The sequence below is a fragment of the Paenibacillus sp. Root444D2 genome (assembly GCF_001426375.1).
Taxonomy (GTDB): domain Bacteria; phylum Bacillota; class Bacilli; order Paenibacillales; family NBRC-103111; genus Paenibacillus_E.
In genome coordinates, this window is sequence record NZ_LMEO01000005.1 from 172,881 (window position 1) to 216,611 (window position 43,731).

The following is a 43,731-nucleotide window of genomic DNA, read 5'->3' on the forward strand; positions in this document are numbered from 1 at the left end:
TAACCAAGAGCTATAGTTTCATTATGCTTTTTTAAGATTGGAAACAGTGTGATTGCAATACCAACTGCTGCAGCGGAATTCATTAACTCAAGGAGCATTCCTATGATCACTTTGGTTTTATTTGGATAAACATGAATAAGATAATCCGGATCTTTTAGAATAGATTCAATAAGTCCATTACCTAATATATACGCAGCCGTTGCAGCTAGAAATAATACTCCAACAATTCTTGCAGTTTTTTTGTTTGAAATCATTTATTACCTCCTACTATCATAAAATGTTTACTCACTTTACAAATATCGCCAATTCGGATTGAATTTGAACAGCTTTGCAGGCCTATGCCCTGCATCTTTGGTAAATTGATTCGTTTCCATAACCATGTCCGCTATCTTTCTTCTAAACGCAGCAGAAAGCAGCTCTTTTCCCAAAGTAACCTCATAGACTTGTTGGAGCTCTGACAATGTAAAAAGTTCGGGCATCAGATTGAAAGCTATATCGGTGTACTCAATCTTATTCCTAAGCCTCTCAACTGCATATTGGATCATTTCCGCATGATCAAATGCAATGCCATTCGAAACGATAACCTCTCTTTCTACCCTTGCTGTTTTGCCAGAATATTTTTCTATAACTTTAATAATAGCCTCCAGGATGTCCTTATCGTTTGAAAGAGTCATTTTTACGACTTTTTCAAACATAAAGTCCTTCTCCAGCATGGTTTTCTTCTCTTCAAGCACGCTGTACCTAACGTTGAACCACCTGGCATCATCCGCATCATCCCCAGCCTTCACTTCGAGTGATTTGCAATCAACAAGTGCCATATATGAACAGCTGATAACTCGTGTACGAGGGTCCCTATTTACATCTCCCCATGTATAAAGCTGTTCCATATAAACATCATTAATATTAGTTTCGGTTTTTAGCTCCCGTAAAGCAGCTTCATCCATACTCTCGTCCTCTGTTACAAACCCTCCGGGTAAGGCCCATTGCCCAATATAAGGATGAACCCCCCTCTTAACCATGAGAAGTTTCAGTGACTTTTCCGGTAACTTTCTATAATTTTCATTTTCCTCATCAACTACAGTGAAGATTAACATATCTACAGTGACAGAAGGTCTTTCGTAAATACTAGCATCATACTTCTGTAAAAACTCTGCTTCAGTAAGTCCCTGCTTATCTCTAAATTGCTCTTTATCCATGTAGATCACCCATTCTTTGATTTCAACATTCTGTTATATTCAAATTGTTATTATCAATACGTTAATATCATTTAAGCTTTAATTCCAATCATTGTCAATCCCTAATTTATAAAAAAAGTTGTCCTCAAGTAGCTACCTACTTAGGGACAACTCATTATCTCCGTCAGCTTTAAATTTTTCTGAGCTCCAGCTGTTGTTGCCGGTTGTTTTAGTCAATCAGCGGGCGTTTGAAGTACGCAATCACTTTGCCTCCTGCTGGAACGACGGACACAAGTTCCCATCCGTACCGACCCCAATGGCCTAGCGCATTGTCCAAATTCCAGCTGTACAGCTGACCGTCTGCTGCAGGCTTTAGTCCATCTCCGATTGAAGTATCTGTCGCGTACTCGAACCGCTGAATCGGGAAGGAATGTAACTCCGGTTGAGGCATTCGTTCCTCCCTTAAATCCCAGCGGATTCGGGTTGAAGCATCTGAGAGTGCAGCGATAATGGCTTCCCGATCCGTAACTTCAAGTGCCAATATCCGCGGTGCTCTAGGCATGAAGAACGAGCGGTGCGAATGATAGGCCTGCAGCACCAACGTACCCAGCTCTTCACCTTCCGCTGTCTTTACGATATACCATATACATCGTTCCCGTTCTTCAGGTGGTCCCCAGTTCTCAATGGAGTCATTTAAGTTGAATCCGCCCCTTATAATGAATCCATCAGCCGCGAGCCGTTCTGTGACCGGCGCCATAAATTGTTGAATCCATGCGCCATAGGCGCGATCACCAAACTTCTTGAACATCTCGGACAGTTCATCCTTCTTTTCGTCGTAGACTGCTTTCCACGCATGGGATAAAATATTCCCGGCGGTACGGGCAATGGAATCAATTGTGGTTGTTTGCATGTTTATAAGCTCCTCTTTTTGGTTAATCTAACAGTGATAAATAATAATATAATACCGTTAGATTAAACTGTTGTGCTATACTTGTCAAGAGATAAAATGGAAGGTGACCTAATATGGCAAGAAGAAGAATTCATCCCTTAACAACAGATAATGGCAGGAATCAGAGTGAGCCGCTTCACACGCCTCTCGATCGTGCCCGAATTGTCGGGATCATGCTGGAACTGCTGCAAGCCGAGGGCTTGGATGGCATAAGTATGCGCAAGATCGCCGACTCACTTGGCGTGAAAGCCTCATCTTTGTATTACCATGTGAAGGACAAAGAACAGCTGCTTCATCTTTTGGCAGAAGAGATCAGCACTAAGATTGATTTGCCCGATACCACTTTGGATTGGAAAATGCAGCTGCGGCTGTGGTCGATAAGCTTCCGGCTAAGTCTGCTGCAATACCCGGATGCTGTGCACATCATGAACGCGACCTTTGCGGCAAGTCCTAACCGTTTGGCTCATATCGAATTTCTGTTTCGGGCGCTTGTCGAAGCCGGATTTAAGGATGTCGAAGTGCCGTGGCTTGCTTCCATGCTCAAGAACTTCATCTACGGCTTTGTCGATGAGGAATGCAGATTACGGGATCGAGCGAAGCTTTCAGAGGAAAAACGGGAAGAATCGGAGATAAGGTACAAAGAGATTGAAGCATTGCCTAAGGAGCGATATCCCCACTTTATCCGCCTAGCCGGTTATACGACTTCTGTGAATTGGGAAGAAGAGTTTTCGTTCGGGTTGGATATTCTGCTTGCTGGTTTCGTTGATAAGCTTGCAAGAGGCCTACACGAATGATTGCATACAAGATCGGCTGTTCCGGACGTTTGAATTCCGGAGCATGTCAGGGTGTGACAATCCATGTGCCTTCGCTGCAAACCAGCCGCCCCTGAAAAAAGATTAGGCTTTTTCTAGTTGGCTGCCAACGTCCATTTGGGCAATTGGCAGCCTGTTTGTCTTCACTCTTAAATTATCGCGAGCAGCAATATGCAAAAAGAAGCCGCTTCAATACGGCTTCTCATAGTTCTTGAAATCCAAAATGTTGTTTTGCTAGTTCTTTGAATTTAACACTGTCAATCTGTTCCTTACTCGATTTCCCATTCATCCATTGTGTGAAAGATGTATCGGTTAACGTTACATTTCCATCGCTTGTAAGTTGAGTAATCAGCGGGGTTTTGTTGAATCGTGATTCTTTGTGCTGGACTATGATTCCTTGGACTTCGTTCAATTCAGATAAATTTTCTAATGGTCGTTTGGTATCAAAAGCATACCCTATTTTCCAATCTGTATCTTTATATTTTAGTTTCAGTTCAAGTACATAGTCGCCATAATCACTTTCCATTGCTTTGACTCGAAATTCTCCATTCACAGAGGAAGTAGTTTCTCCATTTAGCGGCACAGGTTTTAGTGGTAGGTTTCCACCAAATCCGGTATCAACCAAGTACGTTTGACCTTTATGCTGCAAAAGAATAGTAACATGAGTTCTCCCGAGTTTTGACCAGTCCTTCGTTGCATAATTGTATACTTCTCCGCGAACTAACGCTGCATTAAACCCATTTTCAACTAAGAAAAAATAAAGCAGAGGATTCAATTGATAGCATAGACCACCTTCATTTTTTACGAGCATTTTGGTTATCAGACTCTCTTTTGTTATAATACTTGTTTTGTTTGAAATGATGCTTAGATTTTCAAAAGGAAGGGATAGTGCTGTTTTCCTAAGAATGTGATCTAATGTTTCAAATGTAATTTTTTGATTTTCTGGAATACCCATTCTTTTACGAAATAATCCGTTTAATTCATACATTAGGAAGATTCCCTCCATGTTTTTGATTCAAAGGTAGGTCATCAATTGCTTGGCGTGGCGTCTCATATCTTCTGTTCGTTGCCTGAAAGCGCTATAGGCGATATGGTCGAGGCTGATGTGGATGAGACAGCAGCGAAGACGTTCCTCTGATTGTGTAGGCCGTCCTCCATGTTTGTCCCAGTGATTATCTAGAATTTCCTGCAAGTCAATCTCTTGCCATTGCGGAAACCAAGGCCACCAATAAAGAAACAAAGCGTTATCATAAAGAGGATCACCATAGAACGCATTTCCCCAGTCGATTACCCCCGTTAGCCTCCCTCCGTCCACAAGCACATTTCGGTTCAAGAGGTCGTTATGTACGATTCCTCGGTACTCTGGAAGCATTGCTACGAGCTGACGCAGCCTTTCTACCCCAGCATCGAAGACCCGTGCCTCCTGAGGCGAGGCGTTAAGCCGCTCGCGCCAGCCCACGAGTCGATCCCTGGGCTCAGCTACTGAGAGTAGCTCGGCCCCCCAGCTAGGACCAGCCCCAGTTGGACGCCAAAGGCCAACTCCCTCTGTGTCTGTGAGGTCAAGTTTTTGAAGTTCGTAGAGAGCATCTAGCAATTGCGGAAGGACATGTCGTATCTCAGGCCCATTCAGCTCATCTAGATGCTTTCCAGATACTCGTTCGGATACGGCATAGAAGCCGCTCTCCGTCTCGCCTACTTCAAGAACCCTCGGAATCGGAAGTGTGTCCGAGGAAAGTGTGGCCATCACACGATCCTTTTCAAAGTCGCCCAGATAAGTGCCGAAGCGGATAACCATTGCATGCCCGTCGAGCATGAAGGAATAGGCTTTCGACCAATCACCGGCAGCGAGGGGCATAAGATTTTGGGCACGGTCACCAAAGTGTTCCTTTACAAACCGGTTCGCCTTTTCGAAATCCTTCATAGGTTCCTCCCTGCATATGTCGATTATTTAAAAAGAATTACGATTGAATCCATGATCGCATGATATCCAATTTGAGTATAAATTTTATTCGAAGTAGGATTACTGAGATCAGTGTATAGACTTGTTGTTTTATAACCACGATCTAACAAGATTTGAGTGAAAGCTGAAACACAATCAGAGGCATACCCCTTTTTTCTTTGGCTTATTGGAGTGTAAACATAGCTGATTGTTATATTATTTGGGGTTGGACGTGTAGAAGCAGCCATGGAAACCAATTCTCCGTTCACTTCCCATGCAACTAAACTTCCTTTATTTATCATTCTTGCAGCTTTTTTATCTGCTTCTTCTAAACTTATAGGCTGGTTTGTTTCATTACAAAACTGATACACCCACTCTTTAATTATGTGAAGATCACTTTCTATAACACTCCGAATTTTTCCATTTGCATTTGTTTTTTTCTCTACTTTTTCTAGTATATATATTTTTTGGTCCATTTGGACATTTGCCTGAATCCCTCTAACGTTAGAAATATACATTGCTAGTTCAGTAGTTAATTTCTTTTCGCCTATAAAACCAGGTATATCCTGGATTGTGTTATTCAACTTTTCACCTATAACGTGTATTTCCTTTGATGTAAAAGGAACTGCTTTTGATAAAATAATTTGATTAGGATGTGTTTGTAGTAAGACCAAGCCTATGTCATTGTCTTTTATTACAGTAGCCATTAAAAGAGGAAATTCATCATTTTCAGTTAAATATTGTAAGACACCTAATACTAAATTGTTTTCTGCTTCATATTGCACTAAGTAAGAGATAACATCTTTCTTAAATAACGTTAGATCCTCATACTTTAAAAGTCTTATCATACAAACCATCCCCTTTGTATAAGTTATCTGTAACTCCCATCTTAATGCATTTACAATATCAATCATATGTTTGGTATTCATTGCTTTAGAGACAAATTAAAAAAAACCGCAATATAAGCGGCTTGTAATGTAATAATGCTCTTGTCATCCCTACGATTTATTCAAATAAGGTGTTACAAGTCTCCTTACACGCTCAATTCCTTCCCACATATCTCCTGGTCCGTCATATACAATTGTTAAGGGACCTTCATAACCAGCTTGCTTGGCAACTTCCATACAGCGATTAAACTCAGCTTCATCCGGATATCCATCCGCATTCGTTTGTGCTTTGGCATGGATCGACTCACTGTGAGGAATCGTTTTGACAAGCTCGCCATATTTTTCGATTCCTTTAAAATTGCCAAAATCCGAGGTTAGCCCGAGGAGCTCCCCGCATCCTTCCAATAAAGCAAGGCAATTATCCGCGATTGATGTTAGTGAGTGAAAGTTTTCAGTAACAACACGTACTCCTTGCGCAGCACCATAAGAGCTTAGTTCTCGAAGTGCATCAACCGATCTCTGCAAAGCTTCTTGATCCGTAGGTTCCGCATCACCAGCTATCACGCGCACTCTTTCAGCTCCTGCTCTTGCAGCAATGTCGATCCATCCTTTGATCCACGCGATGTCCGATTGTCTGCGCAAATCATCCGAACTGGAAATATCACCGTATTCAATTAACAGCGTGTAAAACTGAAGGCCTGCTTCCGTGAATGTGTGTTTTAATCTTTGTAAATATGATTCACTTGTATCCGGAAAATGAAAATGACACACTTCCAGTGATCTAAAACCTTTCTTTGCAAGAACCGCCGGCAATTCAAGCAAAGAGATGAGTTCAGGTTGGTCTTGGGTAACCGTTATTTGAGTACGCGTGTTATCATCCCAGCGGGTCCACCGCAAAGGCCCCAGATTCCGATGTAAGCTCCAACTCGTTAATGATAAAAATGGCATATCTTCCACCCTTTCGTCGCAACTGTTTGGTAGTATCTTATCAAAGTGTTGAGGTGATCACCATATTCGAAATCACAGATATATCTCTTATTGTGCTGCTTTTGTACAACGGGCAACCTAGACCCAAAACCAAAGAAAGAGGAACTGCCACACAGCCAGCTCCTCACTTTGTCAGATATATAAAGATTACAACATATGGAGAAACAAAGAGTAAGATTCTGCTTATAAATCTGTTTCTTATACTGGTATACAGTCGATAAACTTTTCGAGAGATCCATCAAAAGGAAATGCTTTTTTTCTAATAAGTTCCTTTAAGCTCAGTAACTCTTCCCAAGCTTTATGAATTAGAGCTTCTGGATAAGCAAATTTTATTGCATTGCTCTCAAACTCATCTTCGTCAACAACCTTCCATTCACCGTTTCTTTGCACATAATCCAGGTCTAAATCTACAAAAGAAACAATGTTACCTTCAATTTTCGATGGCTGATTTATATTGCAATAAAATTGTTGAATTTTGCCGCCAACTACGTCAGCACTTACAGTAAACCATGAATTAAATGAGAAATATTCAACTGTCCAAGCTTCTATGGTAAAAACCTTTTGCTTCGTGTAATGATTTAATTTTCTTCCATACTTGCCTAGGACAAAAATGTGTGAATCCGTCTTTTCTAATAAAGTTGTGTTCCATTCATAATGTAGTAAATTTCCATATTTTAAAGCCTGAATTGTTATTTGATTATCCATTGTATCATCCTTAAGCTTCATAATTCCATTGTCATAAATACACTATATGGGTCCTCTATGTAATCGGAAAAGGGCTTGCAGTATTGAAACCCAAAACTTTCATACAGTCTTCTAGCTGGTCCGAAAGCATCCATTGAGCCCGTTTCCAAGCTTACCCGTTGATACCCGCGTCGCTTGGCTTCTTCAATGATGTGTTCAAGGATTCGCTTTGCAACGCCTTTTCTTAGATGTGATGTAGAAGTTCGCATTGATTTTATCTCGCCGTGTTGACTATCAAGTTCCTTAATTGCTCCGCAACCAACTAATACATCTTGTTCCCATCCACTCCAGAAGGTGATATCCGGTTTTTTCAATTTATCCAGATTTAGAGCATGTGTACTTTCTGGCGGGGATAGAGATGCCATATCCTGAAGATGTTCTACTATCAATGCAACCACGTCAGGTCCAGTTAAATCATCTATTTTAATATCCATTAAAATCACTCCAAGTCTCTATTTTTTAATCATTATATTACGTTTTAATATTTTCATCTACAGTATCTACCCTCTATTCGCCAATGTCAGCGATCAGGCGCTTATTCGCAATTTCCTGGTTCGATTACGAGCTTGCATATATGAACTGAGAAGAAGAGACTTACTCCCTTATTTTATTTATTGAGTCTCTTCAGCATAATTACCTCTTAATTACATACAAAATGAGCAGACAGCCATGGCCACCTGCTCATTTTGGTATTCAACTATAATACTCAGTTGAACATCTATTTGGCTCTTCATTCATTAGGTTGCGTTGTTTGCGCAGCGTTCTGTCTTTTCTGAATTGCATGCATTCCCATGATTACGCTACAAGTTCGTAAGTATCCAAATATTCGCATTGACTGGATTGTGAATGCTGTAACTGGTACCCCGGTTACTAACAGCGTAACGTTGACTGGAACCCTTACAGTAGCTTTGAGCTTTCGTTTACCGGCAAGTAGGTACAAACTCCGTATCACGAATGTTGGTGCAGGAGCAGCATCCGTACAAGGAGTAATTGTGGTATTTTAAGTTAAGATGTGCGCCCCTCAGGTGCACATTTTTTATTTTTAAAACACCAAGTAAACCAAAACAGTAACTGTGGTTTTAGACACTAAAGTTTCTGTTAGCTCTGAAGACTTTTTTCAATTATCCCCTAAAAAAATAAGCATTCATCCAATGTGAGTGAATGCAGCATGGTTAAGCATTATTTTTCGTATCAGTTATATGAGTTTTCGAATTTGAAAATTATCTTCGAGCAATACCCAATTTTGCGGAAATGGATAACCAAGTACCCAATAACTGACCCCTCTCAAGTTATATTCCTTGACCAGATCGAATTTGGCCTGAGCACTTCTTGCATCTTCGAACCAGACTTCATGTGTATGTTGTTTTTCATCTATATAGCGATAGTATGGCGTTTGGGACAGCTGATCATACTTGATCTCCGCCCCATGTTGAATGGCTCGACGAATAGCTTCTTGCATATCAAATGTCTCTGCCTGTTGTCCTTTTACATGAGGAAGGAGCCAATCACGTGCGTATAACTGAAAGCCCATAAATATTTTATTTCTAGGAATAACAGTGACCGCATAGTCAAGAACGCGTCGTATTTCGTTGATGGGGGATATGGACTGAGGAGGACCGAATCTGTATCCCCACTCATATGTCATGAGTACGACGAAGTCGACAATGTCTCCGTGGGCGGCATAATCGTGAGCTTCGTAGAGCAAACCCTTTTGCTCTGAACTGGTTTTCGGGGCAAGGGCGGAAGATACAAAAAAACCTTTATCATGCAGCCTGCGGACAGCAAGTCGAAGAAATTGATTATAAAACTCACGATCGCTAGGATATACATTCTCAAAATCTACATTTAAACCACGATAGCCCTTGTTTTCCATAATCGTTAAGATGTTGGTGACTAGCTTATTTTGCAATTCGGGACTGGATAAAATGGTGTGTGCCAGCTTCGATCCGGCTTCTGTTGCTGAGAAATTGGTGATTGACATGACCGGTACGACATGTTTGTCATATGCAGCTGCGATGAGCTGCTGATCATCAGCGGGCTCAAGGGTTCCATCATCCTTCATTCGATAACCAAAAGGGCATAAGTACGTTAGATGCATCCCATCCTTCCGAACTTGCCCGGCAGCCACCTTTCCAAATACATTGGTATAACCATTGACATCGATGATCTGCCTCTGCTTTTCTGGGACTTTCAAGTTATGACCAGGGGAAATAAGCGCAGGATTTGTAAGCTCATTAGCTTGTGCAATGGCCTGCACAGTAACGCCGTATCGATGAGCGATCTCCCAAAGTGACTCACCCTTCCGCACGGTATGATACAAAACCGGAATAATTAATGATTGACCCGGCGTGATTTGCGTGACATCGCTTATTAAATTTGTCCGAGCAATAGCCTCTAATGTGATGCCGAAACGGCCGGCAATTGTACCAAGCGTGTCTCCTAATCTGACCACATATTCGGGATAAGGAGCTGGGATGACTAATGCCTGACCGATGACTAAACGATTGGGTTCTCGGAGTTCATTGACGGCGATAATCCGATTGGCATTCACACCATAACGACCTGAAATCAGCCATAGATTCTCTCCTCTTTGCACCACATGAATTTGCACTTTCATACCTCACTCTCGCCTTAAACTTCTATCTGTACTTTATTCCGCTAATATCTCTAGTGATTTGGGCGAATACCCAATTTAATGGAATCAAATCCACTCTATTTCGATACAAAGGTATTCCGTCAAAACGGTGGCCAAGCGTATCTATAATCTTTATCAACATAATACTGTTTGTTTTTAAGCTTATTAAAGAGTCCATGGGATGGATTATGAACATTAACCTCAATAATCCATATCCTACCCTCTTTATCTACAGCAAGATCAATACCACTCTGAAATGGAATAAAAAACGAAAAAACCAGCAAACACAAGGTTGCTGGTTTCTCTTGAAATATTCTGCAGACATGCGCTGCTTTAGTTACTAATGAACTCCTGTACCCATTCGCCGTTATAGAACGCAACACCGATTTGGGTGAAGTTGGGGCTTAGAATGTTTTGACGATGACCTGCGCTGTTCATCCACGCTTTCATGACAGCTTCAGGCGTTTGTTGACCTTTCGCAATGTTTTCACCTGCGTAGGAATAGCGAATGCCATATGTGCTCATCATATCAAAAGGAGACCCATAGGTCGGCGAGGTATGATCGAAATAGCCGTTGTTGTACATATCCTTCGCTTTATCCAAAGCCAATGCCGTAAGTGAGCTGTTGCTAGTTAATGGACGAAGTCCTGCCTTAGCTCGTTCTTGGTTAACTAGGTTAACGACTTGGCTAGCAAATGCTGATTGGGATGGCACAGTCGTAACTGGCGTTTTTGTACCTGCATTTGTGCTCGTGCTTCCAGGGATGTTGAGGCTCATACCAGACCAAATCACGTTCGGATTGGCAACCTGAGGGTTTACCTTAATAAGCGAAGATAGGCTTATACCATACTTCTGGGATATTAACCACATGGTATCATTACCTGATACTGTGTGAGTTGCTGGTGCGGCCATTGCCGCGCTCGATCCTACGAGGATGCTCAATCCTATTGCGCCGGTAACTACGAGCTTTTTATAACGTTTCAAAATAAACCTCTCCTTTTTGCGGCCTGCGAGGTTAGCTGTCGGATTCGGGTCAAAGAGTAATCACCCGGCCGCAGATAGCGGCTTCACCCCAAATAATGGTTCCCCCGTGCTTGCTGGAGCTTCGGCCTTCTGAGTTATTTGATCCACATGGATCTTACAAATTGTATCATGTGAAATCATGGAGAACATGACTCAAAATTTTCCAAGAGCATCCATTACGTTTTTTTGCATGTAAACAATCCCCTCATTCAATTAATATATCGAGTGGCGTTCCTAAGCTTCGGTACAAGTAAATGATATAAGTTCCCGATAAGCAATCCTATAAATAAGTACATCAAACCTCCAAAAATGCCATAAATAACTGTACCCATGATCGCGCTAAGGATGCCAAAAATGACTTGATCCTTATTTTTTGCCGGTGAGGTAGGCGGATCTGTAAGCATAAAAAGTGCAAAGAAAAGGGATGCATTAATAAAAGGCGATCGAAGTGCGTTAGTGGCGTCTCCGACATCAATAAACCCCATAATTAATAATAAGATGAAATACGTTCCTAGAAATGAAAAAACTTGAGGAAATTTGTTCACTCGGTTCGTCACCATGTATCCGCCAATCAATAGAAACACAACTGTCCATGTGGGAAGATCCCCGAATGCGCCCCACCAGCTTTGTCCTGTTCGAAAGAACAGGATGGACAGTAGCAGTCCAAATGCCGCTGGATTGAAGATTGGTTTTTTCTTGTGGGCAAGAAAATGTTTCGATAAAATAGCTATAATGGAAGTTGCAGCAACAATATACCAGGAGGAAGTTGTGCTTAAGATTAAAGCTATGATTAACCCTGTTATAACCGCACCGTCTGGCATCATTCGCTTCCTTTTGGCAATACGGGAACAAAGAGTATCCACAGCTGAAGAAACAACGACGGCAATGATACTATTATAAATGCCTCTAATATCTAGTGACCATATGGAGGCTATTAGTAGAAAGGCAATCAAGGAAACTATGACATATCCCTTTGGTGTTTTAATCCATTGGTTAACTGTCAATTTATATACCCCCTACTCTATATATTTGTGAATCGGATGATATCAAGATACCTTTGAGATCAACTTCTTCTATTAACACTCTCCCACGGTCTAACCCCAATAAGAAGAAGGTTGTCGAGAAGGCGTCCGCCATCATAGCGAAAGGAGCGATGACGCTGCAGCTGACCCATTCGCCCGGTGATTGTTTCGATTTGGGGTCGATGATATGATGCATACCGGCTTTTAATTCGCTCTTGCGCTCGTAACTTCCAGAGGTACAGACCGCCTCATTCGATATTTCAACCGTTTGAATGATTTGTTCTTTGTACTCGGGATGCTGAATGCCAATTCTCCACTTGCTGCCGTTTTCGTCTACTCCCCCAGCATAGAGGTCCCCGCCAGCATTGACGACAAATCCTTCAAAATCTTTCAACTCGTTTGCGGCCAAATCGATTGCGAATCCCTTAGCCACGGCACCTAAATCAATCACCATCGGCTTCCGCAAATACAATGTACGATCCTGCTCATTTAAGATGATATCCCGATAGGAAGAGGAGCCCACTGAGGAGCTTTGAATGGTTTCCCCAGTTAAATAATGCTGATTGAATCCCAGTTCTTCCATCGCTTTTCCCACCGCAGGATCAAATATCCCATTCGTCCATTTCGCCACTTCCAAAGCAAACTTCAAAGGCTCAAATAAAAACGGACTAATCCGAACGGGAGTTTTTATGACTCGGCATGCCGCCATCAATTCACTGTCCAGACTGAAACGGCTGCAGGCTTGTTCGACTTTCCGAAATGCCTCGAAAGCCCGATCAACTGCTTCTGTCTGAACCTTTGATTTCCGAGTGACGACTTGTATATCTACAACGGTATCCATAAATAATTTCGTTTTTTTCATGATTTTGCCCATTATGAGTTTCGCGCCTGAGAAAGCGCATCTTGTACAGCATCTTTGAATGCTTGTGTACTGTATGTTGCGCCCGATACATTCCTTACCTGCGCACTTTGTTTTTGTACCACTTCTTGAGGCAGCCCTGCGACATCATCAATTGTATAATGCATGGCAAAATGGCTGATTTCAACATCTGTAATTTTATCGCTTTTAATGGTAACTGCCACCTGAATTGATCCACGTCGATTGCTTCCTGTACCCGTATAGGTACCCTCTTTATAAATTCTATTTATTTGACTGCTTTTAGTCTGTGTAACTTGGACTTGTTGTTGTGGTTGCTGAATCGTTGCCTGAGTTTCCGTTGCGAAATATCCGGCGGCATAAATAGCTCCAATAGCTGTTGAACACAGAGCGACCCACTTTTTGTTCATTTTTGCCACGTGAATTTCCTCCCATATACATGCTTCATCGATAGTTTCATTATATGGAGAGAACATTAAAATTTTCTTAAGATTAACTGAATGTATTCGGAGTTATTGTTAGCTTTGAGAATTAAAAAACTCCCATCCCCAAAAAGGGATGAGAGTAAACTCTCCGTGCTCATTTATTTAAAGTTGATTAAAAGACTATTATTGCAGTGCTTGCAAAATGCGATCACAAAGATCTATTGTTCCTACATTGTCACGTCCGCTCGTAAGCTGAGTTAATCAATTTTGGCATTTTATTCAAAGTTTATCATTGCAGCACAACATGTAAGAAAAAGAAGGATGAAACTCGACAAAACTCCTCCTTTTTCTAATTCGTCCTGCTTCCTATTTTAGAAACAATTCCATTATCTTGCCGCCTGCATAAATACCAACTATTCCCAAAATACCTGAAAGTACAGGCGGCGCGGGCAAAGGTAGCTTTAGCACCTTGAATAGAACACCAATAATTAAACCTGCTCCTAATGACAACAGAAGCTCCTTCATACTTTAGACACCTCAATTGTTTGACTGCATCCTTATTTTCGATGGCTTAATTGCTTTAGCATATTACTTGCTACTTCGATGTTGACTGCGATTGGCACAGACTGAAGACCTTTTGTCATACTGACATAGTGTTTAACCACATGTAGGACCGTTCTCAATAATTTGCTTCAAAGGGCTGACATTTATTACAATAATCGAAACAGGAAATTGATTTGATTTGGGCTACGCCTTTCGCCATTCACCTTATGTTTATTCAATGTGAGGAATTCCCACTGATCTTAATTTCCCTCTCGGTTCCGTCTCCAATGATTAACGTAATAGCGTAATCCTTAATCAGAGGTCCAATCGGATCATCTGAATGCTTCAAATCCAGTTCGGAATTGAAAACAAGTTGGATTTCCTCCAACACAATGTAAATTTTACCATCCGCAGGCTTCTTACAGCCCAAGTACTACGTAATCCAATCGTCATAACCAACCAGGATAATCCACGCTGTAACCATTTAATTTCTTGTATTTTAAGAATTTTTTATAAGATCTTTATCTGAATACAAAAAAGAACAACGCCAAACTTTGTCTTTACAAAGTTAAACGCAGCCCTTTTTGATGATTAATAGATTGCATACGTAATTAAAGTGAGCCTGAAGCTTGACTGACCAATGACACCAGCTGTCCGGAATCAAATGAATCCCCTTTACGCAGCTTTAGTGTTTTTCTTTCCGGGGGACCATCGAACATGCCTTCTGGAAGCTCCAGCTCGACAGCATTAAAGATCGTGAAGCTGACCGCGTCTTTCGACGTCGAGATGACAGCAGCGTATTTTCCGTTTTTCAAAAAATGGGGCTTCTTATACTGAATACGCTCATGTACATCCGGTATGGCCTGGTGGACGACTTCACGAAGATTTTTGGACTGTTCCCCCTGCCATGGTTCTTTTAACGCTTCAATAAAATCGGTTACTTCCTGATTCATACTGATACACTCCTTTATGAAAGTAATGGTATATTATATTCTTTTCAACATGTTGATTTGGTCCTCTAAATCGGTTTCCAAGGCCAGTATTCTTGGGTCTCGTGTAGAATTCATATTTTCTTTGAGCTCCCGCATCTCGATTTCGAATGCCCCGTGTCCTCTTGGAATTGGCATCCGGAGCGCCAAATCTGCAGCCTCTTCTTCTGAATTCACATCGATCAGCGTATATCCGGCAATGAGCATTTGATCTGCTGGAAAAGGGCCAGTCTTAATTTCTGGCTCTCCCCCATGTAATGGATACAATATCCTGATCCCGTTGGAGCTTGGCTGAAGCTCTTCTGAAGCCAGGAGCGCACCGGATCTGGCTAAAGACTTCTTGTACGAAACCATAGCATCATTGTGTTCCCGGCAGATCTTTACACCCGCCTCCGAGTACCCTATCGCCTTGAAAATCAACATAAATAGCAAGATCGTTTCCCTCCTTGTGAGAAGATGACTTGAGGCAGCAGCTAGCTGCCGTAACCCTTCCCCTACTATGACAACGAACGGGAAACTATGTAATCGACAAGGCGGCTAAAAAAATTATTTCGATGCTTCAGACTCACATTCAGAAGCTCGGTTCTTTAAAAGCTCCTGCTCACGGACATTCTGGGTCATCGACACCGCACGTTCAAATTCTGTACGAGCTTCATCGAACCGCCCCAGCTTCACTAGGAGATCACCGCGAACGCTTGGGAGCAGATGGTATCCCTTGAGGGAAGGTTCGGCGCACAGCTCGTCGACAATCTGCAGCCCGAAGGCAGGACCAAACGCCATAGATATGGCGACCGCCCGGTTTAACTCGACGATCGGCGATGGCGTTACCCTAGATAACGCTTCATAAAGCGCTGCAATGCGGATCCAATCAGTCTCAGCTGCGGTAGGCGCCTGTGCATGGCAAACAGAAATTGCAGCCTGCAACGAGTATGGACCGAGCGGGCGTCCAAGCTTCTGGCTGCGCTCAAGTGCTGCCAATCCACGGCGGATTAGCAAGCGATCCCACTGCGCCCGGTTCTGGTCCATCAAAAGTACGGGTTCACCTGTGGAGCTAACTCGGGTTTTAAAACGCGAGGATTGAATTTCCATTAAGGCAACTAGTCCGTGAACTTCCGGTTCATGAGGTGCGATTTCGGCAAGAACGCGTCCCAGTCTAAGCGCCTCCTGACAAAGCAGAGGACGTATCCAGTGATCCCCCGAGGTCGCCGAATACCCTTCATTGAACATAAGATAAATGACCTCGAGCACTGCATACAGGCGTTCTTTGAGTTCTTCTCCTACAGGCACCTCAAAAGGAACCTTTTCGGCGCTGAGCGTTCTCTTGGCCCGAACAATCCGCTGGGCAATCGTAGATTCGGCGGCAAGGAAAGAACGTGCGATTTCATCAGTGGTAAGCCCGCATAACAGGCGCAGCGTTAGGGCAACTCTCGCATCCTGTGATAACACCGGATGACAGGTCATAAAGATCAGGCGAAGGAGATCGTCACCGATCTCCCCATCCAAAATACGATCCATGTCTTCCTCAGTAAACAAATCCATACCGTTGGCAATCTCTATGTATTTCTGATCACGCAATTTAGTCCTGCGCATATAATCGATCGCGCGCCGCTTAGCCGTCGTCATCAGCCAGGCTCCAGGATTGGCTGGAATTCCGATTTCCGGCCATCTTTCAAGGGCAATCACCAATGCATCCTGGGCAAGATCCTCTGCGAGACCCACATCCCGTACCATTCGCGTTAATCCCGCGATAAGCTTTGCTGATTCAATTCGCCATATTGCATCAATAGTCCGCTGTGTAATGGACAATGTCACGCTTTCTTCTGCTCCTGAGCCTGTTTGCGAAGGAGCGCTTCTTTCTCCTGCGATTCGGTATCGTTCGTTAACTCCTCAAACTCAAATACCTGTCTGAGCTCAATCTCGCCTTGTCCATATCCGTGGGGATCCGGCATGCGTAGTGCCCATTCTATAGCTTCTTCCCTGGATTTGACTTCGATCAGCGTATATCCCGCGATCATTTCCTTCGCTTCCGTGAACGGACCATCAATAACCTTTGGCTTGCCTCCAGGCTCCGGATAAGATATCCGGATTCCGCTTGAGCTGGGTTGCAATCCATCGGCAGCAAGCAAAACACCAGCTTTCACCAATTCTTCGTTATACTTTTGCATGGCATCAATAAGCTCCTGGCTGGGCATAGTCCCCGCCTCAGAATCTGTTGTAGCTTTAACAATCATCATAAATCTCATATGTGATTACCTCCTATTTTTAGTGTAGCTTCGTTATTTTTTCGGCGTCAGGATGAAATATTCCTGCCGCCCATTGTTGACGCTTTGGGGATGCCCACGCTTTATAACTAAAGATTGCCCATACAGAATGCTGTAAGCTCCGATGAAATCATTTTTGTATTAAGTTTCTTGGTATGGCCGAGTCCCTTTTTACTCAGCAGTTGCGCATTGGGCAACACGTTAGCTAATGCCTGTGCACCGTGACGCAACGCAAACGGGCTCTCTGTACCTTCGAGTACCAGCGTTGGGATCGTGACTGTGCTCCACAATTTGGTAGGCAGCGACTTTCCGTCTATATATCCATCCAACAAAGCCGCATCATAGGGGAGTGTGTGTGCAACGGCCATGAGCTTAGACCACACACCTGGCATCATGCGCATCAAGCTGACAACGAATGAAGGAGCCCCCATGCCCTTGGTCATAAAGTACTTGATGGCCTCTGCCCGGCGATTAGCGGAAATAAGCTCAGTAACGTGCATTACGAAATTCTTCGGTGGCATCCGATCGGCAGCATCGACTACAAATGGTGGTTCATGCAGAGCCAGTCGTGATGCTTACCCCTCTTGATGCTGCCTTCAGGGCAAGAACCGCCCCGGATGACAATCCCCAAACACATGCTGAGCCGCCAGCTTCATCAATCAATGCCTGAAGATCTTCAATCTCGCGCCCTATGTCATAAGGCTGTGTGTCTCCGCTATCCCCGCGACCGCGGCGGTCGTAGTTGTAGACCGTGAAGTGCTCTGACATCTGATTTGCCAGCTGCACAAGTCCCGGAAATTTTCGGTAGCTGAACGCACCTGCTACCAGAATGAGTGCTGGCCCTTGGCCAACTTTGTCATAAACGATCCTGGTACCGTCTCTTGAAATTATTGAATACATTGTATGTCTCCTTTTCTGTTGTTTTTAGTCATGCTGCTACGTTAAACTTTATTTCTAGATTGTTTTGGGTTTAGATCAGATTCCTGTTTTTACTGGATATCCGAGCCTCTATAAAGACGACGAACCGTTAACGACAAAATCGACACAACTTCAAATAAAAATTTCAATACATTGATCCGTGTCCCATTTAACCTGACGCAGCTTAAACAGCCCCTCGCTGAATCCACTTATTTTTAACAAAGAAAATCGACAAGTCTATCCGATAACACAACAGGCTGCCAATATTGCCGGCAGCCTGTTGTGTTATCACACTCGTATTCCGTCGTTCTATTTATACTAATTGATACGTTTAATTCTTGACCGCTGCGATCAAGAGGAAAATGGGGCGACGGGTTTCGTCTTTCATCTCTGGATACTTATCCAAAGTTTCTTGTGTTGGTTGAGGTTCGGAGAGTTTCATAATAGTAAAGCCAGAATCAATTAAGGCATTAACATAGGTAGCAATAGTTCGATGATATTTGACAACATCATTGTCCAGAAATCTCGCCTGCCGTAGACCTTCATTCTGGTAGTCGTCGACAGGCCAGTGCAATCGCTCGCCCCCCGAACCATAATACCAGTCTTGTGCTGCGAGTGCAGTAAAGATTGGATGTTCAACCGAAAGTATGAACGATCCTCCTGATACAAGACAATGATGTATGTTACGACAAACGATTTCGAAGTGCTCCACATAATGAAGAGCAAGCGAGCTGATCACAACGTCAAACTCCCCTGCTTCAAAGTTGATGTCTTCAATTGCGAGCCTCCGATACTCAATCGTGGAATCGTTGTTATTTTCTCTGGCATACGCTAGCATTTTCTCAGAGAGATCTACTCCAATCACTGACCGGGCTTGCTGTTCTCTTGCATATTGGCAATGCCAACCAAAGCCGCATCCGAGGTCAAGAACTCTTTTATCTCGAAGTTCGGGAAGCATAGCACGAAGTACGGGCCACTCCCCGGCAGCATTTAGTCCACCAATCGAGCGAGGCATTTCACTGTATTTTTCGAAGAATCCGAGATCATCATATTTATTCTGTTTCATATTAACCCAAGACTCCTTACTTGAACTTATATTCTCACCTAGTCAAAAGATAAGTATATTGTTCTTTGATTTACGATATCTAGAGTTTATCATCAATCTGTGAAAGTCTTTATTGAAAATTTTATTTTAACTAAACAATCCTGTTTATTTAAAAGTTCTGCATTAGTGCAATAGCAATAGATTTTAATCTATTGAATCCAAAATCCGTCACATCATTCTCCTGGTTTCGCCGTCATCCGCATATTATTTTCTTCTTTTTTAACAACCAACTTATTCCTGCTTGTATGATGCATACAACCGTTCGGATGACGCCCCTGCTGGGGGACATAGGCAAAGCGCATGCCAATGTCGGCATGCGCTTCTAAGGTTTCGAAAGTTTTTTATTCTGCTTTAGCTGTTTCCACATATTTTTTGAAATTATCTAAAATCGCCTGCCATCCGGCTTGCTGCATCTCGATAGCGTTGGTCTCTTCTGCTTCGAACGATTCGATGATTTGCGTTTCATTGTCTCGGCCAATAAAAGTGATCTTCACTTTTCTACCATCGCCAAGCGTATAGGAGATGCTCTCATTCATGCTCACCTCATCATATACGCCGCCGAAATCAAATCCCATGCTGCCGTCCTTGGCTTCCATTCTCGAGACAAATTTACCTCCGGCCCTCAGATCATTCTCGGCAAACGGAGTATGCCAGTCATCGGAAGCCTTACTCCATTGCTTAATATGCGTCGGCTCCGTCCAATATTTCCACACGCTTTCGACGGGAGAATGAACGATTGTTTCTATCGTTATCGTTGCCTGATTACTTGTTCCCATTATATAACCTCCTGTGATGAATCTATTATTCTCAAATATTACCATAATCATTCACCGCTGTCGATATGTCTGAAGTGCCCTTACTTTAAAGGTTTCTTCGGACATTAAACTCCACGAAAAATCCCCTCCAAAGTAACGATTTTTTGCCAGTCCATAGTTCTTCACGCATTTCCTGTATAAACTTAAGAAGCATTTCATAAGGTACTTTAGGTATTTCGGATAGTTCTTGCCAGAAAAATGGTGAAAAATTTGTAGCTAGGACTCCTGCAATATCGAGAACTAATTCTCTTTTCATAGTGATTAATGCGATATGACTACAAAATATGAAATAAAGGCTTTTCTCTTATAAAATGAACGGTTAGGCCGGGGAACTGTTCCTGCAGTCTTTCCGCCAATTCCTTCATGCCGGGCTCTTCGCTTTCCGCGTGACCCAATGCGATGTATGCCTTGTTCTTGCCTTGATGAACAGCGTCGCGAATATATTCCGGCGTTTCCCATTCCGGCCCTTCTCCTGCGATCACCAGGTCGAGATTGTAATTATTCAGCAGTGGGAGTGCCAAGGCTGCCCCCCCTCTGTAGCCTGCCAATAGCCCAATGCGGGTGCAAGACATCTCTATTTCCCCCACAACGCGCACGAATGGTATTTGAAGCTTTTCCTTCAAGTATTGCGCTGTGCGTTCAAGGGTCATGCAAGGAATTTGCACAACCGTTGCGGCGGGCAAATGCTCTTCAACGTAGGGCGCCCAGCCCAGTGCGTTAATTAACCCCATCATAATACCGTCCGTTTTGTAGCGGTGAATATGATCGTGATAACGATAAATGGCGATTCCTGTACGATCAAGCAATTCGCGCTTTTCGTTAATAACCGGATCATCCTGCAAAACCTTCATATCCTCCTGGTGACGGTAAAACGGACTTTCGTGTGAAATGATCAAGTTGGCTCCTAAAGCCACAGCCTGTTCGATCACAGCCTGCGTGGCCAAAAAAACGACGACAATTCCCGTTACTTCCGTTTGGGCCGATCCGACTCTCAATGAATCCACAGTGGGCTCGTTTACTGGAGCCTGCTCTAACAATCGATCAATAACCTGTCTAATTGTAATCGTCATCCAAACCATCCCTTATATAAAGTGATCAGCAAAATATAGACGGGACTGTAGACAGATACAAGTTGCCACGTCTGTTTGTTCGTCCCGTCTTCCATATATTAATTTATGATACGGCCGTATTCGTCAGGAATGCCCGATTTACGGAAGAAGTAGGTATTGATCTGGTCCCGCCACTCCTTCGCATGTGCCGCTTGCTCTCGCAGTCGGCTCCTCACATCTTCGAAGCGCTCAGCATCTACTTTCCCCTCTAGCGAACTCCAGATCTGGGCCAATTCCTCCACCTGAAGAACGCCGTCGAAGTGAGTATCGTAGATGTGCTGGATGACCGTCTTACCTGTCTTCAGTTTGTGCGTATATGGCACATGATGGAAAAAGAGAAGCAGTTCATCCGGACATAATTCCCTTGACTCGTACCATTCCGAACGCGGCGCAAAGTATTGGGATGTGTACCCTGTTCCCGTTTGGATGGTTCGATCTACGCCGATGCCGTGGCAGTCGGCAAAATGGTACGTCCCCCATCTTGAATATTCATATCCGTCTATGTTCGGGCCATAATGGTGACCTGGATTGACCATCCATCCTACGCCAAGAGGAGCTGTGTAATTTTCATAGATTCTCCACGAATCGAGAAGCATCTTCGACACACTTCGTACTACATCGGGGTCAGAACCGAATGTCATGTAGATCCATTCTAGTGTGATTTGCTCAGCTGATAGCTGCGGATTCCATGCAAGCCTTCCAAAGCCATATAAATTGGCTTGTGCAAGCGTGTGTCCGGTCCAATTCGGGTTGTCTCCAATATTCGATACCGCCGCAATGCCCCCAAGCCGTCTCCCGAACAACAGTCCGCTTGCAACTTTCGCAACCGTACTTCCGCTCCCATGGGCAAACGTATCGAAATCGAGAGCCTCTTTCCATTGGGGGATCAGGTAGCACAGATGCCTCTGCTGGCCCGTGTACTCCTGCGTAATCTGCAGCTCCAGCACCTGATTCGTCGCGGACATCGCTCCGAGAAGCGGAGAAAGCGGCTCGCGGACCTGGAAATCCATGGGTCCGTTCTTAATCTGCAGAATGACGTTATCGCGAAATTTCCCATCAAGTGGTGTAAAATGATCAAACGCCGCTCTCGCCCGGTCGGTCTTGCTATCGCGCCAATCCTGCTCACAATTGTATACGAAACAGCGCCAAATGACGATCCCGCCGAAGGGCTGAAGCACTTCCGCCAGCATATTCGCACCATCAGCATGGTCACGCCCGTAAGTGAACGGCCCGGGTCGCCCCTCGGAATCTGCCTTTACCAGGAAGCCGCCAAAGTCCGGGATCTCCCTGTAAATCTCCTCAGCTTTCTCCTTCCACCATTGCCTGACACTTTCGTCAAGCGGGTCTGCGCTGGTACGGCCTCCAAGCTCTAACGGACTAGCGTAGTTGACGCTTAGGAACGTTGAGATTCCATAGCGCCGGAATACGCTGGCGACCCGAGCGACATCCGGTAGCAGCTTATCCGTAATCAGCAGGGATTCTACGGAGTGTACGTTCACGTTATTGATCGAAATGGCATTGATCCCCACCGATGCCAGCAAGCGGGCATAGTCACGGATTCGCGACATGTCTCGAACAATCTCGTTATTTCGGTAGAATATGGATTTCCCCGCATAACCTCGTTCAATCGAACCGTCCATATTATCCCATTGATTTAGCATCCGCAATCCGTTAGCGGGCGTTTCCGTAATCGAAAGATTAGTCAAACTCTCACCGCATTGCATCAGCCGCAAAAGATGGAAAACCGCGTACAAGGCTCCTTTTGCCGATTGGCCGGCAACGACAAGCCTCGATTGTCCATCCATCGATACGTTTCTGATCACGTAACCATCTTCGGATCCATCCGGCCAACTTAGCTCGGCATCAAGACCTTGTAACTGCCCGCGAACGCCGATCAGGATGCAGGAACTCCCATTGGAAGCCGTGGAACGGAGGGGCCTCACTCCAAGCATAGCATCGAGACCATCCATTAACTCCGCAACCGCAGTCTGAAGCACCTCTGATAAAGGACCGGGCACGGCGATCTCTCGTGCCCATACCTGATATTCATCTACTCTCTTGTCATCGTTTATAGGCGCATTGCGTAACCAGCAGGCATATGCGTTCGTGATGTGACTCATCGTGATACCTCCGCTAGTTTATGTTCATTCAGGTAACGACCTCTCAAATCGGAACCAACCGAAATCGAATTGGCTTCCCGGCAAAAATAGAAAGGTTACTTTTTGGAGGCCTGTTATTTTTTCCAATTCAAAGACCCGCTCTTCGTAACCATCGGACTGTGTAAACTCGATGAGTTGATTTTCCTCACCTTCCGGATTAGCGAAACGAATATGAATGGTATTTTTATCAAGAACTGATCGGCCATAGACGACAAGCTGCGTTGCCCCTAGGCTTGTAAAATCCATTTGGTCGAATTCCAAGAAAACATTATTTCCTATCCCTTCAACGCTGGCTTCCGAGATCGTAAACGTATCGCCATAAAGGCGGTCGCATTCCGTGGCGTAATTTATCTCGAAGGCTCTGTTCTGCTTTTGGAACGAAAAGCCCTTGATGTGCACCTTCTTCTGAAGGACGAAGCAAATGGAAGTGATCCCGCAAAGACGCTTGGATAATCGATAGGTTTCTTCTTGATACACATTCCACTTGGACGGTTTCTGATAGATGACATCCGCTAGGAGTTCACTGCCCGCTTCATCCGGCATACCTTCCCAAATTTGCAGGGAATACTCTTCGCTGGACAAGGCAAAAATCGGAATCGTAATTAGATCGGACCCGTGCGTTCCGAAATCAATATCCCGGAACCCGACTTCAGTCTCACCGTCCCGGCATGTAGCTACGCCTCTTTCGTTCCCGTTTCCAACCTCCCCTTTACTGTAATCAAAAAGGCCGGCAGAGATAAATCCATAAGGATCCTTGTTAGCTGTGCCGAGTCCGACTGCTTTAAATTCCAGCTGGGAGATAAGCTTCGTCTTGTTCGTACCGTTCTTACTCATACAGCGAACCCGGAAATCGCCATCGCCCCATGCGGTGATTCTCGCTTCTTGGCCAAATGCTTCCACTTTCGCAAGATTGGAGGCAATTCCCGTATCATTCACAACACTCCACTCGACCTCTTGATAGGAGGTATCTGCGGGGTACAAGCAGGCTTGCAGCGTCATCTCTTTTCTCGATTCGTCGAACATTTGTCCGGACGGGCTTACGATTTCAATCTTACGTAATGGGATTTCATCTAAGGTTCCCATGATCAGCGGCAGTTCTTGGTTCTTGGTATAGGCGGAAACCCCGGCTAAGGATGTTTCTTCCCTTACCGGAAGAGCATCAAATTCCACCGTCTGACTCTCCAAGCCGACGGAAGAAACCTCAACCCGAATCTTGCCATGCTCCAGGGTAGCCCCGATAATCGCCATAAGTTTGCCGCTGAATAGTCTTCTGCTTTTCCCTTTATATGGATCATAGTCGGTACTATCGCCATTATCCAAACCAAGCAAACGGCCTGCCCCCGTCACCTCGACACGTACCCGATTGCTTGCATTCTCCACCGGATTACCATCTGAATCTTCCATGTAGATTTCCAGGAAGATCAAGTCCGTACCATCGGCCATCAGGCTCTCCTTATCCGGCAGCAGACAAATATTCTTCGCATCCCCAAAGGACCTTCTTATATCCGTCGCAATGACACGGCCCGTTTCATCATAGGCTATTGCTTTCAATTCCCCTGCTTCATAAGGAAGCTTCCACCAGCCGACCAGCTGGGTTCCATGCTTATGATCGATATCAAAGGTTCCCACGATAGCGCCACCCAATTGCAATTCGATTTTCGGCGCATTCGAGCACACTCGAACATCGATCAATTGGCCCGGATTAAAGTCCCAATAGGGAAAAATATGGACCATCGGATTCGTCCTGTAGTCGGTCCATGCCGATTGGTAGATGTAATACGAATCTTTCTTAAATGTAGCTGTATCAATCTGTCCGAGATAGGAGTTCTTGGTATGATAAGGCGTCGGTTCCCCAATATAGTCGAAACCGGTCCAAATGAATTGCCCTAGAGAGAAAGGCGACTCTCGTTCAGCGATAATACAGGCCTCGACGGATTTGGCTCCCCAGCTCGTCGCACTATTTCCCAGTGCCGAGCACTGCTCGTCGTCATCGGCAAGAATGGACTTCTCGAACGGGAATCGATAAATGCCTCTGCTTTGAACGAGAGAGGCCGTCTCGCTGCCGTAAATGATCCAATCGGGATGCTCCTCATGGTGCTTATGGTAATATTTCTCCGCGTAGTTGTAGCCGGCAATCTTCACGATATCCGCACATTTTTGCGCATTCTCCCAAGGCATATAATTGGAACCGATGGTCACACTGCCGTTCTGCTTCGGATCGTATTTCAGCACTTCATCCATAAGCATTCGAGTGATTTCTTGCCCTCTTGCATCTGCATGAGTGTCGTAAATCTCATTCCCGATACTCCACATCATCAGGCTCGGATGATTCCGATCCCGCTTGACCCAGCTTTTCACATCGGCCTTAGCCCAATCTTTAAAAAATCTTGCATAATCATATGGAGTTTTAGATCTTTCCCACATATCGAACGCTTCAGAGACGACCAGAAACCCCATCTCATCCGCTAGATCCATAAGTTCTGCCGCAGGCATATTGTGAGCGGTTCGAATGGCGTTAACGCCCATTTCTTTCAAAATTGTTAGCCTTCTTCTCAAGGCTTCTCTATTAAAGGCTGCTCCAAGCGCACCTAAGTCGTGGTGCTCGCAAACCCCGTTCAATTTCATACTTGTGCCGTTCAGATGGAACCCCAGCTGTGGGTCAAGTATGATTTCCCGAAGCCCGAGATTCTGAGTGATGCTCTCTACGACTATGTCTTCCCGATCCTCTGCAGCACGCTGCAATTGGGTGACAAGCTGATACAGATGCGGCTCTGCCATGCTCCATAAAAGAGGGCTATCTATCGATAGCTTCTGTCGATTAAGAAAGCTGCCCGCAACACTCTTGTCTGTCGAAATCGCAGCAACTTCGCCCTTATACAGGATCGCATGTGAAATTCGGACATCCTCATGGAGGCTCAATTCCGTCTCAACTTCTACCTCCCAGCTATCGCCAACCCTTTTTGCAGCAACATAAATGCCATCCGTTACAATGTGATCTCGCGCTCTCGTCTTTAGCCACACATTGCGATAGATGCCAGCCCCCGAATACCACCGGCTATTCGGACTTTGGTGGACGACCTTCACCACGATTTCATTATCCCCGTCAACGATCACATCTGTGATCTCGTGTTCAAAGGATGAATATCCGTACTTCCATTCTCCAATATATCGCTTATTCACATAAACGGATGAGTCCATATAGACTCCATCGAAGCTTATTAAAATTTGCTGATCTGCTTCTTTGGCACATGTAAATCTCTTCCTGTACCAGCCGATACTATTTTCATACAGATTTAATGTATTGTAGATCAGCCAATCATGAGGGAGATCTACCGGCTCAAATGTCAAACCGCCGCCATCCGTCACATCCAGACTGCTCTTGGCAAATTCCCATCCACTATTAAACAGTGTCTTCTTATTCATCGTTTACTCCCACGCTCCAAGGTATCCTGAAATATGTAAAAAATGACTTATCGGGCATTAAGAGAGTCTTGATCCTATCGCTATTTCATATATAGATGACTTGGGCTAACGCCACCAGTAATTTTCATATTAAAAATTCAGGATCTACGACAATGTCCATTGTCGCAGATCCTATAAGAGCACTATTTGTTATGATTAGTATCCAAGCTTGCTCTTCGTCTTGTTAAAAATATCGTTTGCCATTTTGATATAGCGGGAAGCGCCGAGCGCCTCGACCTGAGCCACATAAGCATTCCAATCGTTTGCAAGGTTAGCTTGGCCGGTGACGAACTTCAGGGTCATCGTATCCACATAATCCATCAGCGGTTTCGAGATCAGGTTCATTTGTTCGCTTTCGTCCGGGGTACCCATGATTGGCGGAGCCAGCGTTCTCGGTTTACGATGAGTCTGAATGCGGCTGAGGTAGTCTTTCTCGCCTTCAGTCATTTTGGACATCCGCAGTTTAGTGGAACCGCCGTACGCGAAGTTGCCGCCACCGAAGCCGAAGTCGACGTTTAATTTTTTCGTTGCTGTCGGGTTCATGCCGTTAAAGGAGATGTCCGGTTTGAGCGTGATATTGCCGCTCGCATCCTTCGTATAGGTCTCGCCTTCGACGCCCCATAAACTGAGCGTTTGGCCTTCGTCCGAATACCACAACCAGTCAACAAAGCGAAGCATTTTGATAAAATTGTCCTTGCCGAGCTTCTTGAGCGCATTCTGGCTGATCATAACTCCGTTCTCGAGACGCGACGTTTCGATTTGAAGCATCCCTTTCGGGCCGCCCGGTTGAACGATCATATACAGATCGGCGTTCGGAACCTGCATCTTGGTCTTGGAATCGGCCAGTATCTGGTAGTTGGCGTTCATGACATAAGTATCGCCTTTATAGAACTTGGCTTGTGCGGTTTTATCGTCTTGGGTGAAGGACTCCGGATCGAGCAGCCCCTCTTTGACCAGCTTGTTTAAGAACGTCACATAATCCTTGAACTCATTGGTCGAATTGGCGAATTCGAACTGTTTCGTCTGTTCATTGAAGCGCGTGCCGTTGGCAACTCCCCAACCGCCGGTTACGCCGTATTGAGCTGCCGTAATATTCAGCGTCGATTTTCCCGTGAATTCATCGGACATTACGTACTTCGCACCGGTAGACTCTTTCACTTTTTTGAGGGCTTGGTAAAAGTCTTCATAAGTCCATTTGCCTTCCTGACCTTTCACGTCGACTCCCGCTTTTTCGAAAATGTCTTTCCTAATCATGTAGGAGTAGCCTGCTCCCGGCGATTCCCACAGCCCTGGCAGCACATAATATTTCCCGTCCGATTTCAGCTTCTGCTGCAGGTCTCTTTCCATTCCCCAAGCTTTTACAGCCTTCTGATAGTTCGGCATGTACTGCACCCAATCGCTGATCGGTACAATTTGGCCTCCGGCTACGTAAGCGGATTCGTCATAAGTTTTGGGGATAATGAAGGGAGCATCGCCGCTGTTGACTAAGAGCGACTTCTTGTTCTCGTATTCGGTAGCAGCCACTACGTTTACGTCAAACGATACGTTCGTTTTTTCTGTGATCGCGCTCCAGAGCCGCCATTCCTTCTTATACGGATAGGTCGGTTGATCGCTGAACATAATCGAGTAATTCACAGGCTCATTCGAACGGAACGTTTGGCCTTCGCCAAAGGAGTAATTCTGTGGTGCTGCGGAGCTTGTACCTGGGGATGCGCTGCTGGACGATTCTTGCGTGTCGCTATTTGTACATGCTGTCATGCCGACGGTCATCAGAACCGCCAATGCAACCCCTACTGCTTTTGCAGATCTTTTCATTCTGTGCACCCTCTCAAATGTATATTTTTATATAACAGAAACGCCGCCATATAGATGCCTCTTAGTAACAACCCGCGATTGCAGCCTTTCCGAAACAAACCTAACGCGATTACCCTTTTACGGAACCAATCATCATGCCTTGCACAAAATACTTCTGCACGAAAGGATAGAGACAAATAATCGGCAAAGAAGTCAACACCATCGCAGTGGATTTAATAGTTGCCGCGATCTGAGCGGTCGCATCACTGCTGAGTCCGGCTTCAGTCGGATTAATCGCGCTATCGATGATCTGCCGCAAATAGAGGGCGACCGGCCATTTATCTTTCGATTCCAGGTAGAGAGACGGACCAAACCAGTTGTTCCAGATGGAGACCATGCTGAACAATACCATCGTGGCCAGAATCGGTTTGGAGAGCGGAAGCGTAATCCTTAGGAAGATGCGGTAAACACCTAGGCCGTCGACCTTAGCCGCTTCTTCCAATTCGTTCGGCAAGCTTGCAAAGAAGGTCTTCATTAGGATGACATTGAAGGCGCTGATGGCGCCGGGTATGATAATGGCCCAGATGGTATCCCTCATGTGCAACGTTTTGGCGACCAAGATATAGTTCGGGATCAGCCCGCCGCCAAAATACATCGTGAACAAGACGAAAGGGATAAAGAATTTGTTAAGACGCAACCTATCCTTCGACAACGGGTAAGACATAACGGCCGTCGCCGCTACGGATATCACCGTTCCTACAATGGCATACAGGATCGTATTGCCATAATATTTGAAGAATTCAGGTCTGCTTAGCACGGCTCGGTACGTTTGGTCCGTAAAGTCAACGGGGAATATGGTGACCTTCCCTGCATATACGGCAGCCTCCGAGCTGAACGACTGAGCGACTAGATATAAGAACGGATACAAAGTCATGACGACGACAAGGGCCATGATGAATCCGTTAATAATCTGAAACATACGATAGGACGCTGACTCCTTCATCTGAACTACTCCTTTCTACCACAAGCCCGAATTCGTTGTTTTCTTGGAAATGTAGTTCGCCGACGTGACCAGAATAAGACCGATGATGCCTTCGAACAGACCAACTGCAGTGGCATAACTGAAGTTCCCGCCGGTGATCCCCATCCGGTAAACGTAAGTGGAGATAACATCTGCCGACTCATAGGTTAATGGATTGTACAAGAGCAGGATTTTCTCAAAATTCGCTCCCAATATGCCGCCAATATCGAGAATGAGCAGCGTCATGATCGTCGGCAAAATACCTGGAATCGTAATGTGCCATGCTAGCCGTAACCGATTAGCCCCATCCACTTTGGCCGACTCGTACAAATCGGTATTGATGCCGGTCATCGCCGCCAAGTAGAGAATGGTGCCCCAACCGAGCCCTTGCCAAATGCCGGACGACACATAAATCGTCGGAAACCATTGCGGTAAGGAAATGAATGCAATTTTCTCTAAACCCAGATTGGCGAGCAGTGTGTTAAACGGCCCGGACATGGATAGCAATTCCTTGGTCATGCCCGCGACGATGACCATGGAGATAAAGTGAGGCAGATACGATACGGTCTGGACGAATTTCTTGATGCGAATCCGCCGAAGTTCATTCAGCAACAGCGCAAAAATCAAAGTGAGTGGGAAACGAATGACTAAATACAAGACACTTAAATACAAATCGTTGCGGAAGGCTCTCCAAAAGGAGGGATCCTTCATGAACATGGTAAAGTAAGATAATCCTACCCATTCCGTCCCGAACAAGTTGGTTCCGCCTCTATACTTACGGAAAGCGATTACATTACCAAGCATAGGAATGTACTTGAAAATGATAAAGTAAATAACGGGAATAAGTAGAAAGGAATACAACTTCCACTCCTTCCTGACGTGTCTTAGAAGAGGGGTCTGTAAAACCGCCTTATTCGCAACTGACATATAATTACCCACCACTTTCTATTGGAAAATTGTCTCCTAATCATACACCAAAAAAATCTTCGCAATTGCGCTTAATCACTAGTCCCCTGAATTCTTATGCGCATTCAGAAAGCGCATACAAGATACTTTAAAAACCCGGTTAAGTTACCCATATCATTGTGTTTCCTCCTTACTAGTTAGTCACAATATCATTACAAATACTCTTCTTTTAGAAGTCAATGCGAATTATGGGGAGTCCGAAGGTTTAAATATAAGCAGCACATCAATTGCTGTTCCCCTCGTTATTCGAGTCATAAAAACCTGTAATTATTAAATAACAACATCGCAAATTGGAGCGGTATTCTTTGAAGTATGAGCACCATCAATTTAATATAATTTTACAAAATGGCCTATTTTTTTACCATAGAAGAATACAAGAATACTTGTAATTATTAAATATCTTTTAAAAGCCTTATGGGCATGCTATGATGGACACAGTGCTCCTTTTTCCGATAAAGGAAGCGATCCTGAATCATACAGGAGCTGATCTTTGCCATGGACTTCGAGCAGTTCGAATCAATTGTCCCCGAGGTTTTCTTATTCGTCGACCGACGCTGTTTTCCCGAATGGGAAATCATCCGACAGGAAATCGATTTTCATGACCTGACGTTCATCGTCGAAGGAAAAGCGAATTATTTTGTTAACGGCGAGAAAATCACGGTGGAAGCGGGGGATGTGCTTTACATTCCCCAGGGAAGTATCCGCGAGGCACATACCTTCAAAGATGATCCCATGCATTCCTACGCCTTCAACTTTACTCTGATGCAGCCCTCCGATAAAATCCGATTTCCGTTCGAAATCGTAACCAAAAATCGAATCTCAAGCGAAATCTTAAACTACATCCTTGAATTTAATCGCGTTTGGAGTGGCATGCAGCCCGGATATCGAATGTTTGCGAGAGGCATCTTTCATTTGATTCTCCACCAGTTACTGGCGATTTCCTTTCGCCATTCCCCTGAATCCCATTCTGATATCCGGATCGACAAGGTCAAGGAGTTCATCATCGACCACTACTCGAATGAGCTGGATTTGGCGACTGTCGCCAAGGTAGTCAATCTGCACCCTGTGTATCTCGGCAAGCTCTTCAAAACCAGCACGAACTTCAGCGTCAAACATTTCATTAACATCATTCGGGTCAACAACGCGGAAATGATGCTGTCCGGCGGCGGGTTTTCCGTCTCGGAAGTGGCGGAACGCTGCGGGTACAAAGACAACTGCTATTTCAGTAATGTATTTAGATCCATTAAAGGCTATCCTCCATCAAAGGCGAGCATGCAAAAAAGAACCTAAGAATGAACCGCGGTTGTGGAATAATAAATAGAAGGCAATCGCTTTATGGCACATTGTGTACTGAGTGAGCTTTCAAGGCTGAAACCAATCCCAGCGAGTTAAAAAAACCGTCAGGAAGATCATCCTGACGGTCCTCAATTAAACCCCATCTCCTCCCAATCGGCCATCTTTCGGATTCCTTCTAATGCAATGGGCTCATCCGCAAACAACACCTTATTAGCTTGAATTGAAGGTAGTTTCGCTCGTTATTGAGGAGTTCTAGCATCTTGCCAGAAGCTATTATACCAGGCAAAGAAACAACACCACCAAATGATTTGGGGAGGTATTTCATCATTTCAGTCTGATAAGTACCAAAAGGACAGATAGGATAGTGGGTTTTGATTTCTTCGAAACAGATCGAGCCCATTTCCAGGCGTTACTTTCAATCTCTTTGAGCTCCTGATTATGTTCTCTTATCTTTTCCTCAAAAAAATATGGATAATTGTGCATGGTGTGTACCTCCAATTCCTTGAAAAGCTGACTTGCCTTCTCTTTGAGCTCATTATAATAAAAAAAGTATGACAACAGTCTGTCATACTTGAAGATATCGATTTAACATTTTTTCAATCTTATCTTTGAGCAATTGCCTTAACGCGAGTGGTTCAAGAACCTCCACATCATCACCAAAGCTTAAAATCGTTTCAACTAACCATTCAACTTCAGAAGGATTGATAATGGTAACCGTAAGCGTGCCATCTTCATTGAAATATTTATCCTCCGCATAAAAACAATCCAGGGCATGTGCCAAGGATCTGCCTGAGAAATGAAGAACAGCACCCTCGATTTCTTCTTTCTGATAGTCCAAAGAAATATCTTGTAGTAGTGTTGGGTGGATACGCTGGTATAATTCCGGCAAGCTAACCAAATCTAACATTCTTGTAAGTTTAAATACGCGATAATCGTTACGAGCCCTACAGTACCCATGTAAATACCAAGAATAATATTTAAACAGAAGGCTGACTGGTTCAACTATCCTATTGGCTCTCTCATTCTTAGAATTCATGTATTCAAATCGAATGACACGGCGATCCGTTATGGCTGCTCGAAGTGTATGGAGAGTTGCGTTGTTGGCTCGCCAGCTTCCAAGATCCATGGTCAAGCTTGGCATCTTATCGCTTTGAATGGTCTGAAGCCTATGTATAGTCTCCGTTGCTCGGTCATCCTTAAACACCGTTGCCGTACTGTGAAGTAGCGTGATTAATGACTCAATGTCGCTTGCGTGCAATAAACTTTTATCCATTTTATATTCTTTAATAATCCCATATCCGCCGTTAACGCCTTGAAAGGATACAACAGGGATTCCAGCCGCACAAATAGCCTCTATATCACGGTAAATGGTTCGTTGGGATACATGATATTTGTTCGCAAGCTCTGAAGCAGAAATGACTTCGTTATTTAAAAGCGCATAAGTAATCGATATTAACCGTTCTAATTTCATCATTATCACCCATTAAGTTTCTATAGAAATGCTACCCGTTACTTCAATGAGAAAGAGGAGCTGCTTCGCTGCAAGCTCCTCCAATCGTATCTCTTGTTAAGTCAGGAAAACCTTCTTTTAACTTCTTCTAATATTCGATCAACGATGGAATCTGTATGTGTAGAACCTGTACTACTCATTCAGCCGTTGTACCTGGTCTATCCATTGCATAAACGATTGTACATAGCGCTGCAGATATTTGCGGGTCGTTTCATCTATGAGCTTGCGAGTATCTGAATCAACCTTATTCAAAACTTGAGATATATACATTTTTTGAGACGGCATAACATATGATTGGGTGGCATCCAACGCTTGCCTAATTTGCTGCTGCGACAGAATCGTTCCTTTTGCGCCAGGCGTTGCACCTATCACACCTGCAGGCTTATGAATTAGGACGGATGTTTTGGTTGGAGTCGATGCCCAGTCCAGTGCATTTTTCAGTACTCCCGGTATTCCTGAGTTATACTCAGGGCTAACGATGATGATGCCATCCGTCTTTTGAATCGCCTCACGATAATGCATAACTGGGTCTGGCCCTTCTCCATGATCCAAATCCGCGTTATACAAGGGAAGATTCTCAATCGATATGAATTCATATTTCGCTGAATCTACGAGTTCAGGGATCGTATTCGCAATCATTTGATTAAACGAATTTCCCCTTAAACTACCAACAATAATTCCTATTCTTTTCAAATCAGCCAACCTCCTCAAGAATTTAGAAGCCATTCTCATTCAATCATATAATATTTTCTTCATTTTGTGTGGAATGGCTTTAGTTTAACGGCCTGTTGACAAAAAAAGGCCCCTAAACCGGAAGCCTAACATTGGTGTTATTGAACAAATGTTATCCGTTAGCTTAAAATTTTCGCGTTTATTTATTGATGAGTTGAGGAAAAGAAACGGTTTTTGTTTGAATATCCAACATTCGAGTTCGTACATCGTTTTTTGAAACGAAAATAGCATCTCCCTTTTCATCAAAGCAGTATGCAATTGGTATGGATACATCACTACCGCTGAATGAGCCGTCGGCGTGACTCGTACCAATAATCATAGATTTATATGTAACAGCAATCTTTTTTGCTTCATTTATCCATTCGTCGAACTGTTCCTCACTGAACATTCCTACACCGATTGGATGGACAATTAGGTCAATAGCATGAGCATCTTCATTCTTCACTCCTTGTTTGACCAATTCATCACAAAGTATGTGTCCTATCTTTAGACCCTCTACCGACTTAAAAATCGTCTGGCTGTACTTAATCCGATCCAAAACGATATCACCAGAGCGGTTAATAATTATGGCTCTATCCTTTGGATTGTCGTTTAGCCTTCTATGTCCTCCAATTAATATCTTGTTATAATTCTTTGCTAAAATACATGCTTGTTCCACATTTTCATTCAAATAACCTTCTGGAAAGATTACAACATCAGCGAAAGGATTATTTCGCAGTTCGGTCTCAAGTTGAACTATGTTCTTCTCAAATTTTGGTTGGATGATTAGAAATTTCATATGAACCCCCTAAAATTATTACTACTTCAATATCCTTAAGAAAAATCCCTTTGATTATAATCTGCCGTAGCGGAATAGGCCGCCGAGCGAATCACCGGCAACCTTGGTAGTAATTCCGTTTAGTTCAATGACATGTTGAATATATTCCAATCCGTCCATATTCGTCGTGCATTAAAATCCCGACTTCTTGCGCACCGGGTATAACATCGTAAAGTCGAATGTTTCGATTTCCGTATAGGGGATTGTGAGAGCGTTCAACGGTTCAAGTGGAAACGTCTCCATCCCAAATACACCTTCACGCCGATCGAGCTCATAATCGGGCGACTGCTCTAGCCACGCAAACATCGCATCATATACACGCCACATGTGTACTTCATTCCCGTATACGCGGGCGCTTGCACAGAGCCCTCCGCATACCTCCAGAGTCTCAATGCCATCAGGTACATCTCCGAACTCGTGAACCGCCAGCCCGACCCAGAGCGTATCGACTTGCTTGCTCCATTGCTCCTGTGGAATGAACACATACGCAGAGGGCCCATCAGTTAATCTCGCATCCTTAAGGGGGACCTGCGCTGTAAGCGTGCTCCACGCCACCCGCGTCCCGCTCTTGTCAGGTGTCATCCCTGTCCGTACTGCCAATGCTTTGAACGGCGCCACTTCAACTAACTCAACAGCTATCGACTTCTGCAAAATACCCTCTCCTCTCTTAACGATTATCCATGATGAAGACAACCTGCTAAATATATTTCGCAATTTTCCAGAAAAAACCTTTTTTATGAATAAGATTTGGCTATCCTGCCCATTCACAACAGGCCACCGAGTTTATCACCAGCAGATTAATTTGTCGCTGCATCTCCTGTAACAATATCTTTGGTACTTAATTTTTCTTTTTTTAAATGTTCAAGAAATACGAAAATGGTTATTTTAATACAAAAAGAGGAGTTGCTGCTAAGCAACTCCTCCGGATATACGCGACTTTTGTCGTTATATCTAGGCTTAAAAGGTAAATACGTGATTGCCAATAGTAATCTTGGCAGTTCTTTTTTTGCTCCAAGATGCCTGGGCAATATCAGGATTGTAAAAATATAGTGCCCCAGTTGTTGGATCCAAACCGTTCAAAGCGGCCATTGCCGCGCGGTAGGCTGACAAATTTGGTTTAAGGTTAAACTGGCCATCTTCAACGGCTGAAAATTGACCTGGCTGATGAATAACCTCAGTGATGGAATCAGGAAATTTCTCGGACTGAACTCGATTAAGAACGACAGCCCCCACGGCAACTTGTCCTAAAAAGGACTCCCCTCGAGCTTCGGAATGAATGATTCGCGCCATTTCGTCCAGAACCGACTGTTTGGGTGAAATCGTTTTATTTAGTTTAGAAAGAGTTAGTGAATCGGCTTCACCATCAACTGACAAGCCATAACTGGCTTGAAATTTCTTTACCGCATTCTTAGTTTGGATACCGTAATAACCGGTAATTCCTGTTTTAAAGTAACCCAGTGCGCTTAATCGTTCTTGCAAATCCAGTACTTGGTCACTTTGTGTGCCCTGACCTAACGATTGCGCACCGACCGGTGCGGCCATCCCCATTACACCAAGGGAACAGACGCAGATAAGAGCCTGTAGTTTCTTCTTCATGTTTCAAGATAACCTCCTCTTCCTTTTACGCGCCGCACAGGCAACGACATGCAGCATTACAAATTTAGGGGTGTTGATCCGACTCAAGATGTCGCCTTACACGCTCGAAAATAGGGAACAGCACCAAGCTGTCCCTATAAACTTCGGGAGAAATACCTGTTAAGGGTCGCAAATCAAAAAAAGGAGCTCTCCAAATAATTTGCGCCCCCCTAAATGTAGCCATTAACTCTCGTAATGCGAAATAAACAAAATGGTTATTTTCTGAGCGTTGGAATGAGCCGATGATGCATTAACAACAAATTCAATCCATCAATTATGTCTGTGACGACTATTTTACTACTCATTAATGTCGCCGTTGCACAGCCTTCTTGCCCTATTACTGCGATTGAAAGATCGGCTTCACGAAACATTAGTTCATCGTTTACCCCGTTGCCCAAAACAACCACACCTGGTGAAATCGTACGAACAAATCTTCTTTTCTCCTCTCGTTGATCATCCTGACCGATAACATGCAGCTCTACGGGTAGTCCCTCACATTCTCTAGCGGCACTACCGTTACTATCAGCGGTTAATACATGGATCTTAAGTAGTTTCTCTAATTCTAACAGCTTCTCCCTAACATTAGGTAAGATCAGTCCGTCTAAAGCAATCGTTCCATTAAAATCTAAAACGAGATGATTAATTAGTAGGTTTTCTTGTCCAGGAATAAGCAGATGCATAGCGTCTCACCTTTCGCTTTCTCATTTTTTCATTTTAAACTTATACTATCGTCAGAAAACAAGATGTACGCCTTCAGCTATCAAGCAACTTCTCAGATAAATCTATTTTCCTATCCTCCTTCATGACAAGGCACCACCTGAATAATATCCTAATATGATTATACTTTTTTCGGATTCTTAAGGTAATCTGCCAGTCAGCGGGGAAAAGACAGCCGCTTGATGTCGGCTGCCTTCACTTGGTGTTGTATTAAGCTATAGTTTCCCGGTATTCTTTTGCCTATTCTTTTTCGAACTAAGTGATCCCCCAATAATAATAGCTAAACCAACACATTTTTAATACCGCGCTCCTATATGGATAACTGGCTGCCCTTCTCCAGACGCAATATTTGCTTTTCGCCGATATCAGCCAAATTCCGGAACTCATTGATTGTTTCGCGCATTTTTGGCAGAGCCTCCTGTTTATAGGTACTAATCGAGTCCAGAGCAGAAATTACATCTGTAAATGCTTGTTTTAGAGTATCAACTGAAATGTTGGATTCAATCGATTTCTTATGAATTTCGGCTCCTTGTTCGTTCAGCATACGCGAAGTAGCAGTTATTAGATTGCTAGTTACTTGGTTCAAGAGCTCAACTTTTTTCAAAGCGATATTTTGATTGTACAGGGCGCTGGCAACCATTACAGATATCTTCAATGCGGAAATCGTTACGGTCTTTGAGCGATCTACAACACGCATCATCTGCCTATTGTTCCGTATAACCAGTTCCATTGCCATAATGCCCTGTTGGTTTACAACCAACATCTCTTGCAAGTCCATAACCCTCTGCCTTAAAGGGAAAAGGATTTCCTCCGTAATAAACCGAATCTTTTCTGGATCTTCATTCCGTATCTTTGCCGTTTCGATTTGTACCTCAATGGATTCATCCATCAGTGCTCCAAGTTGAATTTCCTTTCTAAGTTTCTTGGATAATTCACGCAAGGATTGTTGTTCGAATTCCAGTGTGGTGTTGTCATTCTTGAGTGTGGACTTTCCCTTATCTAAAGAAACGATGATTTCTGCAATAATACCGTCTGCCTTTTCATATTTAAGGAAGTAGCTCCGAATAGGGCTGAAGAACTTACCAAGGATGCCGGTTTTGGCGAAATCAACAAGGCTTGGGTCCAAATCTTTGATTTGTGTGTGCAGGTCTGCTAATCCCTTGGCTACTTGCCCGCCATCTTCGCCAGCTTTTGAAAGATTACCGACCGACACTTGCAGTAACGCATTTTTAGAGGAAGACAATTTCATTGTATCTACACCGAATGTATCGATCGATTGTAGAATTTCCCTCCGTTTGTCGAGCGAATCAAGTTCCAATGACATGATCGTAGCTACATTAGAGTCAGCAATCTCTTTCAACTTGGCAATTTCCTCGGGAACCGGCTTAATCTCATGTTCGATCACTGCTTTAATTTCTTCAGGATTGGCTATTTCCAATGTGAATGACATGTGAATCCCCCCTCGATTTGAATTACATTTGGACGTTGAACAGGTTGCCGAGTTTATACACCACATCGTCAGTGTCTGCATTGATGCTTGCAGCTTCGTTGATACTAGAAATGCTTTCGAGGGCTTTGATGTTTGCGTTATAGCCGATCGTATAAATGGGGACTTTATAGATTTCGACTAATCCCTTTATGTCCTTGAGAGAATGCCCTTCGTTTGTCTCGCCATCGCTCAATACAAAAATGATTGGCTTCATGTTCGGATTAACAGACAATTCGTCTTGAATCATCTTTAAGGCAACAATAATACCGTCAAAGGTTGACGTTCCACCACTCGCCTGGAGGCTATTGACCGCGCCGACGAACATGGACTGCTGATTTGTGTCGTACTTCGCGATCGGGAGTTTGATTGTTACACCACTGGAGTACGAAACCAAGCCGATACTGTTGTCTTTGCCCAAGTATTTCTGCCCCTTGAATAAGGATTCCTTGAGTCGATTGAGCGGCGCCCCCGCCATGCTTCCCGAAACATCCGTTACAAATACCGCGACAATTGGTTTGGTGCCATCCTTCTTTTCTTTCCATACTTTTTGAGCAGAAGCTAGAAGGTTACCATCAACAGGTGCGAGTTCAGACTTGTAATCTTCGAGGCCGTTAAAGCCCTTTTCTTTCGCTGTTTTTTGGTATTTCTCTTGTGTTACGAATTCAGCAAATTTCTTTATTACATCGAGTTTATTCTGTGGCAGGTCCCCTAATGCATAGAGTGGGCTATCATGTCTAACACCAAATGGTGTGAATACATAGCTACCTTTAAGGTCCGCCGCGTTGACATATGTCTGATACTCCAAGACAAACCCGTCTAGAGCGCCAGACTTGGCAGCTTCACGCATTTGGATTGTTGTGGACGCGGTGAACGGTACATTGGATTGGAATTTCTCGAATCCTTTAACCGCTTTTTCCCCCAATATGTTGGAGCTGTCGAAGGTGTTCAGAGCAGTAACGAGAAAGTTCAGGCCAGTAGAGCTTGCGAATGGATCGGTATATCCCATTGCGAACTCGTTATTGGAAATCGCTTCTGTGATGGTTTTGACATTCACTGATCCGTACTTCTCTACCAGAGCATCATGTTTTGCCTTTGAAATGACGATCCCCGGCACGTTTCCTACTAAACGCTTTGTAATTAGCTGAGTCTTGATGCCATTTGCCTTTACGATTTCTCCCCATAACTCGTTGGATGGAGTGAATGCGTCAGGAATGTATTTACGGGATTTGATATAGTCCGTTGCAGTACCTGAAGCAATATTACGTATCTTCACGGAAGCTGGTTTGCCGTTTACTTCAATCTTGGCTTGATTGAACTCCGTTGCCACTTCGGTTAACCAACCATCAACGCCGGTTCCCGACTTTTCTGTAGAGGAGAAGATCTCAACAAAATTATCCGTTGTACTTCCCACTGTTATTGGAAACTTCGAGATATCCGGAAGCGTTTCAGCTACATCAGCCGGATTAAGGTCTATCTGTCCCTTTACAGGCTTATCCGTGGCAATAGATATATCGGAGTATAGTTCAGATAAACGTTCTCCAGCATTTTCAGCTGCAACTTGAACACTAGATTTCCCAAGATTTGCAGTCAGTTTCACACCTGCATACACAAGTCCGAATGCTAAAACAATGATAATACCCGATAGGAGGAACAAACCTCTCTTATTTTTCATCGAAGTCACCTCTTATTCCTTATAGTGTTTTGTTTGTTTTATCAACGAGTCTATTTCTTGCATGCACGGCATCTGCTCTATGTCAGCAAGTTCTAAACTGTCCAATCGTGAGATTTCCATTAAAAGTATGTCTATTTTCAACAAAATTTCTTCGTTTGTACCGAGAGAATCTTTAACGAACGATAGGAACTCGTTATACACCATCATCTTTTCTGCGATGAGATCTGAAGGTAACCTCGACGATTCCTTGAGCATAACAATCTTGTACTCGTTCTCATCGAATACATGCATTCTGCCCAGTATGCTGCGAATGTTGAGATAGAACAAATTCTCGACTTCTTGCGCCACGGAAGTGAATTTCTTATAAGTGAGTTCATTAGGATCAAACCTTTGATTTAAAAGTCCTAACAGGGTCTCCATTCTTTTTCTAAGGCGCTCTAGCTGCCGAAGGGCTAGCCCAATATCGCTCTGCAATGTTTTGACTCCTTTATAATGAGTAAGGGCATTTATATATTCATTGTGAGTCCTGATTTCTTTCACTGGTTTCACTGACGGCAGCTTGAATATCAACATGTTGGTCGCGTACGATAGAGCGAGGATACTGGCAAAAATGATTGTCACACCTGAAGCAGTTTCAAGAGCACTACCACCGATCTCTATCCCTATAATCCCAGGTGAAAGAACCACGATATTAAAAACCACTACACCTAAGATGATTACGATAAGTTTTAAATGATTTTTGCTTAGCAATTCTTACACCCCCCTCGTTTCGAATTACGATTAATTTGCTTCTCCCGCCTCGATTACTACCTATATATATATTAGCGTCATGTGTTCACATGATTATTTCGAACCGTTTTGTGCTGATTATCAACGGTATTCCAATCGGACTCATACCTTCAATAGCTACTGCAGATGTATCCTTGCACGCTGTTAGTTGACAAATATGTTTTGAAGGTAAAAAATAAATTTTAAATACAGTTTTGAGGCGTTGCTTTGATCAAAAAGGCTGAATTACAAATAAGCTTTGAAGTACTTCCTACAATTTAATAAACCAATAAGGAGCAGCTGCCGCAGCAAAACTGCTCCTTATTCATTAAACTAAAGGTTCTATATATATTTTCCTTTTACTTTAATAGATATAAAAGGAACTGCCGCGAAGCAAGCCCTCAACTATAATCTTTCGTTAACGGAATCGCTATTTTTCGAGTATTACGAGAGAATGAACCGTATTCACTCCTCCACCTCCCATAGAACTCTGACTTACTACTTTCCATCCCTGGGATAACAATTCATTTAGTTCTTCTAAATTATTTCTTTTGTCGGTCAAGTAACTAACAATTATTGCTTTTTGCATATTACACTCACAACTCCCTTTTAAACAAGTCTTTATGAAGCTATAGATCTCTATTAGCGTGATATATTTTGTAAAGCTTCAACCAAAAAAGATTGGATATTCTCAACATTTTTATCTATGGGTGTAATAGTATCCAAAATTAATTCTCCCTCAAAAAGCTCTTGACCCAAATCCTTATAGTGTTCTTTTAGCTCAGATAAATTAGTTATTAATTGGTTAGGTAATGGATTGATGCTTCGTTTAGCAAGTCTTTCTGACCAGGTTGATTCATCACTGCAGACACAATGTATCGTTTTTAATACCCCACCTCTTTAGTCCGTAATCGAGTATAATGGCGGAATTTGACTGGATTACGTTCTCTAAGAAGCGAAAAAGAAAATCGAAGCAGATTTTGTTTCTTGAACCGTGCTCTTTAACGAAAACAGCAACAGAATCGTAAATATCATCCTTATGCAGCACGGGTACATTGAGTCTCTTACCCTAAGTTTTTAATCTATATCTTATTTCAGTTTCCTTCAAAAAGACTCCAAAAAGTGGAAAAAAGTTCAAAATCAGTTGAAAAAAAGCTTTTAAAAAATACTTTTTGCAATTAAATATTTCTTTTCGAATTTGCTCCCCTATTAGGAATCATACCCACTTACTAATTTAGAATATTTTAAGTTAAGGACAAAAAGCCTAAATAATGTATTTAAAAAGACGCCATCTTCAACTCGCTCATGAGTATATGGATTGTTAATAGTAAAGTGTGAAATTCCTTGACATCAGAGTGCTTTATAGTATTATAAAAATAATCGAATATGTTGAATTTTCTTATCAAGAGTAGGTGGAGGGACTAGCCCGATGAAACCCGGCAACCGACAAACCTTTGTTAATCAAAGGAATGCACGGTGCTAATTCTTGCGGAAACGCTGTGCAAAGCGAATCTGGGAGATAAGAGTGAGGATATGACTTTGAGTTCTTATGACCTTTCTCTGATTCTAGAGAAGGTCATTTTTGCTTTCATGAACTAATTTAACTTGTTTAAAGGAGGGACAGGATGCCGTTCACGATTTCCGACAATTTTACGATGGATGAAACTGTTGAGTATCACCAGGATATTCATCCCCTTCGTATTGCATTGCTAAATTTGAAAAATTCGGCGATTGGTCTTGAATTCTTGCAGCAGTACAAGATTTCCCGAATAGAATGTTTTCGATTTGACAGTGAGCTTACAGAAAAGCTGCAACTTGGAGACAAGACAGATATTTGCGGGCTAATTGCTATTACCACAAATACAGGATCAGTTGGCTTAAGGGAATTTGCGATCCCTTGTAAAACCCTGAAATACGATTTGACTATGTGGGTTGCTCTTTTTCAGCGAATGAAAGGTCTGAACTTAGTGGAATGTATGAACTACACTCAACTAAACCAAGAGGCATGGGGACCCGTGAGATTAGAATTAATTGATTCGGCATTAATGGATCTATTTGGAAAAGTTGTACTGACATTAAATGACAACAAGGATAAAAGATATATCTGGGATCGAACATACTTATTTGACCATACGCAAGCGTACATCTCATTTTAAGAGAAACATAATCATTTCAACCAAAAATAAAATAAACCTTGATATATCAATCTATTGATTCCTCTAGGTTTATTCATAAGGTCTCATGGGGTCAAAAATTGGATTACTCCCTCCCTCCCGTTTTGTTTGACAATCATTCTGTATTTGAATAGTACAGTTTCACCTACGGTCTTATTCAATCGTCAGCTATAGACTGATGATAACCAAAAAAGACACCCAGAATGGAGAGCACTGCAAAAGCCTTACTTTTGAACGAAGTGGATCTGCCAAATGGAAAAAGCATGAGATAAAGAAAAAAAGCAGTTCGTTCCTCATCAGAGGG

General features: G+C 43.5%; 44 protein-coding genes and 2 riboswitches (1 of these 46 cut by a window edge). Of the genes, 4 read left to right on the top strand and 40 right to left on the bottom strand.

Going from position 1 to position 43,731, the window contains the following annotated elements:
• The 3 genes from ASD40_RS05145 to ASD40_RS05155 form a co-directional block, all read right to left on the bottom strand.
• Positions 1 to 254: the start of a DUF4386 domain-containing protein gene (locus tag ASD40_RS05145; protein WP_057302257.1), read on the bottom strand. It extends 421 nt beyond the left edge of the window; 254 of the gene's 675 nt are visible here — the first part of the coding sequence; it begins with the start codon at positions 252 to 254; the stop codon falls past the left edge of the window.
• Between the two features lie 36 nt (positions 255 to 290).
• Positions 291 to 1,196 carry an NUDIX hydrolase gene (locus tag ASD40_RS05150; RefSeq protein WP_057302258.1) on the bottom strand — a complete coding sequence of 302 codons (906 nt, stop codon included), beginning with the start codon at positions 1,194 to 1,196 and terminating at the stop codon, positions 291 to 293.
• A 208-nt stretch (positions 1,197 to 1,404) separates the two neighbouring features.
• A complete protein-coding gene (locus tag ASD40_RS05155; RefSeq protein WP_057302259.1) occupies positions 1,405 to 2,085 on the bottom strand; it encodes a DUF6022 family protein in 681 nt (226 codons plus the stop codon).
• 113 nt (positions 2,086 to 2,198) lie between these two features.
• Here ASD40_RS05155 and ASD40_RS05160 point away from each other — a divergent pair, with 113 nt between their 5' ends.
• Entirely contained in the window at positions 2,199 to 2,918 is a 720-nt protein-coding gene (locus ASD40_RS05160) for a TetR/AcrR family transcriptional regulator C-terminal domain-containing protein (protein ID WP_057302260.1), read from the top strand.
• Positions 2,919 to 3,138: 220 nt separating this feature from the next.
• On the opposite strand, the gene ASD40_RS05165 is transcribed toward ASD40_RS05160, so the two are convergent.
• The 6 genes from ASD40_RS05165 to ASD40_RS05190 all read right to left on the bottom strand — a co-directional run bounded on the left by ASD40_RS05165 (position 3,139) and on the right by ASD40_RS05190 (position 7,927).
• The gene (locus tag ASD40_RS05165; protein ID WP_057302261.1) at positions 3,139 to 3,924 is read right to left on the bottom strand and encodes an arylamine N-acetyltransferase family protein; all 786 of its coding nucleotides are present in this window, start codon (positions 3,922 to 3,924) and stop codon (positions 3,139 to 3,141) included.
• Between the two features lie 27 nt (positions 3,925 to 3,951).
• Positions 3,952 to 4,857 (bottom strand): phosphotransferase family protein, encoded by a 906-nt coding sequence (locus tag ASD40_RS05170; protein WP_057302262.1) that lies wholly within the window; start codon positions 4,855 to 4,857, stop codon positions 3,952 to 3,954.
• Between the two features lie 23 nt (positions 4,858 to 4,880).
• A complete protein-coding gene (locus tag ASD40_RS05175; RefSeq protein WP_057302263.1) occupies positions 4,881 to 5,723 on the bottom strand; it encodes a GNAT family N-acetyltransferase in 843 nt (280 codons plus the stop codon).
• A 150-nt stretch (positions 5,724 to 5,873) separates the two neighbouring features.
• Positions 5,874 to 6,710 (bottom strand): sugar phosphate isomerase/epimerase family protein, encoded by an 837-nt coding sequence (locus tag ASD40_RS05180; RefSeq protein ID WP_057302264.1) that lies wholly within the window; start codon positions 6,708 to 6,710, stop codon positions 5,874 to 5,876.
• 237 nt (positions 6,711 to 6,947) lie between these two features.
• Positions 6,948 to 7,454 (bottom strand): DUF402 domain-containing protein, encoded by a 507-nt coding sequence (locus ASD40_RS05185; protein WP_057302308.1) that lies wholly within the window; start codon positions 7,452 to 7,454, stop codon positions 6,948 to 6,950.
• 17 nt (positions 7,455 to 7,471) lie between these two features.
• The gene (locus ASD40_RS05190; RefSeq protein ID WP_057302265.1) at positions 7,472 to 7,927 is read right to left on the bottom strand and encodes a GNAT family N-acetyltransferase; all 456 of its coding nucleotides are present in this window, start codon (positions 7,925 to 7,927) and stop codon (positions 7,472 to 7,474) included.
• Between the two features lie 357 nt (positions 7,928 to 8,284).
• Between ASD40_RS05190 and ASD40_RS37060 the strand changes: the two genes are divergently transcribed.
• Positions 8,285 to 8,497: a hypothetical protein gene (locus ASD40_RS37060; RefSeq protein WP_156389902.1), complete on the top strand. Its 213-nt coding sequence runs from the start codon at positions 8,285 to 8,287 to the stop codon at positions 8,495 to 8,497.
• A 191-nt stretch (positions 8,498 to 8,688) separates the two neighbouring features.
• On the opposite strand, the gene ASD40_RS05195 is transcribed toward ASD40_RS37060, so the two are convergent.
• The 22 genes from ASD40_RS05195 to ASD40_RS05295 all read right to left on the bottom strand — a co-directional run bounded on the left by ASD40_RS05195 (position 8,689) and on the right by ASD40_RS05295 (position 30,578).
• A complete protein-coding gene (locus ASD40_RS05195; protein WP_057302309.1) occupies positions 8,689 to 10,104 on the bottom strand; it encodes a LysM peptidoglycan-binding domain-containing protein in 1,416 nt (471 codons plus the stop codon).
• 125 nt (positions 10,105 to 10,229) lie between these two features.
• On the bottom strand, positions 10,230 to 10,511 hold the full coding sequence (locus tag ASD40_RS39210; RefSeq protein ID WP_327205274.1) for a YheC/YheD family protein: 282 nt from the start codon (positions 10,509 to 10,511) through the stop codon (positions 10,230 to 10,232).
• A complete protein-coding gene (locus tag ASD40_RS05205; protein ID WP_057302267.1) occupies positions 10,462 to 11,112 on the bottom strand; it encodes a CAP domain-containing protein in 651 nt (216 codons plus the stop codon). The genes ASD40_RS39210 and ASD40_RS05205 overlap by 50 nt, the downstream gene beginning before the upstream one ends.
• A 5-nt stretch (positions 11,113 to 11,117) precedes the next feature.
• Positions 11,118 to 11,249: riboswitch (cyclic di-AMP (ydaO/yuaA leader) on the bottom strand.
• A 111-nt stretch (positions 11,250 to 11,360) separates the two neighbouring features.
• The gene (locus ASD40_RS05210; RefSeq protein WP_057302268.1) at positions 11,361 to 12,155 is read right to left on the bottom strand and encodes an RnfABCDGE type electron transport complex subunit D; all 795 of its coding nucleotides are present in this window, start codon (positions 12,153 to 12,155) and stop codon (positions 11,361 to 11,363) included.
• Between the two features lies 1 nt (position 12,156).
• Positions 12,157 to 13,035, bottom strand: coding sequence for an FAD:protein FMN transferase (locus ASD40_RS05215; protein WP_057302310.1), 879 nt, complete (start codon positions 13,033 to 13,035; stop codon positions 12,157 to 12,159).
• Positions 13,036 to 13,046: 11 nt separating this feature from the next.
• Complete coding sequence (locus tag ASD40_RS05220) at positions 13,047 to 13,460, bottom strand: FMN-binding protein (protein WP_235549172.1); 414 nt, start codon at positions 13,458 to 13,460, stop codon at positions 13,047 to 13,049.
• A gap of 381 nt (positions 13,461 to 13,841) precedes the next feature.
• Complete coding sequence (locus ASD40_RS05225; RefSeq protein WP_057302270.1) at positions 13,842 to 14,000, bottom strand: XapX domain-containing protein; 159 nt, start codon at positions 13,998 to 14,000, stop codon at positions 13,842 to 13,844.
• 253 nt (positions 14,001 to 14,253) lie between these two features.
• Positions 14,254 to 14,448, bottom strand: coding sequence for a hypothetical protein (locus tag ASD40_RS38460; protein WP_057302271.1), 195 nt, complete (start codon positions 14,446 to 14,448; stop codon positions 14,254 to 14,256).
• A gap of 181 nt (positions 14,449 to 14,629) precedes the next feature.
• Positions 14,630 to 14,971 (bottom strand): DUF1801 domain-containing protein, encoded by a 342-nt coding sequence (locus tag ASD40_RS05235; RefSeq protein WP_057302272.1) that lies wholly within the window; start codon positions 14,969 to 14,971, stop codon positions 14,630 to 14,632.
• 33 nt (positions 14,972 to 15,004) lie between these two features.
• Positions 15,005 to 15,430, bottom strand: a complete 426-nt coding sequence (locus tag ASD40_RS05240; protein ID WP_235549173.1) for a YciI family protein — start codon at positions 15,428 to 15,430, stop codon at positions 15,005 to 15,007.
• 123 nt (positions 15,431 to 15,553) lie between these two features.
• Entirely contained in the window at positions 15,554 to 16,819 is a 1,266-nt protein-coding gene (locus tag ASD40_RS05245; protein WP_057302274.1) for an RNA polymerase sigma factor, read from the bottom strand.
• Positions 16,816 to 17,250 carry a YciI family protein gene (locus ASD40_RS05250; protein WP_057302275.1) on the bottom strand — a complete coding sequence of 145 codons (435 nt, stop codon included), beginning with the start codon at positions 17,248 to 17,250 and terminating at the stop codon, positions 16,816 to 16,818. Before ASD40_RS05250 ends, ASD40_RS05245 begins: the two co-directional genes overlap by 4 nt.
• A gap of 107 nt (positions 17,251 to 17,357) precedes the next feature.
• On the bottom strand, positions 17,358 to 17,699 hold the full coding sequence (locus ASD40_RS38465) for an alpha/beta fold hydrolase (protein ID WP_235549168.1): 342 nt from the start codon (positions 17,697 to 17,699) through the stop codon (positions 17,358 to 17,360).
• Positions 17,700 to 17,820: 121 nt separating this feature from the next.
• Positions 17,821 to 18,168, bottom strand: a complete 348-nt coding sequence (locus tag ASD40_RS38470) for an alpha/beta fold hydrolase (protein WP_235549169.1) — start codon at positions 18,166 to 18,168, stop codon at positions 17,821 to 17,823.
• A 349-nt stretch (positions 18,169 to 18,517) separates the two neighbouring features.
• On the bottom strand, positions 18,518 to 19,252 hold the full coding sequence (locus tag ASD40_RS05260; protein WP_057302276.1) for a class I SAM-dependent methyltransferase: 735 nt from the start codon (positions 19,250 to 19,252) through the stop codon (positions 18,518 to 18,520).
• A 380-nt stretch (positions 19,253 to 19,632) separates the two neighbouring features.
• On the bottom strand, positions 19,633 to 20,067 hold the full coding sequence (locus tag ASD40_RS05265) for an SRPBCC family protein (RefSeq protein ID WP_057302277.1): 435 nt from the start codon (positions 20,065 to 20,067) through the stop codon (positions 19,633 to 19,635).
• A 314-nt stretch (positions 20,068 to 20,381) separates the two neighbouring features.
• The gene (locus tag ASD40_RS05270; RefSeq protein ID WP_057302278.1) at positions 20,382 to 21,176 is read right to left on the bottom strand and encodes a Nif3-like dinuclear metal center hexameric protein; all 795 of its coding nucleotides are present in this window, start codon (positions 21,174 to 21,176) and stop codon (positions 20,382 to 20,384) included.
• 98 nt (positions 21,177 to 21,274) lie between these two features.
• Positions 21,275 to 23,335, bottom strand: coding sequence for an alpha-glucuronidase family glycosyl hydrolase (locus ASD40_RS05275; RefSeq protein ID WP_057302279.1), 2,061 nt, complete (start codon positions 23,333 to 23,335; stop codon positions 21,275 to 21,277).
• A 24-nt stretch (positions 23,336 to 23,359) separates the two neighbouring features.
• The gene (locus ASD40_RS05280) at positions 23,360 to 26,797 is read right to left on the bottom strand and encodes a glycoside hydrolase family 2 TIM barrel-domain containing protein (protein WP_057302280.1); all 3,438 of its coding nucleotides are present in this window, start codon (positions 26,795 to 26,797) and stop codon (positions 23,360 to 23,362) included.
• Between the two features lie 195 nt (positions 26,798 to 26,992).
• Entirely contained in the window at positions 26,993 to 28,651 is a 1,659-nt protein-coding gene (locus ASD40_RS05285; RefSeq protein ID WP_057302281.1) for an ABC transporter substrate-binding protein, read from the bottom strand.
• Positions 28,652 to 28,760: 109 nt separating this feature from the next.
• Positions 28,761 to 29,633, bottom strand: a complete 873-nt coding sequence (locus ASD40_RS05290) for a carbohydrate ABC transporter permease (protein WP_057302282.1) — start codon at positions 29,631 to 29,633, stop codon at positions 28,761 to 28,763.
• Between the two features lie 15 nt (positions 29,634 to 29,648).
• Positions 29,649 to 30,578: an ABC transporter permease gene (locus ASD40_RS05295; RefSeq protein ID WP_057302283.1), complete on the bottom strand. Its 930-nt coding sequence runs from the start codon at positions 30,576 to 30,578 to the stop codon at positions 29,649 to 29,651.
• A 534-nt stretch (positions 30,579 to 31,112) separates the two neighbouring features.
• Here ASD40_RS05295 and ASD40_RS05300 point away from each other — a divergent pair.
• The gene (locus tag ASD40_RS05300; protein WP_057302284.1) at positions 31,113 to 31,907 is read left to right on the top strand and encodes a helix-turn-helix domain-containing protein; all 795 of its coding nucleotides are present in this window, start codon (positions 31,113 to 31,115) and stop codon (positions 31,905 to 31,907) included.
• A gap of 571 nt (positions 31,908 to 32,478) precedes the next feature.
• Here the strand turns inward: ASD40_RS05300 and ASD40_RS05305 are convergent.
• The 9 genes from ASD40_RS05305 to ASD40_RS05345 form a co-directional block, all read right to left on the bottom strand.
• Complete coding sequence (locus ASD40_RS05305) at positions 32,479 to 33,387, bottom strand: helix-turn-helix transcriptional regulator (RefSeq protein WP_321166581.1); 909 nt, start codon at positions 33,385 to 33,387, stop codon at positions 32,479 to 32,481.
• Between the two features lie 168 nt (positions 33,388 to 33,555).
• Positions 33,556 to 34,116, bottom strand: a complete 561-nt coding sequence (locus tag ASD40_RS05310) for an NADPH-dependent FMN reductase (protein WP_235549170.1) — start codon at positions 34,114 to 34,116, stop codon at positions 33,556 to 33,558.
• A gap of 178 nt (positions 34,117 to 34,294) precedes the next feature.
• Positions 34,295 to 34,933, bottom strand: coding sequence for a hypothetical protein (locus tag ASD40_RS05315; RefSeq protein ID WP_057302287.1), 639 nt, complete (start codon positions 34,931 to 34,933; stop codon positions 34,295 to 34,297).
• 171 nt (positions 34,934 to 35,104) lie between these two features.
• On the bottom strand, positions 35,105 to 35,623 hold the full coding sequence (locus ASD40_RS05320) for a GyrI-like domain-containing protein (RefSeq protein ID WP_057302288.1): 519 nt from the start codon (positions 35,621 to 35,623) through the stop codon (positions 35,105 to 35,107).
• A gap of 306 nt (positions 35,624 to 35,929) precedes the next feature.
• The gene (locus ASD40_RS05325) at positions 35,930 to 36,568 is read right to left on the bottom strand and encodes a cell wall hydrolase (RefSeq protein ID WP_082562077.1); all 639 of its coding nucleotides are present in this window, start codon (positions 36,566 to 36,568) and stop codon (positions 35,930 to 35,932) included.
• Positions 36,569 to 36,822: 254 nt separating this feature from the next.
• Positions 36,823 to 37,287 carry an HAD family hydrolase gene (locus ASD40_RS05330; protein WP_057302289.1) on the bottom strand — a complete coding sequence of 155 codons (465 nt, stop codon included), beginning with the start codon at positions 37,285 to 37,287 and terminating at the stop codon, positions 36,823 to 36,825.
• A gap of 347 nt (positions 37,288 to 37,634) precedes the next feature.
• On the bottom strand, positions 37,635 to 38,774 hold the full coding sequence (locus ASD40_RS05335) for a toxic anion resistance protein (RefSeq protein WP_057302290.1): 1,140 nt from the start codon (positions 38,772 to 38,774) through the stop codon (positions 37,635 to 37,637).
• Between the two features lie 22 nt (positions 38,775 to 38,796).
• Positions 38,797 to 40,485: a vWA domain-containing protein gene (locus ASD40_RS05340; protein ID WP_057302291.1), complete on the bottom strand. Its 1,689-nt coding sequence runs from the start codon at positions 40,483 to 40,485 to the stop codon at positions 38,797 to 38,799.
• Between the two features lie 12 nt (positions 40,486 to 40,497).
• Positions 40,498 to 41,235, bottom strand: a complete 738-nt coding sequence (locus ASD40_RS05345; protein ID WP_057302292.1) for a hypothetical protein — start codon at positions 41,233 to 41,235, stop codon at positions 40,498 to 40,500.
• A 1,414-nt stretch (positions 41,236 to 42,649) separates the two neighbouring features.
• Positions 42,650 to 42,779: riboswitch (SAM riboswitch) on the top strand.
• Positions 42,780 to 42,878: 99 nt separating this feature from the next.
• Between ASD40_RS05345 and ASD40_RS05350 the strand changes: the two genes are divergently transcribed.
• Positions 42,879 to 43,409 (top strand): hypothetical protein, encoded by a 531-nt coding sequence (locus tag ASD40_RS05350; protein WP_057302293.1) that lies wholly within the window; start codon positions 42,879 to 42,881, stop codon positions 43,407 to 43,409.
• The last annotated feature ends 322 nt before the right edge of the window (positions 43,410 to 43,731 follow it).

Excerpts from the sequence above, each read along its gene's own strand:
- ASD40_RS05290 (WP_057302282.1), bottom strand. The coding sequence starts at position 29,633 with ATGAAGGAGTCAGCGTCCTATCGTATGTTTCAGATTATTAACGGATTC.
- ASD40_RS05225 (WP_057302270.1), bottom strand. The coding sequence starts at position 14,000 with ATGAAGGAGCTTCTGTTGTCATTAGGAGCAGGTTTAATTATTGGTGTT.
- ASD40_RS05165 (WP_057302261.1), bottom strand. The coding sequence starts at position 3,924 with ATGTATGAATTAAACGGATTATTTCGTAAAAGAATGGGTATTCCAGAA.
- ASD40_RS05340 (WP_057302291.1), bottom strand. The coding sequence starts at position 40,485 with ATGAAAAATAAGAGAGGTTTGTTCCTCCTATCGGGTATTATCATTGTT.
- ASD40_RS05325 (WP_082562077.1), bottom strand. The coding sequence starts at position 36,568 with ATGAAGAAGAAACTACAGGCTCTTATCTGCGTCTGTTCCCTTGGTGTA.
- ASD40_RS05190 (WP_057302265.1), bottom strand. The coding sequence starts at position 7,927 with ATGGATATTAAAATAGATGATTTAACTGGACCTGACGTGGTTGCATTG.
- ASD40_RS05160 (WP_057302260.1), top strand. The coding sequence starts at position 2,199 with ATGGCAAGAAGAAGAATTCATCCCTTAACAACAGATAATGGCAGGAAT.
- ASD40_RS05295 (WP_057302283.1), bottom strand. The coding sequence starts at position 30,578 with ATGTCAGTTGCGAATAAGGCGGTTTTACAGACCCCTCTTCTAAGACAC.
- ASD40_RS05315 (WP_057302287.1), bottom strand. The coding sequence starts at position 34,933 with ATGAAATTTCTAATCATCCAACCAAAATTTGAGAAGAACATAGTTCAA.
- ASD40_RS05260 (WP_057302276.1), bottom strand. The coding sequence starts at position 19,252 with ATGAAACAGAATAAATATGATGATCTCGGATTCTTCGAAAAATACAGT.
- ASD40_RS05335 (WP_057302290.1), bottom strand. The coding sequence starts at position 38,774 with ATGTCATTCACATTGGAAATAGCCAATCCTGAAGAAATTAAAGCAGTG.
- ASD40_RS05280 (WP_057302280.1), bottom strand. The coding sequence starts at position 26,797 with ATGAATAAGAAGACACTGTTTAATAGTGGATGGGAATTTGCCAAGAGC.
- ASD40_RS38465 (WP_235549168.1), bottom strand. The coding sequence starts at position 17,699 with ATGGGGGCTCCTTCATTCGTTGTCAGCTTGATGCGCATGATGCCAGGT.
- ASD40_RS05220 (WP_235549172.1), bottom strand. The coding sequence starts at position 13,460 with ATGAACAAAAAGTGGGTCGCTCTGTGTTCAACAGCTATTGGAGCTATT.
- ASD40_RS37060 (WP_156389902.1), top strand. The coding sequence starts at position 8,285 with ATGATTACGCTACAAGTTCGTAAGTATCCAAATATTCGCATTGACTGG.
- ASD40_RS05215 (WP_057302310.1), bottom strand. The coding sequence starts at position 13,035 with ATGAAAAAAACGAAATTATTTATGGATACCGTTGTAGATATACAAGTC.
- ASD40_RS05250 (WP_057302275.1), bottom strand. The coding sequence starts at position 17,250 with ATGAGATTTATGATGATTGTTAAAGCTACAACAGATTCTGAGGCGGGG.
- ASD40_RS05235 (WP_057302272.1), bottom strand. The coding sequence starts at position 14,971 with ATGAATCAGGAAGTAACCGATTTTATTGAAGCGTTAAAAGAACCATGG.
- ASD40_RS38470 (WP_235549169.1), bottom strand. The coding sequence starts at position 18,168 with ATGTATTCAATAATTTCAAGAGACGGTACCAGGATCGTTTATGACAAA.
- ASD40_RS05180 (WP_057302264.1), bottom strand. The coding sequence starts at position 6,710 with ATGCCATTTTTATCATTAACGAGTTGGAGCTTACATCGGAATCTGGGG.
- ASD40_RS05155 (WP_057302259.1), bottom strand. The coding sequence starts at position 2,085 with ATGCAAACAACCACAATTGATTCCATTGCCCGTACCGCCGGGAATATT.
- ASD40_RS05350 (WP_057302293.1), top strand. The coding sequence starts at position 42,879 with ATGCCGTTCACGATTTCCGACAATTTTACGATGGATGAAACTGTTGAG.
- ASD40_RS05170 (WP_057302262.1), bottom strand. The coding sequence starts at position 4,857 with ATGAAGGATTTCGAAAAGGCGAACCGGTTTGTAAAGGAACACTTTGGT.
- ASD40_RS05185 (WP_057302308.1), bottom strand. The coding sequence starts at position 7,454 with ATGGATAATCAAATAACAATTCAGGCTTTAAAATATGGAAATTTACTA.
- ASD40_RS05285 (WP_057302281.1), bottom strand. The coding sequence starts at position 28,651 with ATGAAAAGATCTGCAAAAGCAGTAGGGGTTGCATTGGCGGTTCTGATG.
- ASD40_RS05270 (WP_057302278.1), bottom strand. The coding sequence starts at position 21,176 with ATGACGATTACAATTAGACAGGTTATTGATCGATTGTTAGAGCAGGCT.
- ASD40_RS05305 (WP_321166581.1), bottom strand. The coding sequence starts at position 33,387 with ATGATGAAATTAGAACGGTTAATATCGATTACTTATGCGCTTTTAAAT.
- ASD40_RS05330 (WP_057302289.1), bottom strand. The coding sequence starts at position 37,287 with ATGCATCTGCTTATTCCTGGACAAGAAAACCTACTAATTAATCATCTC.
- ASD40_RS05240 (WP_235549173.1), bottom strand. The coding sequence starts at position 15,430 with ATGTTGATTTTCAAGGCGATAGGGTACTCGGAGGCGGGTGTAAAGATC.
- ASD40_RS05175 (WP_057302263.1), bottom strand. The coding sequence starts at position 5,723 with ATGATAAGACTTTTAAAGTATGAGGATCTAACGTTATTTAAGAAAGAT.
- ASD40_RS05265 (WP_057302277.1), bottom strand. The coding sequence starts at position 20,067 with ATGGGAACAAGTAATCAGGCAACGATAACGATAGAAACAATCGTTCAT.
- ASD40_RS05275 (WP_057302279.1), bottom strand. The coding sequence starts at position 23,335 with ATGAGTCACATCACGAACGCATATGCCTGCTGGTTACGCAATGCGCCT.
- ASD40_RS05300 (WP_057302284.1), top strand. The coding sequence starts at position 31,113 with ATGGACTTCGAGCAGTTCGAATCAATTGTCCCCGAGGTTTTCTTATTC.
- ASD40_RS05150 (WP_057302258.1), bottom strand. The coding sequence starts at position 1,196 with ATGGATAAAGAGCAATTTAGAGATAAGCAGGGACTTACTGAAGCAGAG.